This is a genomic window from Photorhabdus aegyptia (assembly GCF_000612035.1).
Taxonomy (GTDB): domain Bacteria; phylum Pseudomonadota; class Gammaproteobacteria; order Enterobacterales; family Enterobacteriaceae; genus Photorhabdus; species Photorhabdus akhurstii.
The window spans coordinates 1-42,753 of sequence record NZ_JFGV01000049.1 but is presented as its reverse complement, the minus strand read 5'-3'; the positions used below and the strand labels follow the sequence as shown (position 1 = coordinate 42,753).

The window sequence follows — 42,753 nt, the reverse complement described above, 5'->3', positions numbered from 1 at the left end:
TAAGCGAGTCATTACATGCGGCTCTTTTAAATAGCGCCGGTCTGTTCCGCGGTAAAAAAATGACAGCGTAAAATAGCCATCATCTAATACGTGGCGTTAGAGAGAACAACAGACCGCTTCCAACTGAGTAGGATGGAGTGGAGACAGATAACAGAGAATTTCGCTCTCTAAATATATGACCACAAGATCACGATATTTATCAGATGAACATGAAGAAAATGTGATTAATGTCACGCAAAATGGCTAATTAATCGCTATCAATGCCGATTTTTCATATTGAATTCTTTGATTAATAAATCGCTCAATAGCTCCTTTTTCAATCGAAAAATTTAGCCTGTCATGGGTTGTCACTCCCAATAACAGGCAATAAATCTCTGCGGGTTTATTTTCAATGCTGGCCTTTTGCGACATCCTCGCATTGGGCCAGGATTTACGGGGCAATTGTTAAGAATTGGCAATAAATTGCTCACGCAATGCCTGAACCTGATCCCGAACACTCGCCGCCTGTTCAAATTCAAGATCCTGCGCATGCTGGTACATCTTCGCTTCCAGCTCGCGGATTTTACTTTCCAACTCTTTGGCAGACAGTTTGCTGAGGGTTTCCGTTGTGGCAACAGCTTTACCTCTTCCCTTCCCTTTACCTCCAGTTGGCTGTCCAATTTGCAGAATATCGCCAATCTTCTTATTCAGACCTTTTGGAATAATGCCGTGTTTTTCATTAAATATCTGCTGTTTAGCACGCCGGCGTTCCGTTTCACCAATCGCTTTCGCCATTGAATCAGTTATCTTATCGCCATAAAGAATCGCTTTACCATGTAAGTTACGGGCAGCACGCCCAATCGTCTGAATTAATGAACGTTCAGATCGCAGGAAACCTTCTTTATCCGCATCCAAAATGGCCACCAGAGAAACTTCTGGCATATCCAGCCCTTCCCTCAGCAAGTTAATCCCCACTAATACATCAAACTCACCTAAACGAAGATCCCGAATAATTTCCACACGTTCAACAGTGTCGATATCCGAGTGCAAATAACGAACCCGTTCACCGTGTTCTTCCAAATACTCGGTTAAATCCTCCGCCATTCGCTTAGTCAATGTAGTGACCAACACCCGTTCATTTTTCACCGCCCGAATGCGAATTTCAGACAGTAAGTCATCAACCTGTGTTGCGACAGGGCGCACCTCTACCTCAGGATCAAGCAAACCAGTAGGACGCACTACCTGTTCCACTACATCACCACCGGATTTTTCCAATTCATATTTGCCCGGCGTAGCCGAAATATAAATTGTCTGTGGAGCCAGCGCCTCAAATTCTTCAAACCGAAGTGGGCGATTATCCAGCGCGGAAGGCATACGGAAACCATATTCCACCAGCGTCTCTTTGCGGGAGCGATCCCCTCGGTACATCCCACCAATTTGCGGGATGGTAACGTGCGATTCATCCACTACCAGCAAACCATCAGCCGGGAGATAATCAAACAGTGTCGGCGGCGGCTCTCCTTCAGCACGACCAGAGAGATAACGGGAGTAGTTTTCAATGCCGGAGCAATAACCCAATTCATTCATCATTTCCAAATCAAATTGAGTACGCTGCGTAATACGTTGCTCTTCCAGCAGCTTACCGTTCGCCAGCAATACCTGACGCCGCTGCTCAAGCTCAACTTTAATCGCTTCCATTGCCTGAACAATACGTTCACGCGGAGTAACGTAGTGAGTTTTTGGATAAACGGTGTACCGTGGAACATGATATTGAACCTGTCCTGTTAGCGGATCAAACAGCGATAACCGCTCTACTTCATCATCAAATAACTCAACGCGCAGAGCGTGCTCATCAGATTCAGCCGGAAAGATATCAATCACTTCACCGCGTACCCTAAATGTCCCTCGCTGAAATGCCTGATCATTACGGGTATATTGCAATTCAGCCAAACGCCGCAGAATGGAACGTTGATCGATAATCATACCGTTAGTCAGGTGGAGCATCATTTTTAGGTAACTATCGGGATCACCCAAACCATAAATAGCCGAGACAGACGCAACAACAATCACATCTCGCCGCTCCAGCAAAGCCTTGGTCGCAGACAAACGCATTTGCTCAATGTGCTCGTTTACCGAAGCATCTTTTTCAATAAAAGTATCGGAGCTTGGCACATAGGCTTCAGGCTGGTAATAATCGTAATAAGAAACAAAGTACTCTACGGCATTTTCTGGAAAGAAGTCCTTCATTTCACTGTAAAGTTGAGCCGCCAGCGTCTTGTTCGGAGCAAGTACCATCGTTGGTCGGTTTAAATTAGCTATCACATTAGCGATAGTAAATGTCTTACCCGACCCCGTAACCCCTAGCAAAGTCTGGTGGGCCAACCCGTCTTCTAAGCCTTCCTGTAATTGACAGATAGCCTCAGGTTGATCACCAGCCGGTTGGAAGTCAGAATGTAATTTGAACGCCTTATTCATCGGTATCTCACTTTCCTAACATTAACTCACCTATAATACTGGATAAAAAACCAGCTTCAAGTTGGTTTTATAAAAACGGGCTCAAATAGGTCATTTTCCTATCAATTAAACATCCGTTTATATCAAAATAAATGCCATTTTATCCCCAAAATTATCTTGATTTTTCCATTTTCTATATGATCGGCTGAAAGGTGACAACATGGGGCATCATCACAGGTCCGGCAGGGCTTGATTTTGGTTATCTTATTGATATTTAAAAGGATTAAAACAAAGACGAGAATAACATCAACCTTGACTCAAGCCGCGTATTTTCTTGCGTTGCGTCACTTTTCTAAGTCTAATACACAAGGTTATCCACAGGAATAGTGGATAACTCAACAAACCCCATTAACTGTACGAGGTTGCAACATCATGCCACAAAATAGGTATCCTCTATCGATAAAAATTTTTACTCTTTTTTTAACCTATATCTCAGCGACTCATTGCAAAAAAAAATGAATAAATTTGCTGTAAAAGTAAGAATTTTCTCACGGAAATTAAATATCAATAAATTATATTCGTTCAATATTACTAGCATTAAAGGTAGATAGTTATCATATTTTTCTGTATCATGCATGCAAAAAACTGTTTTTTACGATCCTAACAGCAGAAAACAATATTGATATTAGATTGGAATTTTTATTCAATAAGAGATAACCAGTGAACAGTTTCCTGCATGAAATCTGTTACTCAAGAGGAGAGTTGGGTTTTACCTAAGCAGAAATAGGATTCTCTGCTTCCTGCGCTTTTAGCAATAGCAGATTCAATATCATCAACAGCGTTTTTGACTATTTTTACTATGTCAATAAACAATGCTGTCAATAAACAATGCTGTCAATAAACAATGCCAACAGATAATACCTATAAACAATTACCTATAGACAATGCCGATAAATATTTACCAAAAACAATAATTGGCTTAATTGGCATGAACAAAATCCGTTTTTTAATTAGGATATTAATGTATGTTATTGATAAATTAATGAATTTACATCAGTATATCTCCTATTTTACAAAATGAGCCCCATCGTGAACACGTAAAAAAATGATAGATACACAAATATCAAATCGACATTGCCCTCGTAAAACGTCCAATATTCTGTTGGCTATCTCCGATCGAAAAACTACTCTGTATCTATCATTCACAATTTCAATCGATTGCTGTTCCAAAGCATCTTTATACTGCCATTTCCTGGTGTTTTAACCGTGTTATCATTTTATTAATTTACTAATTTCAGTCCTAATGTTTATTTCACTTCCTCTGTTTTCTTGATATTCCCTAGTGCTAAAAGAAATAACCCACTTCTAAACTCGAAGGATAAAGTAGCTCTTTCCCCGAGAGATTTATAATAAGAATAATATTTTGTTTGATGCTATCTGATGACCCAAAAACACATCAACACAACTTAACATTATTATAATAAAATCCATAAAGTCAACACAAAAATAAACATAAAGTTCAGTTTTGTGTAAACTTTATAATGATTTTTACTTAATTACATGATTTAACTTTCATTTTTAGAATATAAATGTAAATCCATGAGCATTTTCTGATATAGGATGTGCTAATATAGATCATCAGAAAATTAAGATATTAAAAGTAAAATCAATAAATTATCACAATGAGTGGTTTTTTCACACTGGACAATATCATCAAGTAATATATAGTAATAGCTGTTATCTTTATATAAAGGATTCTCATGAAAACGTCTAATGCACAGCGAAAAACAAATATCATTAAAAATATAGAATATTTGATACGTACCCGTGGAGAAACCAAGAGTTCTTTTTCCAATCGAACAGGATTAACCCGCACCACCATTTATAAAATCCTGGAAGGACAAGTCAATAACGTTCAACAATCTACTATTCTTCGAATCTCCGATTTTTTCGGTGTTTCCTGTGAAGAAATAGAATATTATGACCTTGAACAATTAGAACGCCTCAACGAAACACTTTCAACCGAAGGCAATAAAAATCCTTCGGCTATCCCTATCATTCCACAATCTGAATTTTTAGCCATTTCTGAGAAAAAAATCGGTCAGCTTGTTACCGAATATCCGCTTACCTATTTTTTTGGTGATGAATCAAACATGCTGGCTCTTAAAGTTGAATCGGCAATAGAGGATACATTCATTCCCGGCGAGGTGATCCTGATAAAACGTCCCCCCGCATTAGTCACCAATACGCCATTATTGTATTACGCTAAGGGAATTGGGTTCTTTATCCGGCAAGAGAGAAATGATGATTACCTCGATAGGAAACCCTACAAAAATGCTCATTTCTTAGGCTATATCGTAGGAGAAAGACTATAAATGACCGCAAATCAGAAGTTTAAATTACTGGGATTCACAAGATACGGTAAATTATCGGCAAACGTCATGGTACTAGCGACAGGCAAGACCATTACTATGGGGTTAAAAGAACTAGCCGACAGTGATATCTCAGAAGACCTGAGCAGGCATGAACTCAGTACGATATACAGGAAATTATACAGCCACAGTAATATCGTAACAGCTTATGAACTTGGGGATCGTCATGAGCGTTCATGGCAAGCCTATTTGCTCATTAGCATCGCACTCAGTGTTATCTATATTTTCTCCACCATATGTGGCGTGAAGCCCATTCATATCCCGATCCTTAATATCGTCACGCCTCCTGGCGTTTTTATTTACCCTATTACCTTCTTGCTGGTCGATATTCTGAACGAATTCTATGGATTACGTCTGGCAAGAAGAACGATTATTATCTCTTTCGCAGCAAACCTATTATTTGTTCTCGGGCTTTGGGGAACCGCACTGATGCCGGGTGTTCCTGGATGGGAGTTTGGTGCAACTTATAATGGAATAGTCAATAGTATTGTATCTGTATTATTGGCATCATCTCTTGCTTATTTTATCTCTGAGAATATAAATTCGTATCTTCTTTGCAAAATAAAATCTCTCACCAATTCAAAGTATCTTTTCCTGCGAGTAATAACCAGTACTGTTATCGCCTCAGCATTCGACAGTATAATATTCTGTTCCATTGCTTTCTATGGTGTTCTCGGTATAGATATCATAAAAGAAATGATTATCGCCCAGTTCCTCATTAAAGTGGCTTATTCTATCCTGGGTGTAGGACCTATTTACCTGGTAAGAAAGATATTCAGGAATTATATAAACCGCCCAACAGATGCTCCTGTGAATAAAAAACTTGCCGAAGTATGAATGGATATCCGCCTTTGTCAGAATATAGAAAAACTATTGAAAAATATCATTTTTATGCCGGAACACCATTCCGGCATATTGTCCTAAAATAAATTGTTATACATAACTGGCAGTAAAACCCATATATTCATTAACAAAAATATAGATATGGATAGTATAATCATTTATCGTGACATTAAAATAAAATTCTACCAAATTAAATTTGCAGATTAATAATTCAATTAACCAGTAAGTTTAAATCTATATATTCCCCTAAACGATCAAAATATCCTTGGGTTAAATGAGGAATCTTACCCAATAAAGGAGCGGGTAACATACGCTCTAATGTCGCCAAATATTCTTGTTGGCGTTTGCCTGCGGGTTCAACCTCATTAGCTATCCAACCTGCAAAATGCAACCCTGAACCTATAATCGCCTTCATGGTAAGTATCGCGTGATTAATACAGCCCAGTTTTACCCCCACGGTCAAAATAACCGGCAATCGCTCTTTAACCACCCAGTCAGCAAAAGTCGCCGATTGCGATAAAGGGGTATACCAACCACCAGCGCCCTCAACTAAAACCCAGTTCGCTTTCTTTTCTAACTGATGCAATCCCGCAGACATAACAGCAAAATCAATAGGTTGATTCAGGTCATCGCTGGCAATATGGGGTGATGTTGCTTCAATAAATACTAACGGATTCACTTCTTCATATTGCAAAGGCACAGAACTATTTGCCAACAATGCCAGCGCATCAGAATTACGAATACCTGCCGGTGTTATTTCACTACCGGAAGCGACAGGTTTATAACCTGCTGTTTTATATCCTGCTTTAGTTGCCGCTTGTAGCAAAGAACAACTTACAACTGTTTTACCCACTTCGGTATCTGTACCTGTCAAAAACCAGCGCTTAGTCACGATAAATCACTCCAAAGACAACTTGATAGCTAAGAGGCAAATGTTCATTTTCTCGTGGATACGCCTGTTCCAGAGCAATCAGCCGTTCACGCGTCATCAGCCCCTGCTGACGCCCATAATGAAGGTGAGTCGCGCCAATCCCTTTCAGCGAACCCAATAGCGGCAATATATGAGAATATTGTTGGCGATAAACATGACTAATAAGACAATGCCGGAATCCCCGACACGCATCTTTAATCGTCTGCTGCGGCAGGAAGTGATTAATATGCTGGTAGTTATCAACCACGCTCCAGGCTTGTTTCAATTCATGTAATGAACCTTTAGCCAAGGTGGAAAACAGAATCAATCCACCAGGACGTGTTACCCGATAAAGTTCTCTTAAAGCGCTGGATAAATTCTCACACCACTGAACAACCAGATTACTGAAACAGATATCAACACTGCTGTCAGCAAGCCCTAAATGTTCAATATCCCCTTGTAAATAATAGTCAGCCGCCAACTGTTTACGGGCATGAATCAACATACCTGACGCCAAATCCAATGCAATAACCTGCTTCCCCTGTTGCCGCCAGCGGTGACTAAAAAACCCCGTACCGCAACCGGCATCCAAGACTAACTTACCAGGATGACCATCGGCTTGTTGCATGAGGAATTCACCGGCTTGCTGCTGTAATTTCGCAACCACATCATAGTTGGCGGCGGCTCGACCAAATGCTCCGGCAATCGCCTGTTTATTAACAAATTCAACTACGGAACTCATGCAATACCTCCATCAACATATCAATATCCTGTAGCGTATGGCTGGCCGTCAAAGTAATACGTAATCTGGCACTGCCCGGCGGCACTGTTGGTGGACGAATGGCTGTAACCCAAATCCCTTTTTGTTGCAAATACCGGGATAAGGAGATACTCAGTTCATTATCACTCACAATCAATGGCTGAATCGCTGTGATTGAATCGGTCAGATTAAAGGGTAATTTCTGCGCCTGCTGACGAAAGTAATTGATATTCTGTTGCAATCGTTGACGTAATTCATCACCAGCTTGTATCTGCCGAACAGCTTCCGAAAGCGCCTGTGCTTGCGCAGGAGGCATAGAAGTGCTGTAGATCAGATGACGGGCATACTGAACCAGATATTCTGCCGTCTGTTCATCACAAAGTACCGCGGCGCCACTCAACCCAAATGCTTTACCAAAAGTAACAATCAGGATTTCTGGTTTGACTTTCTGTTGCCAACAACTTCCCCTTCCCTGCTCACCACAGACACCAATACCATGAGCATCATCCACCATTAGCCAGTTTCCAGAAGCCTTGGTTTGCTGATGAATATCTGCCAACGGTGCACAGTCACCATCCATACTAAATACACCTTCCGTCACCACCAGCGTCTTGCCAATACAAGGTTTTGCCAATAAATCTGCAAGCGATTCAGGTTGATTATGAAGAAAACGCCGTAATTGAGCCGGAGAATGCATTGCCGCTTCCATTAATGAAGCATGACTCAGACGATCGGCAATAATTCGATCCTGTTTCATCATTAACGCGGCAATGACCCCTTGATTCGCAGAATATCCTGAAATAAACAGTAATGCTTTTGGGTAATCCAACCAGTCAGCTAATTGCTGTTCCAATAGCTGATGGGCTTTTGTATAACCCGCAATATGACCTGATCCCCCACTGCCAACGCCATATTGTTCAGCTCCCCGCTGCCATGCAGCAATGACTGCGGAATTGGCACTTAATCCAAGGTAATCATTACTGGAAAAATTAAGATATTTGTCATCAACGGTATACAGGAAACGTCCATCCGATTTCTGATTGACCTGCCGCTGACGCCATAGAGAAGTATCCCGACGCTCAGACAATTGCCGGGAAAGATAAGCTGACCAATCCATTATAATGCCGCGTTATAAAATTGTTCGTTATCTGCATTGATGATGGCTTCTGCCAGATACTGCTGTTGCTGATTATCACCGAATGCCGTCTGAGTCTGCTGAGGATTAATACCCAACTTGCGAAACAGTTGTAAGTCTTTATCTTCCGCAGGATTGGGTGTAGTAAGCAACTTACAGCCATAGAAAATAGAATTAGCGCCAGCCATAAAACACATCGCTTGTGTCTGCTCATTCATCTGTTCACGACCTGCGGATAACCGGACATGAGAAGACGGCATCATGATCCTGGCAACAGCAATCGTGCGGATAAAATCGAAAGGGTCTACATCTTCGTTTTCAGCCAATGGCGTGCCCTTGACTTTAACCAACATGTTGATGGGTACACTCTCCGGCGTTTTTGGCAGATTTGCCAGTTGTACCAATAACGCGGCCCGATCACGGATCGCTTCACCCAGACCGACAATACCACCAGAGCACACTTTTATTCCTGCTTCACGTACTTTATCAAGGGTATCCAATCTGTCCTGATAGGTTCGAGTGGTAATGATGTTGCCATAAAATTCTGGGGAGGTATCAAGGTTGTGGTTGTAATAATCTAATCCTGCCTCCGCCAGTCGCTGCGCTTGTGAACCATTGAGCATGCCCAGCGTCATGCAGGTTTCCATTCCCAGTGCTTTGACTTCCTTAACCATTTTTTCCAGATAAGGCATATCCCTCTCATGGGGATTTTTCCACGCGGCACCCATACAAAAACGTGTTGAACCGGCATTTTTGGCCTTACGGGCAGAATCAATCACCTGTTCCACTTCCATCAACCGCTCTTTTTCAAGACCTGTTTTGTAACGGGAACTTTGCGGGCAATATTTACAATCCTCCGGACAAGCCCCGGTTTTGATGGAAAGTAGTGTACTAACCTGTACTTGCTGTGGGTCAAAGTAGATACGATGAACCTGTTGTGCTTGAAATAATAATTCGAAAAAAGGTTTATCAAACAGCTCTTGCGCCTGCTTAATTGTCCATTGCTTACGCTCAATCACAATAACATCTCCAGTGTGAAAAAAGTGTAGCCAGTTTAAATAATGCCGCTATACTGTCAACCAATTTTAAGTAAATTAGTTTACATCAAACCTTATGACTGCTTCCGATATTGAATTTGATCTACGCCATATTTGGCATCCCTATACCTCCATGACCAACCCTCTTCCGGTTTACCCTGTCGTTGGCGCTTCTGGAGTGGAACTAGAGTTGTCTGATGGCCGTAAGCTGGTGGATGGCATGTCTTCCTGGTGGGCCGCTATTCATGGATATAATCATCCGGTTTTGAACCAAGCCGCTAAAATTCAGCTTGATCAGATGTCCCATGTCATGTTTGGCGGCATTACTCATCCACCCGCAGTGGCACTTTGCAGGCAATTAACAGCAATCTCCCCACCCTCACTGGAATGTGTCTTTCTGGCGGATTCAGGTTCCGTTGCGGTAGAAGTGGCGTTAAAAATGGCATTGCAATACTGGCAAGCAAAAGGTGAGAAACGTCAGCGTATTTTGACATTACGGCACGGTTACCACGGTGACACATTCGGCGCTATGTCGGTCTGTGATCCCGACAATTCAATGCATAATCTCTACAAAGGCTATCTGCCACCCCATCTGTTTGCCGAATCGCCTCAGTGCGAATTTGATTCTCAATGGGACGAACGGGATATCATGCCATTTCGTACTTTGCTGGAGCAGCATTCCCGTGATATCGCCGCGGTGATCCTTGAGCCTATCGTACAGGGTGCTGGAGGAATGCGCATTTATCATCCTGAATATTTGCGTCAAGTCAGAATGCTTTGTGATCAGCATCAGATTCTATTAATTGCGGATGAAATTGCCACCGGTTTTGGCCGCACAGGAAAATTGTTTGCTTGTGAACATGCTGAAATTGAGCCAGATATTTTATGTGTAGGAAAAGCGCTGACCGGTGGTTATATGACACTATCAGCAACACTGACAACCCGTAAGGTAGCTGAAACGATTAGCAATGGCGAAGCAGGCTGTTTTATGCATGGCCCAACGTTTATGGGCAATCCATTATCTTGTGCCGTGGCAGAAGCCAGTTTGAGCTTGTTATTACAAAGCCCTTGGCAACAACGTATTAAATCAATTGAAAACCAATTAAAGAGTGAGTTAATGCCACTAAAACACCATGCAAAAGTGGCTGATGTTCGGGTATTAGGTGCAATTGGCGTCGTGGAGATGAAGCAACCCGTGAATATGGCGGTGTTACAACACCATTTTGTTTCTCAAGGTGTCTGGATAAGACCATTTGGCAAGCTGATCTATTTAATGCCGCCTTATATTATTCAACCAGAGCAACTTTCACGCCTGACAAAGGCTGTCTCTGGTTCAATAAATTTGTAATTTTCCTTTATTAAATAAATTCTTCTGAATTTATTGCTGAGCAGTTAATTAAAGCTAAGTTTCAGTTCGATCAAAAAAGGCTCCCAATTAGGAGCCTTTTTGAAAAATTTCTTCACACTCCGACCTTCGCAATGAGTAGGGGCGGGTGCTTACACAAGTAGAGTTGCCTCTGGGTAAAGATTATCCAGAAAATCGGCAAAAATGTCAACACCAGCTTTACATAGAATATAAAGCAAGCCTTAATGTAGGTATAGTTAAACAACTCTACAGGGAAATGAACAACTATGACCATAACAACAATTATAGATTCACTATCGAGTTACAGATTTTCTACCTATCAGCTTCCTGTATTAGGTGGAATGACAAAAGAAGAATGCTTAGGCATCTATCTGTGGAATAAACAACTTGCCAGTGCTTTTTTCCCCGCACTCCAAATTATCGAAGTCTCCCTACGCAATGCCATTTATCAAGGATATATCCGTTACGAAGAGATAAAAATTGAAAATACGTTTAACCAAGCACAATGGCAAGTAGAAAAAAACAAGATTGATAAACTCTGGTTTATTAATGTCTTCACTCAAAAAAATAATGCCGAGGCATATAGGAACATTTTGTCAGCAACAAGACAACTACAAAAAGATGGGAAAACATTAACCCCAGAGAATTATATTGCAAAACTCACACTAGGTTTTTGGGTATCAATGGTAAATAATAGTTACGATATACAAAGAAATTCATATCTGACATTATGGCCTGAACTTCGTGGACTAGTTTTTCCATATGCTCTAGATACACAAACTCAGCGCCCTCTTTCTATTAATAGTATCGGCAATGAATTAAAAGAAATCAACAAGATCCGAAATCGGTTGTCACATCATGAACCTTTGTGGCGCTCTAAAAATGCATACCAAATGGAACACATAATTAATAAGGTTGTTGAAAGTTATGAGAAGTGCTTAAAGGTTATCAAGTGGATCAATCCATCTAATTTAAAACTGTTATCCATTATTGAAAATAACATCAAAATGAGTGAATTATGCAGTATTCATTCTCTTTGGAAAAATAAACAATTATCTACGGGGCTATCATCTCTACCAATAATAACAGGATGGGGAGATGAAAATAAATTAGATGTTACTCATATAGGAGAAATAGTAAAAATAGTCGATACCCGATATGCCCTGATAAAAAGCCAAAAGGATAAAACTATATTTTTTGCCAACTCTAAGGACATGAAAAATAATATTCAAAACTATAGTACTGGAACACTAGTAAGATTTACCCCAGAAGCGAGTAAAAATCAGTATCCCAATGCAAAAAATGTTGAACGAACTTAACTTCGTTAGAGTGGCTAACCATAAATAAGCGCAACAAATCATAGTGAAAAACTGTTTGCAAGTTTATTTCTGCATGTAAAATCCGACAAAAATGGCAATTTCAATGCAAAAATCTTGTAGAAAACTTTTGCAAGAAATTTTGCAACATAAATGACCAGAAAATTTAGTCGATGAGTTTAGAGCAACCGGGCAGACATAGAAAACCATTTTTGCATCTGTCCGGTTGAATAACTGCAAAATTTGGAGTTGTATTAGCTTAAACTTGAGCTGGTCACTACCGGTTATTTACATCAATGTCTACCAGACTAAACCGTAACCAGCACACACGATCACCGTTAACACCCAACAATCTTATCAAATTCACAGGGCCAGCACCGTTACCCACATTGGGCCTTTACCTACTGGATAACGCGTCAACTCAGTCAATTTACCGGTATATTTATCAATAGAAGAGACTGAAATATGGTCAGACTTTTGACCGGATGCAATCAGATATTTTCCACTGTGATCGATAGCAAAACCACGCGGCTGAGTTTCGGTTTTATAGTGTCCTGCCAGCGTCAAATTAAGACCATCTTGTGAAATAACAAAATGGCTGATCAAACTTGAAGTTCGTTCACTGGTATAAAGGTGACGACCATCCGGTGTAATATGAATATCCGCAGACCAACGAACACCGGCTAAATCCGCCGGTAATGAATCAATCGTCTGAACAGACCGGTATTTTTCCCACTTGCGATAAACATCCACCGTAGAATCCAGCTCATTAATACAGTAAATCACCTGCCGATTTGGATGAAATACCATATGACGAGGACCCGACCCCATTGCCGTAGTGATTTCCTCAGCACGTTTTTCCGTCAGATAACCCTCTTCTGCCATCTCAAAAATACGGATGTGATCTTCTTTCAGACAAGGAACCAATAGTTGTTTATTATCCCAGTCAATATTAGCTGAATGCGGTGCTTGCAAACCTTCAATAACCTGAACAGGTTCACCCACAATCCCCTGTTCGTCAATTAGGCTGACACTCAGATTGTTATAACTATAGGAGGCAGAGAATAGAAAACGACCTTGTTTATCTGTAGAGATATGAGTCGGGCTACCCGGTATTGATGAAATCCCCTGTTGTACCAGTTCCCCACTAGAGCCAATCTGGTAAGTGACAATACTGAATTGTGGTCGGATGCCAACATAAAGATGTTTACGATCCGGGCTAACCACCATTGGTTGTACTTCCCCCGGTACATCAACTGTCTGAATGAGTGATAACTCACCTTCATTATTCAGGCTCCAAACATGAATCTGACAACTGTTTGGACTCGCCGTATAAACTACTTGTTTCATCTTCACTCCTTAATTATCTATTACCATTTTATTGCGCCGTAACGACTCGATTAGTTTTATCGGTTAAACTCACCGCACAATTGGTGTAGCTTTATTCAGTTTCAATGTAATATCCTTATATTATATATAGTTATGAGGCTAATTTATGTCATATCGCATCATTGCGCTGGATCTGGATGGTACACTACTCGATCCTCAAAAAAATATCCTGCCAGAATCACTCATTGTACTAAATGAAGCACGTAAAGCTGGTATTAAGGTGCTGATCGCCACGGGCCGTCATCATGTCGCTATCCACCCTTTTTATCAGGCTTTGCAACTCGATACTCCTGCCATCTGCTGTAATGGTACTTATCTGTATGATTACCATGAAAAGAAAGTATTAGCCTCAGATCCGCTATCATCTCAAGAAGCCATAAAAGTTCTCTCCCACTTAAAAAACACAGATATTCACCGTCTAATGTATGTGGATGACGCCATGTTATATGAAGAACCGTATGACACAGTTGTCCGTACCATAAAATGGTCTGAAACCCTACCTGAATCCCAACGTCCAACTATGCGACATGTTAATAGCTTTCAGCATGCTATTGATGAAGTACAGTCTATTTGGAAATTTGCCACCAGCTCTCCTGATTTAATAAAACTGCGGGAAGTAACTGCACAAATCGAAAATGACACAGGTCTTTCGTGTGAATGGTCATGGTTCGATCAGGTGGATATTAGCAAGAGAGGTAACAGCAAAGGTATGCGTTTGCAACAGTGGGTTGAATCTCAAGGCATGAGGATGAAAGATGTTATTGCCTTTGGTGATAACTTTAATGACCTGAGTATGCTGAAAGCCGCCGGACTCGGTGTCGCTATGGGTAACAGTGAAGATGCGATTAAAGAACAAGCCGATCTGGTGACGCTGGATAATACTCAGCCAGGTATTGCCGAAGTTATTCGCAAGTATGTTCTATAAACCCACAAAACCACACTATCGGGGTAATCCTTAGCTAGGTTCCCCGTTATTATTTAAATTATTTATAGCGATCCGATTGCTTCCAGTGGCTACCAATTTACGAATCGCTTCTTAATAAACAGAAACTACGGTTGCCGATTAAGAGAAACACTTTTTATCTGAGCATAAAGCCACTGCCCAGACCGCAAATTAAGTTCATCCCTTGCCCACGGAGTGATTCTTGCCCATAAATAGTGGCCACTCAACACCAATTTGACATCAACGTGTCCATTATCATCAAAGAACTCAACCACTTTCACAGCTAAAATATTACGGATACTACTGCCGCGCGGCGGTTCCAGTACTAATGAAACATCTGACGCATCTATTCTGATACGCAAATCGGTTCCCGGTTGAACATCCATTTTCGGCAACCATAAAGCCTGATCAGCGAGCGCCACCGCTGTCATTTCATAACGATTATGATGTTCAACCATTGAAACATTCAGAATACTGCTAAGAGTCTCTTTTTGTAACCAAAGACGTAGCGCACTACTGGACCAAACCTCTTCCAATTTTCCTGTTGCCCTGACTTTGCCGTTATCCATGACGAGTACATTTTCCGCCAGGTGCAAAATCTCATCCAGATTATGGCTGACATACAAAATCGGGATATTGACCTCTCCAGAAAGCCTTTCAAGATAAGGCAGGAGTTCTCTTTTACGGGGGAGATCCAGCGATGCCAATGGTTCATCCATTAACAACAGATCAGGTGCCGTCAATAAAGCTCGACCGATAGCAACCCGCTGCTTTTCACCGCCGGATAAGGTAAGAGGAAAACGAGATAGTAAGTGTTCAATTCCTAACAAACTAACAATGCTATCAAATTCCGGCTTCATCTCCGGCGACATTCCGTATTGAAGATTACCTTTTACTCGATAATGAGGAAAAAGCCGGGCATCCTGAAAAACATAGCCTATACGGCGTTGCTCTGGCGGCAAGCAGGTACCTTTTTCAATATCAACCAGCACATGATCATTAAGGACAATCCGCCCTTTCCGTGGGCGTATCAAACCGGCAATAACATTTATCAGGGAAGTTTTCCCGGCGCCTGAAAGACCAAAAACAGCCGTAATTCCCTCAGTGGGTAGCTGTGTCTTGACCTGTAAATGAAAATCACCGAGTTGTTGCTCAAAATCCAGCTCTAACATGTTGCTCCCAAACGTCTCCTTCCCCAACGGGTTAACCATTCAGAAACCATCAGTGACATCAACGCCAGAATAATGGCAATGACACACAAACGAGCCGCGGCGGTTTCTGCTCCGGGGGTTTCAATCAAGGTATACATTGCCAAAGGGATCGTCCGCGTTTCGCCTGGAATATTGGACACAAAAGTGATAGTTGCGCCAAATTCACCCAACGAACGGGCAAATGCCAACACCGTGCCCACAATAACCCCAGGCAAAGAGAGCGGTAATGTGATAGTAAAAAATACCTTCAACGGCTTCGCTCCCAAAGTACGAGCGGCCTGTTCCAGCCGCCGATCGACGCCTTCCAACGCCAGACGTATCGCCCTGACCATCAACGGAAAAGCAACAATAGCAGAAGCTAGCGCTGCACCACGCCAACTAAATGCAAAGCTGATCCCAAACCAGTCATATAACCATTCACCGATAAATCCACGACGTCCCATACTGATCAACAGCAAATAACCCACTACCACTGGCGGTAACACCAGCGGCAGATGGATCATACTGTCGAGTAACGATTTACCGGGAAACTGGAAACGAGCAAGAATCCACGCCATTAAGATCCCAAATGGCAGACTAAGTAATACCGCCATACCTGAAACTTCCAGACTCAGGATGATGGCCTGCCATTCGTATTCACTCAACACCACCAAAAAATCTATACCCGTCATCTTTCAAGTTGCCTCTTTGTTGGCTGCACTCTCTCACCCCGGTCACATAGTTTGCTATGCTCCCGGGGATTCGTTCCCTTGCCGTCGCGATGCATCTTGAAATCCATAGGGTATATTCCTAAAGTGGGTGAAAACCGTAACGTTTAAAAATTGCGACGGCTTCAGGGGTTTTCAAATATTCATAAAATTTGAGAACATTGGGATTACTATGGTCTTTGATTATCGCCATTGGGTATTCAATCGGTTTGTGGCTCTCTTCCGGGAAGATCCCCACCACTTTGACTTTATCACTCGCAATAGCATCTGAACCATAAACGATGCCCAACGGAACTTCAGCACGTTCCACCAGCGCCAGACCACTGCGTACATTACTGGTACGCGCTAGCAGAGGATTAATCGTCTCCCATGCTGCCAAATATTGCAGCGACTCTTTAGCGTAAATACCCACCGGAACATGATCGGGATCACCAACGGCAAGACGGCCGCCTTCTAACAAAGATTTCCATTTAGTTTCTTTATTAATGTCAACCTTATTGAGCCTGCTCGCTTTCGGCGCAATCAGAACGAGTTGATTTCCCAACATAGTCAACCGAGTTTCATCAATAATCAGCTTCTTCCCGGCAACATAATCCATCCACTGTTGATCAGCTGAAATAAAAATATCTGCCGGCGCACCTTGCTCAATCTGGCGTGCCAAAGTAGAAGATGAAGCATAAGAAGCCGCCACTTCACCTTTTGTCTTTTGCTTATACTGTAGTGCAATATCATCAAGTGCATTAGTCAGCGAAGCAGCAGCGAATAACGTAACTTTTTCCGCAGCCCACACTTGCCACGTCAAAGCAAAAGAAACGACAACGCCGGCTAGCAGTTTGCCAAAACTCTTTTTCATTTGTTTTCCACCTGTTTCTTACCCATTAGTTCGTTGTGTATAACAAGATATAGCGTCAAATGGAAGAGTGTTCCAATATTAATCGGCAAATTGTGAGCAACTTTTACTGTCTAATTTAATTCGAATTAAAATACTGTAATAGAAAAACCAAATGAATAAAACGGAAATGATTATAATTAATTAAGACAAATTACCCGGTAAATCACCGGGTAATCAGAATAGCATCTGGTGTAAAAAATATTAGTTTTACTTTTCAGAACGACCAATACGGGAAACGATATTAAACAGTTCCCCAAGACCATAAATTAAACCTAAAATTCCAGCCATCACCACCGGTACCATGACCAGGGCAAAAGCCATACTTCTAATCAACTCAAACATGGCAGCCTCACACAATGGCTCATTTAATGAACCAGAAACATAACACATTTTTAACCATAGCAGGTAATACCGCTATAATTAGTACTATTCTAGACAAAAGACAAACAACAGTAACCGGCTAAACGTGCGTTTTTCTGGGTTAGCCAATAAAAATTTACGATTATATTTCCTGAAAAAAACTATTATGCAAGCCGAAATTCTATTGACACTGAAATTACAACAACGGTTATTCGCAGATCCACGGCGAATATTATTACTAAAACAGATTAAAGCAACGGGCTCTATCAGCCAGGGGGCAAAACTGGCAGGGATCAGCTATAAAAGTGCTTGGGATGCTATTAACGAAATGAATCAGTTAGCAGATGAAATAGTGGTGAACCGTGCTACAGGTGGTAAAGGCGGCGGCGGGGCAAATCTTACCCATTATGGCGAACGTTTATTGCAACTTTACGACCTACTGACACAAATTCAGCAAAAAGCCTTTGATGTGCTAAAAGATGACCAACTTCCCCTCGACAGCCTGTTAGCTGCCATTTCCCGTTTTTCTCTGCAAACCAGCGCCCGCAACCAATTCTTTGGCACAATTACTGACCGTGACCATAATCAGGTGCAACAGCATGTCCGCATCTTGCTGTCAGATGGTCAAACATCACTGAATGCGGCATTAACAGAACAAAGTGCTAACCGTCTTGGCTTGGTAAAAGGTAAGGAGGTATTGGCGCTCATTAAAGCGCCTTGGGTAAAACTCACTAGAGAGCGATTTTCTATCGGTCATTTCGACAATGCCCTGACAGGGCAGATCAGTAACCTTGAAACGGGGGAAGAGAACACCGAAATTATTATTGCCCTTGATGGCGGTGAAATCCTCTGTTCTACTCTGCCCAATCAAGAAGTCAATAACCTGAAATTACATCCTGGAGATAAAATCACTGCACTTTTTAATGCTGACCAGGTGATTATTGCAACTCTGTGTTAAAAATTGGGATAATATCACTGAACAATTCAAAATATTAAGGGATATCATGGCACTACGTACCTTACATATCCTCTAGTGCCCGATGTTAAATGTTAATTAAAAGTTAATATTGACATTCCGCGACATTCCGCTTATTTGTGGGAAGATATTTGCGTTGCTTAAAAAGGAATAAAAGATGTCTGAATTGCAAATAACGCAAGGCTGTTTCCGTTTAAGTGATACTCGAACCTTGCAGTTATCATCACTAAAAATAACCTCTGGTGAAAATTGGGCTTTTATTGGCGCTAATGGTAGCGGAAAATCATCATTGGCCCGTGCGCTTTCAAACGAATTAGTCCTACTTTCCGGCGAACGAAATTGCTCATTTCACAGGTGCGCCCGCGTTTCTCAAGAACAATTACAAAAACTGACGGAAGAAGAATGGCAACGCAATAATACTGATATGCTCAGTGATGATGAAGATGATACCGGCCGCACTGCGGCAGAAATTATCCAACTTTATCATAAAGATAATGAACTTTGCCTGAAGCTGGCAAAACAGTTCGGTATTATGGATTTACTTTCCCGTCGTTTTAAATATCTTTCTACCGGTGAAACCCACAAAACATTACTTTGTCAGGCACTGATGACTTCACCTGACTTACTGATTCTTGATGAACCTTTTAATGGTCTTGATCTATTCGCTCGTGGTCAACTCGCTGAATTACTGGAAAAATTGTCATCAAAAGGAATCGTTTTGGTGCTTATCCTTAACCGGTTCAGTGAAATCCCAGATTTTGTTGATCAGATTGGCGTACTAGCGGATTGCCAGCTAACTTCCGTTGGCATCAAAGAAAAAGTGATGGCAGATTCACTGGTGGCTCAACTGGCTCACAGTGAAAAATTGGACGGTATTCATTTACCTGAAACAGATGAATTTCCTGTCGATGAGCAACTACCGCCCGATCAACCGCTGATTATCCTACGTAACGGTATCGTTCAATATAATGATCAACCCATTTTGCATGGACTAGATTGGCAAGTTAATCCAGGTGAACATTGGCAGATTATTGGCCCAAATGGCGCTGGAAAATCAACGCTTTTGAGTCTGATTACCGGAGATCATCCTCAAGGCTACAGTAATGAGCTGATCCTTTTCGGCCGCCAACGCGGTAGTGGCGAAACTATTTGGGATATCAAACGTCACATTGGTTATGTCAGCAACAGCATTCATCTGGAATATCGTGTCAGTATCAGTGTTCGTAATGTGATTCTATCTGGTTTCTTCGATTCAATCGGTCTTTATCAGACAGTGTCAGATCGCCAACAGCAACTTGCTGATGAATGGCTAGCTTTACTGGGATTATCTGCTCAGATTGCCAACGGGCCGTTTCACCGCCTTTCATGGGGACAACAACGGCTGGTTCTAATAGCTCGCGCACTGGTTAAACATCCGGCTTTATTGATTCTTGATGAACCTCTGCAAGGGCTTGATCCACTCAACCGTCAGTTAATATTACGTTTTATTGATATCATGATTGCTGACGGCGATACTCAACTACTGTTTGTTTCTCATCATCAGGAAGATGCGCCGCAATGCATTACTCACCGGCTGATATTTATTCCCGACGGCGACATATATCGCTATCAAACAGAGAGAATCGATCATTAAAGTATTAAAATGAAATTAATACTGAAACAAAAGTCAGCATTGCAAAGTGTGCTTATGTCAACCTCATAGCAATACACACGCAAGCATGCTGGCTTTATCTGTTCGTAACAATTATAAAGCGTCAAGAAAGTCAGGTAACACAAATACCCGTTATCTTTTAAGTTACCTCTTTGTTGGCTGCACTCGCTCACCCCGGTCACATCGTTATCTATTCTCCCTTGCCGTCGCGATCCATCTTGAAATCCATTGAGTAAATATACCCACCATTAATCTTTTCTCTGTAAAATAATTTAATTTTAAAAATAATATATTTAAATATAAGAAAATTAATTTCATATAGCCAAAAACAATAAAAACAACCCCGCAATCATTTATCTCTAAATTAAATTTAATTTATTAACCATTCCATTTCACGATTACAATCATTATATAGACATCCATCACATTAATTAAATAGATTACTTAGTGAATTGAGCTTTAGATTAAACTATTATTATGAAGTAAAGTGACAAAATGTTTCCATCAGGCCAAAGATGGATTCTCTGCTATTACATACCAATTAGGAGAATAACAATGAGTGGTCTCAGCGCCGTCATATCAGTCAAGCTTAAACTTGGTCAAGACAGTTATAACGTTGATTTAAATATTCCATCAGCAACCCCGACTCCTGAAGCACCGTTTCTTTTTAGTGTAGTTTCACCCGAAAAAGGTGAGCAACCTGCAAATACTTTATTAGAAGTCGCTATCGGTAATGCAAATCATATTTATGTTGCCGTTGCACCACCAAGTTCATTATTGAAAGAAACAGGTGTTGATAAGGTGGTGGAAAATCTTAATGTTGTTGTTTCCGAAGGTAAATACAACAAAACAGACAAGAAGTTTGACCAAGATAAAAACGAAGATAAAGGTAAAGACCAAGATAAAAATAAATAATCCTAAATTATCCGCTCAATATTAACCATAAGGCTATGCGTTTATAACCATAAATAACATAGCCTTAGCTATACATTTCACTATCTGAGGTAAAATATGGGAACACGATTTGAGATTGACGCCCATTTTGATTGGTGCAAAGTATTTGATGGCGAAATGCGTAGCCCAATGCAATGCCGGCTTGCTTTATTCAACAGTTATTCTCTCATCTATATTGATATGACTGCAAAACAGGCAGGAGCTGACAATCTCAATATCTTTAAATTACTCAACCATGCTTTTCATCTTGATTTACCTGAGAAAGAAGCCCCGTTATTAATACAGGATGCGGGTTTTTTTACTTTCTCCAATCATGCCAATCCACCAGAAGCAGAGAAACTGTGTAACATTTTTCCACAAATACCTTTGCCAAAGTCAGTGACAGAAATGGAAACGCCGGTATCCCATAGTTGTACCTTCTGGCTAACCTTGCGTTTAAAAGGCAATTATTTATTTAACAACTTAATTGAGATTGGCGTTAAAGATGGCGATCTACCACAGGCTGATATCTCGATCAGTGGGCGTTTGGATCGGGGAATATCCGCAGGAGAATCAATTAAAAAAAGCCGCTATACTGCCGTTCTTCCTGATTTCAAGCTATTTAAAATTTTTGGTTTCAATAATTTAATACTTAAATATCAGTTTGATAATTACGCCAAATATGAAATAGCAGGCACTATCACATTAGATTTGTTCCAGAAAACGTACTGTTTTGACGGGGCTTTAAGCGCAGACGAAAAGCAAGTACAGGCATCTTTAAAAATCTGTCACGAAAATTCAGAAAGCACTATTGATAAGCCCTTTGACGGAAGAATGACTGGCGTCACATTTGGTGATTTATCTTTTGGCATTAATTACACCTTTGCCGTGCCAGAAAAGAAACAACCTAAAGTTGGATTATATTGGGTAGAGGGAACAATTAATTATGCAAAACTACCGGCATTAAGTGGACGCCTTTATTTTCTAGATAATGCCCCCATATTAGCTTCAATCGCTATCAATCAAGATTTATCGATACATGGTATATTTGAGGCATCATTCAATGATTCTAATTTCTCCTGGCCAAGTCATTTTATCGATATCGTTTTTCATCAGGGTAGCAACCTTTATTACCGGCGCGAAACAGACGGTGATATTAAACAGGAAAATGCTATTATTTCCTCTTTAGCCGAAAAGTCTTTGTTATTAAATCAGGATATCACCCATTATCAACCAGGATTTCACCTCCATGCCCTGTTTGACATTACACTGATTGAAACTTTGCAGCTCATGGGGGATATACAGATTACCAAAGAAGGCATCAATGCAGAGATTCAGCTACTTAATCCAATTTCATTATTTGTACTGCAAATTACCGGTTTTGAGCAGGACCCCGGTCCAACCCTGCTTTTCTCCACCGTCAAGGAAAATAAATTCATCTTTCGCTGTGGGCTGCTGTTTTTTAAACATGATTTTGGTTTAAATGTAGAAATATCAGGTACAAAAAATAAAACCGGGAAATTAAAAATTAGTGGCTCATTGTCCTCGGATAAAATTTCTTCTCCTTTGTTACCTAATCCAACGAAATTAGGTTTTTCCTATAGTAAGAGCGAAGGATTTAAAATTACTGACTGGCCTGCGTTTGATTTAGATAACAACCAGTTTATTAATTTTATAGAAGAATTAAAGAAACTCTCACGCAATAAAGGTTCCAGTTGCGGCCAATTAACCCAATTTGTCAATGAACATTTACTCACATCCCGGTTTTCTATTTCCCCGTCGTTTAGTACTAAGACGGATAATTCTAGCCAGAACGACCAACTGTATTTTGTGTTAAACGGTAAGTATACCATGACAATGGCAGGAACGGATTTCGTTACTCTCTCCTTCCCAAAAACCGTAGAGTTTTTGCTGCCAAACAACCTTTCCTTAGAGGAATTACCTAATGCTATCGGTGAAGCGCTGAAAAGTGCGGCTGAATCTTTTGTTAAAGGGCTATTGGAAAATCGTGAAGCTATCGCTACCTTTCTGACGTTGACAGCCGCCGAGAAAGCCGCTGATTATGCTATGACGTTACTGTGTGAAGGGTTGGTTGACGCCGCACTAACAGAAACAATCCAGAGCGGTGCAGAAGCTTTAGCCGCTGCCGGGGGCGTAGCAGCGGGAGCGGCTATCATAGGTAGCATTATCAATAAAATTAAAGATGAAATTAACAGCAAACCAACACCTCCCAATCCCCCTAAACCTGCCGATCCCAAACCACCTGAAAATTTGTCGGCAACTTATGAATATAAGGATCATAAGGCTAAATTCAAATGGGGATATACGGAAAATGCTGACGGTTATCAGGTCAAATTAAAAGCGCCAAATAATGAAACGTTACTCAATAAAAAACTGAATCTCAAAGATAATTCATTTATTTTACCTATCACGCCGGAATTAGCCGCTGGCGTTTATACCTGGTCAGTAGCCGCCACCAGGAAAGACTTTACCAGCTCAGAAAATCAATTACAGCAACATCGTCTGTCAATACCGGAATTGAACATCAACTTAGAAGAAAAATCCCTTATTGAAAGAGATATTAATCTTATATTGCAGTGGAATCTGGTAACAGACGCCAGTCACTACTATAACGTAAAAATCGAGAGAGATGGACAAACCGAAAACCGCTCAATTGCCGCTCCACAGAATTCAGTGACTATTATTTTTGATAAGCAAAAACCTGCCGGGAAATATTGTTTCTCATTAGCAGCATTGAGCGACTCCAATTATATTGCCAGCGAATTTTGTCAGGTTCAGCAATGGTTACGTCTGGAGACTCCTCAGCAAATTCAGGCTAATTACCAATCTGGCGGCATAGAGATTCAATGGCAATGCTGTCCCGATACTACTCATTATTTACTCAGTTTATGGGTCCCAAACAATACATGGATACAACAAACCGAGAATTCCACAACTGGACGAGCCCATATCCCTTTACCACCAATCCCGATTGCAGGAACATATCACCTTTATCTGGCTAGTATGCCGGATGCCACCGCAACATCAATCCCAAGTATCTGGAGTGATGAAGTGGCAATAGAGGTGGTGATAACACCAGAACAAATTGCACAGTCGGCATATCAACAGCAGATGAGTGGCAATGATTGCGGCAAACTGATAATTGAATCCTTCCCTGATCTCAAGGAGAATATGCTCGCAGCAGCTATGGCGCAAGTAGGCTATATAGCAGTAGAAACCGGGCAAGGATTAAAATCAGCCTACCCATCCATCAGCGCCAGCGAAATAACCGAAATACTACTGGCTATATATGGCAAAGCATTAACGCTAGAACAGTTAGCTCAGAAAGCCTATGACGAACGCATATCCGGCAGTGAATGCGGACAGAGATTAATCACTGAATATCCTGCAACCCAAACCAAAGTATTAGGTAGCGCTATGGCGCTGGCGGGTTATTCAGCAACAGAAACCGGGCAAGGATTAAAATCGGCCTACCCATCCATCAGCGCCAGCGAAATAACCGAAATACTACTGGCTATATATGGCAAGGCATTAACGCTAGAACAATTAGCTCAGAAAGCGTATGACGAACACCTATCCGGCAATCAATGCGGACAGAGATTAATCACTGAATATCCTGCAACCCAAACCAAAGTATTAGGTAGCGCTATGGCGCTGGCAGGTTATTCGGCAACAGAAACCGGGCAAGGATTAAAATCGGCCTACCCATCCATCAGCGCCAGCGAAATAACCGCTGCCCTACTAGAAACTTATGGTAGGCAGTAGTTGTATCATGAGTTTATTTAAATAAAAATAAGGAGCATTACTATGACCTCAGTCTCCAAGGCGATGTTAATAGATACATTGCAATCTAAAAGGGATAACAACACTATTGCTAATGCTCTACGTGAAGTCTCTCTGACCCCACTCTACCCCATTGATATCGCCGCTATTTTACGCCAGCTTGACTTCCCTATTAGCGAGATTGCAATTGCACTGCACAAGCACTTCCCAACGCTTGATCCGCTAGACGTTGGTCAAATGTTGCTTGATCCTAAAGTGTATCCAGCAACAACTCGCCCGGAGTTAATCGCAGCCTTGGATGGAGCTGGCTTTCAAGCCCAAGAAGCTGAATTAGCGGCCAATATTTTGTATCCAGTAACCATATCTGTATCTGCGGATAAACCTTGGCAGAATAGCGATGTGACAGTTAATACAAATCTGACAACCACAATTACCTATCTCAGCGGCACATGGTCTTTTAACCCACAGTATAACGATTGTCAGGCCGAAGGAGATAAGGCTCATATTGCCCAGGAAGATTACACGTTGCCAGGCCAGCCAGTAGGCGCACTGGTAGGCCGTGTCGGTGAAACCGTTTTTTTGATTGGCCGTGAAGCTAGTGTCCCGAGTGGGTTATCTGGTGAATTACAGCTTTGTATCAATGATGATTTAAAAGGACGTTATGGCGCCGGATTGACAGATAATAAAGGTGCGCTGGAGGTTAAAATCAGTACACGAAAATAAGCGAATTTGTACTCGTTCAAGCTCAACCTGACAGCCACCAGTTATTTATACAAGTGGCTGATCTGTCCAATATCTCAATGAAATTTATTTTCCATACCATATTGAATCAGATCTAATAACACGGCTTTTTCTTAGGCAAACTTTGACCAAAAAATAATTCTCACCGATGGACTTCTTCTCCGACCAGTTAAAAAAGCATCGCAATTTAGTTATTATGCATTATTATTTTTTGCTCACTAAATAACATCTATCATCGATTTTTGATCTGCTTTTCAGATCGTTTCTTAATTTGTTAAAAATAAAGGGAAATTATATGATTTGGGGTTTACTTGCTACATCACTAGCGTTATTAGCTATACACCGCACTACTGCGATTATCGTTCTACTGGCCGCGATTATTACCGGATTCGTCACGCAAACTATGATTTATCCGGCCATCGCCACTATTGCGATTATTTTTTTGTTGAGCGCACTACGTATCTATTTTCAGCAAAATAACATCATTAAAATAACCACTGAACTGTTATTACTCGCCTTTGCAGCGGCATTATTCCTACATCTGCTCCCCGGTTTTAATAACCTGAAATATCTCGATAAAGTTCAAATAGGCCCTCATAGCGCCCCATTCTCAATGTATTTCAACTTTGACAAAGCACTCATTCCTTTCTTGCTGTTATGTTGCATGCCTGGCCTATTTACAACAAAGCCACTGGCAAAGGTTCGCCCTTATGCATGGATAATCTTAGCTACAGCGATTCCTGTACTGTTGAGTATTGCAACAGCTCTTGGAGGATTAGCGGTTGAACTGCATATGCCACAATGGTTGCCGATGTTTATTTTAGCAAATATTTTCTTTGTTTCCCTGGCAGAAGAAGCGCTATTCCGTGGCTATATCCAACAGAGGTTAAGCCAGTGGATGAACCCCTATTTTGCCCTGATCATCACCGCGTTGATTTTTGGTGGCGCACACTTCGTCGGCGGCCCATTACTGATGATTTTTGCTACACTTGCAGGATTAATATATGGGCTAGCATGGATGTGGAGTGGCCGTCTGTGGGTCGCTGTTGGGTTCCATTTCGCGCTCAATTTGGTTCATTTGCTGTTCTTTACTTACCCAATCAAGTTGGTGAGCGCACTATAAACGTGTCAAATTTGCCCGGTATCTATTCAGCAATCTGCAAGAAATTCAGCTTTCCAAGCAAATAAAGCTTGAAACAAGACTATTGATTGCTGTTCTGGTGCATAGGGCAATATAATGCGCTCAATTATCATTAAGTTTGATTTTTAAGGAGTTTAAGCTATGGCTGTCACTAAACTGGTTCTGGTAAGACATGGCGAAAGCGAGTGGAACAAAGAGAACCGTTTCACTGGCTGGACTGACGTCGCGTTATCTGAAAAAGGTCGCGCCGAAGCTCAACAAGCAGGGCAACTGTTGAAAGAAGAAGGTTTTGTTTTTGATTTTGCCTACACCTCGGTGCTAAAACGCGCTATCCATACGCTGTGGAACATTCTGGATCAAGTTGATCAACAGTGGTTGCCGGTTGAAAAAAGCTGGAAACTGAATGAACGTCATTATGGCGCTCTGCAAGGTCTGGACAAATCAGAAACCGCAGCTAAATACGGCGATGATCAGGTTAAACTGTGGCGTCGTGGTTTTGCTATCACCCCACCAGATTTAACTAAAGATGATGAACGTTTCCCAGGCCATGATCCACGTTATGCGAATCTGAAACCAGAAGAGTTACCAGTGACTGAAAGCCTGGCAACGACTATTGAACGCGTGATCCCTTACTGGGAAGAAGTTATCAAACCTCGTGTTGCTCAAGGTGAGAAAGTGATTATCGCTGCGCACGGTAATTCTTTGCGCGCGTTGGTTAAATATCTGGACAATATGAGCGAAGAAGCCATTCTTGAGCTGAATATCCCAACAGCAGTACCTTTGGTTTATGAATTCGACGAAAACATGAAACCAATTAAGCATTACTATTTGGGTAATGCTGATGAAATCGCAGCAAAAGCCGCAGCGGTAGCCAACCAAGGTAAGGCAAAGTAATTTCCTTGCTATGAAAAATTGCTGACAGCGTATTTTTCAGCAAACATAAAAAACCGGAGTTGTTGATTCCGGTTTTTTTACATTGGAAAAATGTTATCAGCCACGACGCGCTTTTATTGCCGACGACAATTGACGTAACAAAATTTCAGTGTCAGCCCAACCAATGCAAGCATCAGTAATACTTTTGCCATATACCAATGGCAGACCGCTATCTGGATTTTGATTTCCCTCTTCCAAGTGACTTTCTACCATGACGCCAATAATCGCTTTCTCCCCGGCGATAAGCTGCCGACTCACATCTGAACACACATCCATTTGCTTTTTAAATTGTTTAGAACTATTGGCATGACTGAAATCAATCATAATCCTTGCCGGCAAACCTGCTTTTTCCAGGTTTTGCTTCACAACAGCAACATGTTCAGAACTATAATTCGGCTCTTTACCACCACGCAGGATAATATGACAATCGTTGTTTCCACTGGTATTTACAATCGCAGAATGTCCCCACTTAGTTACAGAAAGAAAACTGTGGGGGGAACTTGCTGCATTAATCGCATCAATGGCAACTTTTATCGTACCATCAGTGCCATTTTTAAAACCAACCGGACAGGAAAGACCAGAGGCCAACTCACGATGGACCTGAGATTCCGTTGTACGAGCGCCAATTGCCCCCCAACTCATCAAATCGGCTAAATACTGTGGAGAAATCATATCCAGATATTCACCCGCAGCCGGTAGCCCCATGTCATTAATATCCCGTAACAACTGACGAGCTAAACGCAAACCATCATTAATATCAAAACTATTATTCATATGAGGGTCATTGATTAACCCTTTCCAGCCAATAGTTGTACGCGGTTTTTCAAAATAAACTCGCATGACAACTTCCAGATCCTCTTTCAGCTCCTCACGCAATTCATTCAGCCGTCCGGCATATTCCATTGCTGCTTTAGGATCATGAATAGAACATGGCCCAATCACAACCAACAGACGATCATCTTCACCCGTCAGAATTTGATGAATCGTTTTGCGCGCCTTACGTACTGTAAATGCAGCCTTTTCAGTTGCTGGAAATTTCTCAAGTAGTGCCACAGGAGGTAATAGTTCTTTTATCTCTTTAATTCTTATATCATCATTCTGATAATTCATAGCCCTCTCTCATCTAACATCTTTGTATATTTAACTAAAGCAATCATGTGATTTTAATCTAACTGTTAGAAGCCAAACTGTAAATATTCTTTGTAGAGAATAAATAAATCAATGCTTAACTCAAGACATAGCAAGATATTGTCAAATGTGGTTAACTCTATTCTTATGGTTGAAATATCTTTAGAAATGAGAATTATCAAAGTAAATACCTAAAAATATGCCAGAAATCGACAAAACAATTCTCTGGCATAGTTAAGAAACTATTTCATATGAGATAATGGTAAAGAATGGTTTTTCTTAGCCGCCTGAATCCACAAACGGGAGCCATTAAATGCAATGCCCAAGAGAATCACATACTGCAACGACATTGCCAGCACACCTTGATGGAAATAGATAACAACGCTTATCACATTGATAACTATCCACACCAGCCAGTTTTCAACATATTTGCGGGTCATCAGAATCATTGCCACAATAGATAGCACCGTCATTGTCGAATCCCAGAATGGGAATGCATCCGGCTCCAACATCGGCATCTGAACATTAAAGCCAAATTTTTGCATAACCATAACGGCAATCTGGGTCAGATAGCCAAAGACCCGATCAATATTAAAAGTCATAATGGCAATCAATAGCACAGAAATCAGACTAATTATTACCGCCTTATTCAAACTTAACCAACGTATTTTAAGTTCAATCTGCTGCTGATCATTCACCCTGCTCCAGGCATACCAACCATAAATATTTGCCGCAAAGAAGAATAATTGCAGCAATAAACTGGCATAAAGTTGAATTTGAAAGAAAATCACAGCAAATAATGTGACATTAATGAGTCCAAACAAATAATTAATTATCTTCTCTTGACTGGCAAACCAAATACATAACAAACCCGCAATCGTACCTACTGCCTCAATCCACGATAAATCATATCCTCCCTTTCCCAGAGGTATATTGACTAATATGTTGTTAATACTGAAAAAATCCATCTGTTATATCCTATTATTATCTACAATAAAATATTACGCTCATTATTCAATTTTCTATTTTAACTGAGTTGCAAAATCAAGCATCCTATTTAAAGGAATCAATGCCTTTTCCCGCAACTCTTTTTCAACCCATATTTCATGCTGCTCCCCTCCCCGTTCCAGACCCTGAACGATGGCTTGTAAGCCATTCATTGCCATCCACGGGCAATGAGCACAACTACGGCAACTCGCCCCTTCTCCAGCCGTAGGCGCTTCAAATAACTGCTTCTCAGGGCATGCCTGCTGCATTTTATAAAAGATACCTTTATCTGTTGCCACAATTAGTTTCTGATGCGGCAAAGATTGCGCTGCTTTGATTAATTGACTGGTCGAACCAACAGCATCAGCCAGATCAACAACAGCTTGTGGTGATTCAGGATGAACCAATACCGCAGCATCGGGATGCAGACCTTTTATCCTTATCAAAGCCTGAGTTTTAAATTCATCATGAACAATACAAGCCCCCTGCCAACAAAGAATATCGGCGCCTGTTTGTTTACGGACATAATTGCCCAAGTGGCGATCGGGCGCCCAAATTATCTTCTTACCCTGACTATCCAGATAATCGATCAATTCAACAGCAATACTTGAAGTCACAACCCAATCCGCTCGTGCTTTAACGGCTGCTGATGTATTTGCATAAACCACGACGGTACGATCAGGATTGTCATCACAAAACTGGGTGAACTCTTTTTCAGGGCAACCAAGATCTAGCGAACACTCAGCTTCCAACGTTGGCATTAAAACGCGCTTCTCAGGGTTGAGAATTTTGGCGGTTTCTCCCATAAATCGCACACCGGCAACTAATAAAGTAGAGGCGGGATGCTTATTGCCAAAACGCGCCATTTCCAATGAATCGGCAACACACCCTCCTGTCTCTTCCGCTAAAGCCTGGATCTCAGGATCGGTGTAATAATGTGCAACCATAACAGCATCCTGCTGTTTCAGAAGGCGTTTAATTTTTTCACGGCAATGTTTTTTTTCATCCTTACTGAGAAAAGCTGGTTTGGGTGGGAATGGATAAATAGTTGAATTAAAATCAATATACTGGTTCATTATGCTGACTCTCTGTTTAGTATATGGTTTTAAAAAGCAAAAATTTTGGTTTTTAGTCCGAAAATCCGCCTAGTTTTGTTTAATATACTAAACAAAATAACCAATTTATAGTAATTTATCGCGAAATCTTTTGTCTGCGACAGAGAACAGAGAACAGAGAACAGAGAACAGAGAACAGAGAACAGAGAACAGAGAACAGAGAACAGAGAACAGAGAAAATGATACACTGATAATGGCTCAGAACTTAAATATTATGCCCTTTTGGGTATAAATATCCACATAGTAATTTGACTGTAAAAGACAAACTATCTTTATCTTGAGGCCGGTGATTTTAACCTTTTACATCAAAGAGTAAGTATAGCCTCTAATAAATAATCCGCTCTGTGATGTGGTTCAGCATTTTTGTTAACAAACTTGTTTTCTAATTTGACAGCAAATATTAATTTTAATATAAATTAAGTTACAGTCGCTATATTTTAAGTTGGCATTTAGAAACTAGTGAAGTATTAGATAAGTTATTTTTGGTTCAAGATTATGCGAAAGGAATAATTAATATAGATAAAGAAAAATTTATTGTTCATGGTGTAAATAGTAAAGCAAAAGAATATATCATGAATAATAATGACATATTACTTACAAAATAGTGAATTGAAATGATAAAAATTACTGATTTATGCTTTAGTTATAAAAGTAGAGAAATTAAAAAAAATATTTTTAAAAATATATTTTCATTAAATGAAATCGAAGTGGTTTTATTTGAAAATATAAATATTGAAATATTTGACGATAGTAAGATTATAGGATTATTAGGGAAAAATGGCACAGGGAAAACAACTTTAATAAAACTGATTTCCGGTATTTTAACTCCAAACTCTGGAAGCATTACCGTTTTTGGTATTAATTCAAGTGGCAGACCTCTTAATCTTTTATCTAATCTTGGTATCGTTTTTGGCAATAAATCAATGCTTTGGGAGGAGTTATCTCTCTATGAAAATATTGAGCTTTTTTCTAAGATATATAAACGTAATTATGATAAGAATAGTATTGAGAATATGATAGAAATGTTGAACCTTAGAAGTATAGCAAAAAAACCAGCAAAAACGTGTTCTTTAGGTCAATCTGTGAAATCTAACTTATTAATACACTTTCTTAATAGGCCAAAATTACTGATATTGGATGAACCAACAATCGGATTAGATATAGAATCACAAATTCTATTACGCAATATATTAAAAGATTATGCCAAAAATAATGAAAGTAAAATACTAATCACCTCACATAATATGATAGATATTGCGGATGTTTGCAAAGATATTATCTTCTTGAAGGATGGTGAAATATCAAAAATAAATCTAAATAAAAATAACTCGAAAGAAAATAATGCGCTATATCTAGAGGGACTTTTCTGTGATAATTAAATTTTCTTTTATTGAAACCATTAGGGCAAAGAATATAATATTTGGTTACTTATTTATAATTTTAACATTATATGCAGTTGAACTATCTTTTTGGGATACCATGACAAAATCAAATGGTTTTGTTAACTATACACATGATGAGATAATAATTTATATATTATGGTCTGTTATTATATTTCAATTAACAAGTATTAGCGGATTTCCAGAAAATTTATCATTCCATATTGAAGATGGCAGTATAGATAGACTAATTATAATGCCAAAATCAATACTATTATATTATTCAGAATATGCTTTGGGACAAATATTAGCCAGATTACTTATAATGTCACCATTAATTCTATTTATAATTATATACCAAAAGGACATTCCTAATTTTATATATCTATTTATTTCGTTATGTATAGGATTGTTTATCAACTTGTACTTAACCATGATATTGTCATGTATGGCATTCAAATTTAGAGGCTCGTACTCTTTTATAATTATTAAGGATACTTTGTCATGGGTCCTTTCAGGTGCGTTAATACCATTAGATGTGTTTGGTGATTCTTTAAAATCAACATTTAATTATATTCCATTTCAATACATTACTTATATTCCAGTTAAAATTGCGACAAATTCAATATCTATTTATTTTATATTTAATGGATTTTTAGTCATGGTGTGTTTAATGACAATTTTTAATTTTATTTGGAATTATATGTTAAAATACAATCAAGGATATAATGGTAATGCTTAGGATCATATTTATTGGTTTTAAAAGTGGATTGTCAGAAGCAAAAAAAAGCCCATTAAATTTTTGGTTATCCGCTTTCGTTAATTTTAGTTACTATATAGCACAAGCTTTTTTTTGGTATGCTATTTTAAATTCACAATCTCCAGGTTATATTTTATCTGATGATTTTGTTATTATATTTTTTGCTACGGTGTGTTTAGTCGATAATTTTTATCTTTTTTTATTTGGTAAAGGAAGCCTCTTGCTAGTTAAAAAAGTCAAGTCATTAAAGTTAGAACCTCATTTAACGTTACCTATAAATACTCAATTTTTATATGTCGCTACAAATATTGCATTTGAGCATTTTTTGTTGTCATTCCTATCTTTAATATTATTTTTTACTGTACATATTTACCTTGGCACTAATATTTTATTGATTTTTTTACACTTTATAATGGCATTAGAAGGAGTCTTAATACTTACTTCCATTACATGGATCATAAGAACAACAATATTTTGGACAACTTCATTAGTTAGTATTAAAAACTCAAATCCTTGTTTTAAAGTATTGGTGAGACCTGAACAATCTTTTCATGGTGTAGTCCGCTTTATTTTAATGTTCATACTCCCGTGTCTATTTATAACTGGCGTTCCAGCTTCGGTAGCAAGTGGAATAATGAGTATGAAATGGTTTTTTATTCAAACCCTGGTCACATTGATTTTAATTTTTATAGCTAAATTGATTTTTGATATTGGTGTTAAAAGATATTCAAAATATATCACGTGAGGAAACGTAATGAAATTGGGAGTTATTTCAGTAAGCCATATATCGCATTTTAATTCAGGTAAATCTAGTGATTTCTTAGATTCACTTAAAATAACCAAACAATTTACTTTTATTATGTAGTAATAATGAATTAGTGCATAAACCAGCATCGCTAGTGTCAATATCCGCTGGAAATGGTGGCGCTTTTTGTATTTCTGATTAAGGTCATTTGGATATAAAAATAATAAAGCCAGACTAGCCGGCTTTATTCTTACTTTAAGCTGTACCATCCACTAAAATTATGCAGCCCTTACAATGTAACTAAATGCTATGTTGCGGGGCCTATTTTCGTTAGCGGTTGGGACTTGTCTTGATGCATCAATATCAAAATAGGTAAGATCAGTACTAGCGCCGCCATTTGCTGAACGTGTATCTGCCGTAGCATATCGCGACGATGCCATGACCCCACTCACAACAGGCGTCTGAGGAGCACCTCCCATCTGAGCATGTATAGCTTGAGTTGACCCTGTAATATTTCTGATTGCATCTCCCTGCCAAGACAAAAGCCCACGACCACCATCAACACCTCGATTATCATCCCATCCGCGGATAAACTCTCCTCTTAAATCAGGCAATCTACCGCTAGGATAAGCCTCCGCCAACTTCGGATACTGTAATTTATTAAAAGGTGAACCATTACAAACAAAATAACCAAAAGGCGGATAAATTAACGGCCAGGGAATAGGAGAACCGACAGGTATATTAATCTCTTCACGTAATGAATTTATTACGTCCTGAACAAGCTTTTGTGTCGCCGCCAATGTATCACTATTGCCAATCACATTTGTCAGCTGAACAACACCTTTTTGTGTTAATGAAGCATTGGGAATGTCTGTTGTAATTTTTTGTTCTATCGCTTTATTTAATTGAGCGGTAAGTTTGGCTACATTCCCATCATCCAGAACATCATTGCCAGATTGTGTCGCGATAAAATCAGCGACAACAGATGATATGGTTGATGACTGACGTAACACCTTATTTAATAAGTGCGTGGGAACACTATCCGGAGAAAATCCTGTCTGCAAAACCTGGTTTTGTTCATACTTTTCTTGACTAATGACATTGGCATTACTACTAATAGAAAAAGCCTTAAAATCATTTTTAGAACTCATATATTTTCCTTAAATTAAATAATGTGACTTTATAATCAACATCTTGAATTATTGTAGAAATAGTCTCCTGCAATTCATGCAAATCAAAGTCTAGTTCAAGAAAAATATAATACTGTGTTCTTATTACTTATAAGGTTAATCGTTTTTGTATCATTAGCCGCAATAAGTCGTTCAACATTTTGAAATCGCTTTCCGATTTATAAGAAATAGAGATTAAGAAAATATTTCGATGGTGTGTAGATATGTACATTTGTCGCTAGTACATATTGAAACCCCATGCACGAATATCGATGTTATTCTGAAATTTCACCACACAAATACGGCACATTACCCTTTTTCTGTTTTCAGGATAAAAATAAAGCCGGACTAACCGACTTTTATTTCCTTATCTATTCCGTTGCTTGATAGAATGGATTTATGGAATGACTATAACACTAGGATCTGTTAACGAACATTCGATGTTTGATACTAGGGTGACAGCAATAATATTTACTGCCGAATTTCTTGATTTATCAAACAAAGAAACCTTTATCACCTCAGTAGAGAGTTTTTCCCCTTCCACTCCATCATTTAACGTAATTATCCTACCATTGTATTTCAAAGGAAGTTCATTTAACAGAATGCTAGAACTCTTTGAGATATCAACATTATCAGATTTAATAATACCTTTTTGTTCAGCTTTCTGTATTACCTGTTGAACATTCCAACCGTTAATATCTGCACAACCATCAGATCTTGTTCCCGCTACAGCGTTAGCAGTAAAAAGCATCGCAGTTAATATCAATATTAGTCTTTTCATTCGACAACCAAATCCGTATCGTGCGAGAGCAATATCTCACGTCGTATATCTCTATTAAGAATTATACAACCTTCTGATGCAGGATTATTCTTATATATACCCTGACTACTCCAACCGTAGCCAATAAGCTTTGTATCGTGATAAATTTCACCACTGTATTGTTGATAAATCCATATCATAGTGCGTGCCTCTACTTGAATATTAATAACAAAGTTTCATTTCTACCAATCAAATGAAACTCATATGGTTCATCAATTAGACAATAGCATATCTGGATAGTTCTTATCTGTTACTAAAATAACTGGATTTATTCTCCATGTCTTCCTGTAACTATTTTTTCTGCCGGTTCCAAACTGAATCTTCTAGTATCTGAACACAAATATCTGGTATTGAAGATTTTTGTTTCCACGCTCTACGGTATATGTGGGCAAGCTGGTTGATACAATCCAGAATCACTTTCGGCATTACACAAGAAATGGGAGAGTTGGGAAAATGCCTCTATGATACGCAGATATACGCATTTGTTGCCAGTACATCTTGCCATGCTAAAGATATTGATACTATTCTGCAATTTCATAGCACAGATACGGTACATTACCCTTACTCTGTTTTCAGGATAAAAAAATAAAGCCGGTGCCCCGGCTTCAATGACTTGGCTGCTCCGGCCACTTAATATCAGGAGCTTGCAGAATATCGACACGGCTCAATAATACAAAATACTTTTTCCAAGCCATTAATGCTATTTTCTCTGCTTCTGTTGCCATTTCAACATCAACGGTATGTTGCAGTAATGTAACTACTTCATTTGCATGTCGACGCAATGTATCTCGTTGTTGTTCTGCCTGTTCAATCTGATTGGCTTTTACTGCAACTTCATCAACGACCCACTCTTTTCCGGTCCACTTATCAAAATGAGTAGCAGGTTTCCTGAATGTTAGCGAATCTGATAACTCACCGATTTCTGTTATCCCAATCGGCAAACAAGTTTGCGTGTTGTAAGCTGTTTTCCCCCGGTAATCGGGGACAATTTCCCAATACTTACCATCTTCACTACGACAAACCACTTTGTCATCAGAATCTGGAAGTTCTGGCGCATCAATATAGGAACTAGCTGGTAGCCCTATGCCTTCCATTAAATATTCCGGGCGAGCAAAAATAAACTCGCGGGAATATGGTGCTACATGATAAATTGTCAACCAGCCGGGTTTTTCTGCTAACCCATCTTTACCTAATACTGCCACTTCAGGTTCTAAAGAATTTTTTTGTTCAGCCATTATGCCGCATGCTGCTCTCACTACGTAATTAAATGCTATATTACGGGGACGGGTGACACCAAAAAAATTTGTATCTGTAATCCAATTTCCAGCTCCACCTATTCCTCGTCCATTTACTTTAACATTCCCAGCTGGAACATCCCAATTTAGCTCTGCTCTATTATTTAACGAGAAGTTAACAACACAATTAGGAGGATTATTAATTTCTTGTACTAAATAAGACCCTTCTTGCCAAGACACAATTCCACGCCCACTATCAACACCTCGACTATCATCCCAACCACGAATAAACTCGCCCCTTAAATCAGGTAATCTACCGTCAGGATAAGCTTCTGCTAACTTTGGGTACTGTAATTTATTAAAAGCAGAGCCGTTACAATTGAGATAGCCGATAGGTGGATAAGGTAATGGCCAAGGAATTGGAACACCAACAGGAATATTATTAGCTTCTTTATTTTGCTTATCTATTTCTTCTCTCGAATACGCTCCCACATCCGCCGCATTCAAATTAATATCCTCATCTAACACTTTACCATTCACTTTTCGACTATTAGACACTCTGCTATTAATATTTTCATACAGTGAGTTTACTATTTCCTGAACCAATTTTTGCGTCACTGCCAATGTATCACTATTACCGACCTGATCAGTCAGTTGAACAACACCTTTTTGTATTAATGAAGCACCAGGAATTTCTGTTGTAAACTTTTGTTCTAACGCTTTATTTAGTTGAGCGGTAAGTTTGACTATATCACCATCATCCAGAACATCATTGCCAGATTGTGTCACGATAAAATCAGCGACAACAGATGATATGGTTGATGACTGACGCAACACCTTATTTAATAAGTGAGTGGGAACATTATCTGGAGAAAACCCTGTCTGCAACCCCTGGCTTTGCTCATATTTTTCTTGACTAATTACATTTGCATTATTACTAATAGAAAAAGCCTTAAAATCATTCTTTTGACTCATATACTTTCCTTAAATTAAATCATGTTATTTTATAATCAACATCTTAAATTATTGTAAAAATAATCCTCTGTAATTCAGGCTAATAAAAGTCTAGTTCAGGAAAAATATAATACTGTGTTCTTATTACTTATAAGGTTAACCGTTTTTGTATCATTGGCAGCAATAAGTAGTTCAACATTTTAGAATCTAAAACATACAGACAATTTATATTTAATATCTGGAAATTATTTTTCTCTTATTCCTGTCATTTCATAGAAAAACTTCGTAAGCAATTAGCGTAAGAAACTACGGAAACGGGGTATTAAACCGAAAAGTTGAACTTTTTTGAAATGGCAACAGGCATCTAATTCTGAGTGCCTCTTTTGCGAATTGCTCTAATAAATTTATGTGTGGGTCTTAACCTATCGTAATCCTAACAGGTTTCCCTAGCCAGTACACCTCAGAATCTAAAAAGATACAGCCGGATTAACCAACGTTATTTACTAACCACACCTTTCCTCCTTTTTATACCCGTCATCTTTCAAGTTGCTTCTTTGTTGGCTGCACTCTCTCACCCCGGTCACATAGTTATCTATGCTCCCGGGGATTCGCTCCCTTGCCGCCGCGATGCATCTTGAAATCCATAGGGTATATATATTTCTGATAACCAATTATCAATGATATTTGAATCTTCAATTAGTGTAAGTAAATGCTCGTTACCACCCTTTCAGCCTCTGATTGTTACATTTATCATATTTCACACCTATAAAAGGTAGGCATAACACCTATAAATATATTGATAACGGAATTAATGTGTAGGTATTATACTCATACATTAACCAAACGGAGGATTTAAACTAATAAAACTCCTAATAGCTGACGGATGGGTTAAGGCCAGACAAGACGGTAGCCACATCACCCTAACTAAACCCGGTGTTGCAAAAACAATCACAATACCGCACCCAAGAAAAGACTCATCAAAAGGCGTGATCCGGCAGGCACAAAATATTTCAGGGTTGAAATTACTATGATAACGGGCACAGTTATGCCACCCTTTCTCTGCAAAGTTCATGATCAAATTAAGAGGTAATACTATGATTTATCCACTCTTTATATTTAAAACAGAAGATGGGTTTGACGGTTACTTCCCCGATGTTGAAAGCTGTTTCTTTGCCGGCAATACTTTAGAAAATGCTATTCGGGATGCTAAAAAAGCATTCGCGCAGCACATGGAAGTTTTAACCGAACACGGCGGCTATGTCCCTACCCCAAAAGACTCATCTGATTATATCGGTGATTCTCGCTTGTCTGAAGATGGAGGGGTTATTGCCCTCATCGAGTTAGACCCAGCAAAATATGAGTCAAAGGCCATAAAGTTCAATTTAACTATGCCTGGCAATCTATTAACTGCTATAGATCGCTACATTGAGAAAAACGGACACTACAAAAACCGCTCTGCTTTTCTAGCTGAGTTAGCCAGAAAAGAAATAGCTCCCCACTAACAGATTTAGTTTTCAGAATAAAAAAATAAAGCCGGGCTAACCGGCTTTGTTACTACCTCAGTTTATCCAGCCATTCAATATCGAAAGCTTGTAAAATATCTGTTCTGCTCAGTAATACCCGATATTTTTTCCATTCAAGCAAAACGGCTTCTTATATTGCTGGCTTTCAAAGAGTATTTCTGTTCAGCTATTACGCAGCCCTCACTATGTAATTAAATGCAACATTGCGGGGACGGGTTTCATAACCGCCTGTATTGTTAGCAATTGATGTAACAGTTGCGTCGCCTGTAACATCCCTACCGAGCGGATATTGGTATCCATCTACAGGTCCTTGATAATTAGAGAGGTATTTTCTTCTCTCGTTTCCTTGAGAAAGTTGTATTCTTTTTGTGTTGTCAGTCTGTGCGCTTAAAATAATACGACCACTATCAACACCTCGACTATCATCCCAACCACGAATAAATTCTCCACGCAGGTCAGGTAATTTCCCTGTAGGATACGCCGCCGCTAATTGTGGGTAAGCTGTTTTATCGAACTCTGCTCCATTACATTGCAGCCACCCCGCTGGCGGTATAACTGTAGGCCAGGGAATAGGAGCTCCCACAGGAATATTATTAACTGCATTGATTAGATTATTAACTTCTGCCTTGGTATATGCACCTATATCCTCAGCCTCTAAACTAATGTCAGTAGACAATGTTTTCCCATTCACCTTTCGGCTATTGGGCACTCTGTCATTAATATTTTCACGCAATGAATCTATTATTTCCTGGGCTAGCTTTTGAGTGACAACCAATGTATCACTATTGCCCACTACATCTGTAAGCTGAACAATACCTTTCTGTGTTAATGAGGCATTTGGAACTTCTGCTGTGATTTTTTGTTCTAACGCTCTGTTTAATTGAGCGGTGAGTTTAATTATATCGCCATCATCTAGAATATTATCGCTAGATTGTGTAGCGATAAAATCAGCTACCACAGATGATATAATTGATGACTGGCGAAGAACTTTATTTAATAAATCGATAGAAATAGTATTTGGTGGAAACCCAGTCAGTAAACCCTTACTTTCTTCATATATTTCTTGACTAATTATATTCGCATTATTACTAATAGAAAAAGCCTTAAAATCATTCTTGTGACTCATGCACTTTCTCCTTAAATTAACAATGTTATTTTATAATCAATATATTAAATTATTGTAAAAATAGTCTCACTTGCAATTCACACTAATCAAAGTCTAGCCCAGAAAAAGAATGTGGTTCAACATTTTTGAATCAAAAACATACCCTACAAATTTATATTTAACATCTGGAAATTATTTTTATTTTATTCTTATTGATATCATCGATACACTTAAGTTACCAATTCTGAAAACGTGTAGGTAAATGAGAGTGCTGACACTGGAAGATTTCAGTAATATGATGAAGCTGCCGGGTTAATGCGGTTATCGACAAAGTAGAGCTAGAATGAACAATGAATATTAAACCTATTAGAACAAAACAAGATTATCAAGAAGCATTAAAAACTGTTGCCTCTCTGTTTGATAATCAACCTGAAATCGGCACACCTGAATTCAATTATATGGAAGTTATGGTTCTGCTGATTGAAGCCTATGAAGCAGAACACTATCCCATCGACCCGCCAGATCCAATCGAAGCTATCAAATTCAGAATGGAACAGTCTATTTAGAACCTGTAATTGGCAAAATAAATCGAGAATACTGAGGAGTCCCCAGAAAATGAGACAGGCATAGAGTGTTTGTGATCCACCAATTGCACAACCAATTCAGTGAGATCACCTCTATGCCCATTCGTAACGTATGTCAGAACTTTTTCCCGTATGCCTTAGCGCATTCCACAAATATCAACACAATGCCCTGATTAATGCCTCTGTAGTGTTGATCAGGGGTGTATCACTGGCGTTGACCCGCCTTGAATATTTCCCCAAAGAAGACTCAGGTTAAAAGAGAGGATTATTATTCGATCCAACCTCCACTTCAATTTCTGCGTTTAAATAACTGGCGAGATTAGTAGCCGTAACTTTATAGTAGTAAATAAGATTAGGAGGCGGTATAAGTATTTCACTTCTGCCAGGATAGATCTCTATAGAATTATACAGAGTATAATCTCCAACTAAGGATGCCCAGTAGCCACTCACTTTAACTAGCGCTAAACTAACGTTTTTTATAGTTATATGAGGTTGATGAGCAGGAACTAATATACTGCCATTCTTATAAATATCAAGAGTCTGATTAGGGTTTATATATACTCGTGCCATTTTATTGTTTCCTTATTATTACGGTTATTTGACTGTTTATATAGCATGTGACCTTATCGGTGAAATTTAAATTAGCATTTACTCCGAGTAGTTAAATATTGAACTTTATCAGTGACGTAAAAATAATAAGATAATCTCATGGTCATATCAGTATTAAATGATTAGTAGGAAGAATGTTTTCTGGAGCATATTAAATGTCAGTATTAAAATCAGCCAGATTAATTATGAGCTATACATTGGTATACTTCTAGAAATGAAATAATGATGAATGTCATTTAGACGTTTAATTTTAAAGTAATAGATATGTTTTTAATTTCAAAATTTTGGGTTATTTATTACTATTAATTACATGTAATGGTTAATCATTTGAGATGTAAGAATATTTCATTGTTATTTATTCAAATTAGACTATATTTGAAATGAATTATCAGAGGTTTTCTACAGTAATAAATATATTACTTATAGAATAATATGATAGTTTCGAATAGTAAGTGCAACATAATTATCCTACAAGTAAATAAGTTCGTATTCTTTTAAGGAATTTATTGTGAGCTTTGCAATTACGCGCTGTTATCCCGCTTCGCTCGGCTCGAACCTGCGACCTATTGATTAAAAGTCAGCTGCGCTACCGACTGAGCTAACGACCCATCTAGGGAATTTGTTTCGAATGAAGCTCTAAGATGGTGGGTCGTACAGGATGACTCGGCCTGCGGCCTCGCCCTTCGGGCCAGCGCTTACGCGCTGTTGTCTCGCTTCGCTCGGCTCG

General features: G+C 39.4%; 36 protein-coding genes, 1 other RNA gene and 2 pseudogenes. 18 read left to right on the top strand and 21 right to left on the bottom strand.

What is annotated here, in order from left to right:
- Window positions 1-444 precede the first annotated feature (444 nt).
- Window positions 445-2,454 carry an excinuclease ABC subunit UvrB gene (gene uvrB, locus BA1DRAFT_RS15180; protein WP_036780708.1) on the bottom strand — a complete coding sequence of 670 codons (2,010 nt, stop codon included), beginning with the start codon at window positions 2,452-2,454 and terminating at the stop codon, window positions 445-447.
- Window positions 2,455-4,193: 1,739 nt separating this feature from the next.
- Between uvrB and BA1DRAFT_RS15175 the strand changes: the two genes are divergently transcribed.
- Both BA1DRAFT_RS15175 and BA1DRAFT_RS15170 read left to right on the top strand, forming a co-directional pair.
- The gene (locus BA1DRAFT_RS15175) at window positions 4,194-4,808 is read left to right on the top strand and encodes a helix-turn-helix domain-containing protein (protein WP_036780707.1); all 615 of its coding nucleotides are present in this window, start codon (window positions 4,194-4,196) and stop codon (window positions 4,806-4,808) included.
- The gene (locus BA1DRAFT_RS15170; RefSeq protein WP_036780706.1) at window positions 4,809-5,702 is read left to right on the top strand and encodes a queuosine precursor transporter; all 894 of its coding nucleotides are present in this window, start codon (window positions 4,809-4,811) and stop codon (window positions 5,700-5,702) included. It abuts the gene before it with no gap.
- Between the two features lie 217 nt (window positions 5,703-5,919).
- On the opposite strand, the gene bioD is transcribed toward BA1DRAFT_RS15170, so the two are convergent.
- From bioD to bioB, 4 genes are read right to left on the bottom strand one after another with little or no spacing between them, the layout of a single operon-like run.
- Window positions 5,920-6,600, bottom strand: a complete 681-nt coding sequence (gene bioD / locus BA1DRAFT_RS15165) for a dethiobiotin synthase (RefSeq protein ID WP_036780703.1) — start codon at window positions 6,598-6,600, stop codon at window positions 5,920-5,922.
- Entirely contained in the window at window positions 6,593-7,360 is a 768-nt protein-coding gene (bioC, locus tag BA1DRAFT_RS15160) for a malonyl-ACP O-methyltransferase BioC (protein ID WP_036780700.1), read from the bottom strand. The genes bioD and bioC overlap by 8 nt, the downstream gene beginning before the upstream one ends.
- A complete protein-coding gene (bioF, locus tag BA1DRAFT_RS15155; protein WP_036780698.1) occupies window positions 7,344-8,495 on the bottom strand; it encodes an 8-amino-7-oxononanoate synthase in 1,152 nt (383 codons plus the stop codon). Before bioF ends, bioC begins: the two co-directional genes overlap by 17 nt.
- The gene (bioB, locus tag BA1DRAFT_RS15150) at window positions 8,495-9,532 is read right to left on the bottom strand and encodes a biotin synthase BioB (RefSeq protein WP_036780696.1); all 1,038 of its coding nucleotides are present in this window, start codon (window positions 9,530-9,532) and stop codon (window positions 8,495-8,497) included. The genes bioF and bioB overlap by 1 nt, the downstream gene beginning before the upstream one ends.
- Window positions 9,533-9,626: 94 nt before the next feature.
- Here bioB and bioA point away from each other — a divergent pair, with 94 nt between their 5' ends.
- Together bioA and BA1DRAFT_RS15140 are read left to right on the top strand one after the other, a co-directional pair.
- Window positions 9,627-10,898 (top strand): adenosylmethionine--8-amino-7-oxononanoate transaminase, encoded by a 1,272-nt coding sequence (gene bioA / locus BA1DRAFT_RS15145; RefSeq protein ID WP_036780694.1) that lies wholly within the window; start codon window positions 9,627-9,629, stop codon window positions 10,896-10,898.
- Window positions 10,899-11,182: 284 nt separating this feature from the next.
- The gene (locus BA1DRAFT_RS15140) at window positions 11,183-12,235 is read left to right on the top strand and encodes an Abi family protein (protein ID WP_036780692.1); all 1,053 of its coding nucleotides are present in this window, start codon (window positions 11,183-11,185) and stop codon (window positions 12,233-12,235) included.
- 360 nt (window positions 12,236-12,595) lie between these two features.
- On the opposite strand, the gene pgl is transcribed toward BA1DRAFT_RS15140, so the two are convergent.
- Complete coding sequence (pgl, locus tag BA1DRAFT_RS15135) at window positions 12,596-13,582, bottom strand: 6-phosphogluconolactonase (protein WP_036780690.1); 987 nt, start codon at window positions 13,580-13,582, stop codon at window positions 12,596-12,598.
- Between the two features lie 145 nt (window positions 13,583-13,727).
- Here pgl and BA1DRAFT_RS15130 point away from each other — a divergent pair, with 145 nt between their 5' ends.
- Window positions 13,728-14,546, top strand: a complete 819-nt coding sequence (locus tag BA1DRAFT_RS15130; RefSeq protein WP_036780688.1) for a pyridoxal phosphatase — start codon at window positions 13,728-13,730, stop codon at window positions 14,544-14,546.
- Window positions 14,547-14,671: 125 nt separating this feature from the next.
- Here the strand turns inward: BA1DRAFT_RS15130 and modC are convergent, their stop codons facing one another.
- The 4 genes from modC to BA1DRAFT_RS15110 form a co-directional block, all read right to left on the bottom strand.
- Complete coding sequence (gene modC, locus BA1DRAFT_RS15125; protein WP_036780686.1) at window positions 14,672-15,736, bottom strand: molybdenum ABC transporter ATP-binding protein ModC; 1,065 nt, start codon at window positions 15,734-15,736, stop codon at window positions 14,672-14,674.
- Window positions 15,730-16,425, bottom strand: a complete 696-nt coding sequence (gene modB / locus BA1DRAFT_RS15120) for a molybdate ABC transporter permease subunit (protein ID WP_152544333.1) — start codon at window positions 16,423-16,425, stop codon at window positions 15,730-15,732. The genes modC and modB overlap by 7 nt, the downstream gene beginning before the upstream one ends.
- Before the next feature lie 139 nt (window positions 16,426-16,564).
- Window positions 16,565-17,335, bottom strand: a complete 771-nt coding sequence (gene modA / locus BA1DRAFT_RS15115; protein ID WP_036780684.1) for a molybdate ABC transporter substrate-binding protein — start codon at window positions 17,333-17,335, stop codon at window positions 16,565-16,567.
- A gap of 246 nt (window positions 17,336-17,581) precedes the next feature.
- Window positions 17,582-17,716 carry an AcrZ family multidrug efflux pump-associated protein gene (locus tag BA1DRAFT_RS15110; protein ID WP_071647086.1) on the bottom strand — a complete coding sequence of 45 codons (135 nt, stop codon included), beginning with the start codon at window positions 17,714-17,716 and terminating at the stop codon, window positions 17,582-17,584.
- A 184-nt stretch (window positions 17,717-17,900) separates the two neighbouring features.
- On the opposite strand from BA1DRAFT_RS15110, the gene modE reads away from it, so the two are divergent.
- The 7 genes from modE (at window position 17,901) to gpmA (ending at window position 27,874) form a co-directional block, all read left to right on the top strand.
- On the top strand, window positions 17,901-18,692 hold the full coding sequence (gene modE / locus BA1DRAFT_RS15105; protein WP_036780714.1) for a molybdenum-dependent transcriptional regulator: 792 nt from the start codon (window positions 17,901-17,903) through the stop codon (window positions 18,690-18,692).
- 175 nt (window positions 18,693-18,867) lie between these two features.
- Complete coding sequence (gene modF, locus BA1DRAFT_RS15100; RefSeq protein WP_036780681.1) at window positions 18,868-20,343, top strand: molybdate ABC transporter ATP-binding protein ModF; 1,476 nt, start codon at window positions 18,868-18,870, stop codon at window positions 20,341-20,343.
- A gap of 573 nt (window positions 20,344-20,916) precedes the next feature.
- Window positions 20,917-21,276: a hypothetical protein gene (locus BA1DRAFT_RS15095; protein ID WP_044467153.1), complete on the top strand. Its 360-nt coding sequence runs from the start codon at window positions 20,917-20,919 to the stop codon at window positions 21,274-21,276.
- Between the two features lie 96 nt (window positions 21,277-21,372).
- Entirely contained in the window at window positions 21,373-25,080 is a 3,708-nt protein-coding gene (locus tag BA1DRAFT_RS15090) for a hypothetical protein (protein WP_036780680.1), read from the top strand.
- 42 nt (window positions 25,081-25,122) lie between these two features.
- A complete protein-coding gene (locus tag BA1DRAFT_RS21365) occupies window positions 25,123-25,821 on the top strand; it encodes a hypothetical protein (protein ID WP_051560818.1) in 699 nt (232 codons plus the stop codon).
- Between the two features lie 313 nt (window positions 25,822-26,134).
- Window positions 26,135-26,962 (top strand): CPBP family intramembrane glutamic endopeptidase, encoded by an 828-nt coding sequence (locus tag BA1DRAFT_RS15080; RefSeq protein WP_036780679.1) that lies wholly within the window; start codon window positions 26,135-26,137, stop codon window positions 26,960-26,962.
- 159 nt (window positions 26,963-27,121) lie between these two features.
- Window positions 27,122-27,874 carry a 2,3-diphosphoglycerate-dependent phosphoglycerate mutase gene (gene gpmA / locus BA1DRAFT_RS15075; RefSeq protein ID WP_036780678.1) on the top strand — a complete coding sequence of 251 codons (753 nt, stop codon included), beginning with the start codon at window positions 27,122-27,124 and terminating at the stop codon, window positions 27,872-27,874.
- Between the two features lie 96 nt (window positions 27,875-27,970).
- Here gpmA and aroG read toward each other — a convergent pair whose 3' ends face one another.
- The 3 genes from aroG to nadA form a co-directional block, all read right to left on the bottom strand.
- Window positions 27,971-29,023, bottom strand: a complete 1,053-nt coding sequence (gene aroG / locus BA1DRAFT_RS15070) for a 3-deoxy-7-phosphoheptulonate synthase AroG (RefSeq protein ID WP_036780677.1) — start codon at window positions 29,021-29,023, stop codon at window positions 27,971-27,973.
- 260 nt (window positions 29,024-29,283) lie between these two features.
- On the bottom strand, window positions 29,284-30,009 hold the full coding sequence (pnuC, locus tag BA1DRAFT_RS15065) for a nicotinamide riboside transporter PnuC (protein WP_036780675.1): 726 nt from the start codon (window positions 30,007-30,009) through the stop codon (window positions 29,284-29,286).
- Window positions 30,010-30,063: 54 nt separating this feature from the next.
- Complete coding sequence (gene nadA / locus BA1DRAFT_RS15060; protein WP_036780673.1) at window positions 30,064-31,104, bottom strand: quinolinate synthase NadA; 1,041 nt, start codon at window positions 31,102-31,104, stop codon at window positions 30,064-30,066.
- Between the two features lie 653 nt (window positions 31,105-31,757).
- Between nadA and BA1DRAFT_RS15055 the strand changes: the two genes are divergently transcribed.
- From BA1DRAFT_RS15055 to BA1DRAFT_RS15045, 3 genes are read left to right on the top strand one after another with little or no spacing between them, the layout of a single operon-like run.
- Window positions 31,758-32,522 carry an ATP-binding cassette domain-containing protein gene (locus tag BA1DRAFT_RS15055; RefSeq protein ID WP_036780671.1) on the top strand — a complete coding sequence of 255 codons (765 nt, stop codon included), beginning with the start codon at window positions 31,758-31,760 and terminating at the stop codon, window positions 32,520-32,522.
- On the top strand, window positions 32,512-33,264 hold the full coding sequence (locus BA1DRAFT_RS15050) for an ABC-2 family transporter protein (RefSeq protein WP_036780664.1): 753 nt from the start codon (window positions 32,512-32,514) through the stop codon (window positions 33,262-33,264). Before BA1DRAFT_RS15055 ends, BA1DRAFT_RS15050 begins: the two co-directional genes overlap by 11 nt.
- Window positions 33,257-34,027 (top strand): ABC-2 family transporter protein, encoded by a 771-nt coding sequence (locus BA1DRAFT_RS15045; RefSeq protein WP_036780663.1) that lies wholly within the window; start codon window positions 33,257-33,259, stop codon window positions 34,025-34,027. The genes BA1DRAFT_RS15050 and BA1DRAFT_RS15045 overlap by 8 nt, the downstream gene beginning before the upstream one ends.
- 278 nt (window positions 34,028-34,305) lie before the next feature.
- On the opposite strand, the gene BA1DRAFT_RS15040 is transcribed toward BA1DRAFT_RS15045, so the two are convergent.
- The 4 genes and pseudogenes from BA1DRAFT_RS15040 to BA1DRAFT_RS22660 all read right to left on the bottom strand — a co-directional run.
- A complete protein-coding gene (locus tag BA1DRAFT_RS15040) occupies window positions 34,306-35,178 on the bottom strand; it encodes a phage tail protein (protein WP_036780662.1) in 873 nt (290 codons plus the stop codon).
- 415 nt (window positions 35,179-35,593) lie between these two features.
- Window positions 35,594-35,977 carry a hypothetical protein gene (locus BA1DRAFT_RS15035; protein ID WP_036780661.1) on the bottom strand — a complete coding sequence of 128 codons (384 nt, stop codon included), beginning with the start codon at window positions 35,975-35,977 and terminating at the stop codon, window positions 35,594-35,596.
- A gap of 644 nt (window positions 35,978-36,621) precedes the next feature.
- The gene (locus BA1DRAFT_RS24685) at window positions 36,622-37,491 is read right to left on the bottom strand and encodes a tail fiber assembly protein (RefSeq protein WP_420865151.1); all 870 of its coding nucleotides are present in this window, start codon (window positions 37,489-37,491) and stop codon (window positions 36,622-36,624) included.
- Window positions 37,492-37,493: 2 nt separating this feature from the next.
- Window positions 37,494-38,226: pseudogene (locus BA1DRAFT_RS22660) on the bottom strand (tail fiber protein); the annotation flags it as partial.
- Window positions 38,227-39,065: 839 nt separating this feature from the next.
- Here BA1DRAFT_RS22660 and BA1DRAFT_RS22150 point away from each other — a divergent pair.
- Both BA1DRAFT_RS22150 and BA1DRAFT_RS15020 read left to right on the top strand, forming a co-directional pair.
- Window positions 39,066-39,236, top strand: coding sequence for a type II toxin-antitoxin system HicA family toxin (locus BA1DRAFT_RS22150; RefSeq protein WP_072164812.1), 171 nt, complete (start codon window positions 39,066-39,068; stop codon window positions 39,234-39,236).
- 63 nt (window positions 39,237-39,299) lie between these two features.
- Entirely contained in the window at window positions 39,300-39,707 is a 408-nt protein-coding gene (locus tag BA1DRAFT_RS15020) for a type II toxin-antitoxin system HicB family antitoxin (RefSeq protein WP_036780659.1), read from the top strand.
- A gap of 52 nt (window positions 39,708-39,759) precedes the next feature.
- On the opposite strand, the gene BA1DRAFT_RS22145 is transcribed toward BA1DRAFT_RS15020, so the two are convergent.
- Entirely contained in the window at window positions 39,760-39,849 is a 90-nt protein-coding gene (locus BA1DRAFT_RS22145) for a tail fiber assembly protein (RefSeq protein WP_072164810.1), read from the bottom strand.
- A 48-nt stretch (window positions 39,850-39,897) separates the two neighbouring features.
- A complete protein-coding gene (locus BA1DRAFT_RS15015; protein WP_036780658.1) occupies window positions 39,898-40,854 on the bottom strand; it encodes a phage tail protein in 957 nt (318 codons plus the stop codon).
- Window positions 40,855-41,183: 329 nt separating this feature from the next.
- Between BA1DRAFT_RS15015 and BA1DRAFT_RS23225 the strand changes: the two are divergent.
- A pseudogene (locus BA1DRAFT_RS23225) lies at window positions 41,184-41,431 on the top strand (helix-turn-helix domain-containing protein); the annotation flags it as partial.
- Between the two features lie 238 nt (window positions 41,432-41,669).
- Here BA1DRAFT_RS23225 and BA1DRAFT_RS15005 read toward each other — a convergent pair.
- Both BA1DRAFT_RS15005 and BA1DRAFT_RS22140 read right to left on the bottom strand, forming a co-directional pair.
- Complete coding sequence (locus BA1DRAFT_RS15005) at window positions 41,670-41,987, bottom strand: hypothetical protein (protein ID WP_036780657.1); 318 nt, start codon at window positions 41,985-41,987, stop codon at window positions 41,670-41,672.
- A gap of 681 nt (window positions 41,988-42,668) precedes the next feature.
- A non-coding RNA gene (locus tag BA1DRAFT_RS22140) (RtT sRNA) lies at window positions 42,669-42,753 on the bottom strand; the annotation flags it as partial.

Coding starts and splice junctions, on each gene's coding strand:
- uvrB (WP_036780708.1), bottom strand. CDS start 2,454: ATGAATAAGGCGTTCAAATTACATTCTGACTTCCAACCGGCTGGTGAT.
- BA1DRAFT_RS15175 (WP_036780707.1), top strand. CDS start 4,194: ATGAAAACGTCTAATGCACAGCGAAAAACAAATATCATTAAAAATATA.
- BA1DRAFT_RS15170 (WP_036780706.1), top strand. CDS start 4,809: ATGACCGCAAATCAGAAGTTTAAATTACTGGGATTCACAAGATACGGT.
- bioC (WP_036780700.1), bottom strand. CDS start 7,360: ATGAGTTCCGTAGTTGAATTTGTTAATAAACAGGCGATTGCCGGAGCA.
- bioF (WP_036780698.1), bottom strand. CDS start 8,495: ATGGATTGGTCAGCTTATCTTTCCCGGCAATTGTCTGAGCGTCGGGAT.
- bioA (WP_036780694.1), top strand. CDS start 9,627: ATGACTGCTTCCGATATTGAATTTGATCTACGCCATATTTGGCATCCC.
- BA1DRAFT_RS15140 (WP_036780692.1), top strand. CDS start 11,183: ATGACCATAACAACAATTATAGATTCACTATCGAGTTACAGATTTTCT.
- pgl (WP_036780690.1), bottom strand. CDS start 13,582: ATGAAACAAGTAGTTTATACGGCGAGTCCAAACAGTTGTCAGATTCAT.
- BA1DRAFT_RS15130 (WP_036780688.1), top strand. CDS start 13,728: ATGTCATATCGCATCATTGCGCTGGATCTGGATGGTACACTACTCGAT.
- modC (WP_036780686.1), bottom strand. CDS start 15,736: ATGTTAGAGCTGGATTTTGAGCAACAACTCGGTGATTTTCATTTACAG.
- modA (WP_036780684.1), bottom strand. CDS start 17,335: ATGAAAAAGAGTTTTGGCAAACTGCTAGCCGGCGTTGTCGTTTCTTTT.
- BA1DRAFT_RS15110 (WP_071647086.1), bottom strand. CDS start 17,716: ATGTTTGAGTTGATTAGAAGTATGGCTTTTGCCCTGGTCATGGTACCG.
- modE (WP_036780714.1), top strand. CDS start 17,901: ATGCAAGCCGAAATTCTATTGACACTGAAATTACAACAACGGTTATTC.
- modF (WP_036780681.1), top strand. CDS start 18,868: ATGTCTGAATTGCAAATAACGCAAGGCTGTTTCCGTTTAAGTGATACT.
- BA1DRAFT_RS15095 (WP_044467153.1), top strand. CDS start 20,917: ATGAGTGGTCTCAGCGCCGTCATATCAGTCAAGCTTAAACTTGGTCAA.
- BA1DRAFT_RS15090 (WP_036780680.1), top strand. CDS start 21,373: ATGGGAACACGATTTGAGATTGACGCCCATTTTGATTGGTGCAAAGTA.
- BA1DRAFT_RS21365 (WP_051560818.1), top strand. CDS start 25,123: ATGACCTCAGTCTCCAAGGCGATGTTAATAGATACATTGCAATCTAAA.
- BA1DRAFT_RS15080 (WP_036780679.1), top strand. CDS start 26,135: ATGATTTGGGGTTTACTTGCTACATCACTAGCGTTATTAGCTATACAC.
- gpmA (WP_036780678.1), top strand. CDS start 27,122: ATGGCTGTCACTAAACTGGTTCTGGTAAGACATGGCGAAAGCGAGTGG.
- aroG (WP_036780677.1), bottom strand. CDS start 29,023: ATGAATTATCAGAATGATGATATAAGAATTAAAGAGATAAAAGAACTA.
- pnuC (WP_036780675.1), bottom strand. CDS start 30,009: ATGGATTTTTTCAGTATTAACAACATATTAGTCAATATACCTCTGGGA.
- nadA (WP_036780673.1), bottom strand. CDS start 31,104: ATGAACCAGTATATTGATTTTAATTCAACTATTTATCCATTCCCACCC.
- BA1DRAFT_RS15055 (WP_036780671.1), top strand. CDS start 31,758: ATGATAAAAATTACTGATTTATGCTTTAGTTATAAAAGTAGAGAAATT.
- BA1DRAFT_RS15045 (WP_036780663.1), top strand. CDS start 33,257: ATGCTTAGGATCATATTTATTGGTTTTAAAAGTGGATTGTCAGAAGCA.
- BA1DRAFT_RS15040 (WP_036780662.1), bottom strand. CDS start 35,178: ATGAGTTCTAAAAATGATTTTAAGGCTTTTTCTATTAGTAGTAATGCC.
- BA1DRAFT_RS15035 (WP_036780661.1), bottom strand. CDS start 35,977: ATGAAAAGACTAATATTGATATTAACTGCGATGCTTTTTACTGCTAAC.
- BA1DRAFT_RS15020 (WP_036780659.1), top strand. CDS start 39,300: ATGATTTATCCACTCTTTATATTTAAAACAGAAGATGGGTTTGACGGT.
- BA1DRAFT_RS15015 (WP_036780658.1), bottom strand. CDS start 40,854: ATGAGTCACAAGAATGATTTTAAGGCTTTTTCTATTAGTAATAATGCG.
- BA1DRAFT_RS15005 (WP_036780657.1), bottom strand. CDS start 41,987: ATGGCACGAGTATATATAAACCCTAATCAGACTCTTGATATTTATAAG.